50 protein-coding genes and 1 tRNA gene (1 of these 51 only partly in view) are annotated in these 51,311 nt (G+C 68.7%); 29 read left to right on the top strand and 22 right to left on the bottom strand.

The window, feature by feature from the left end; all coding sequences use genetic code 11:
• The first annotated feature begins 604 nt into the window (after positions 1-604).
• From AX690_RS06360 to arfB, 3 genes are all read left to right on the top strand, one after another.
• Positions 605-679 (top strand) — tRNA-Thr (locus tag AX690_RS06360).
• Positions 680-701: 22 nt separating this feature from the next.
• Positions 702-1,163 carry a YaiI/YqxD family protein gene (locus AX690_RS06355; RefSeq protein WP_066685103.1) on the top strand — a complete coding sequence of 154 codons (462 nt, stop codon included), beginning with the start codon at positions 702-704 and terminating at the stop codon, positions 1,161-1,163.
• Positions 1,160-1,582 carry an alternative ribosome rescue aminoacyl-tRNA hydrolase ArfB gene (arfB, locus tag AX690_RS06350; RefSeq protein WP_066685105.1) on the top strand — a complete coding sequence of 141 codons (423 nt, stop codon included), beginning with the start codon at positions 1,160-1,162 and terminating at the stop codon, positions 1,580-1,582. The genes AX690_RS06355 and arfB overlap by 4 nt, the downstream gene beginning before the upstream one ends.
• Here the strand turns inward: arfB and AX690_RS06345 are convergent.
• The 3 genes from AX690_RS06345 to AX690_RS06335 all read right to left on the bottom strand — a co-directional run bounded on the left by AX690_RS06345 (position 1,579) and on the right by AX690_RS06335 (position 3,046).
• Positions 1,579-2,106 (bottom strand): MarR family winged helix-turn-helix transcriptional regulator, encoded by a 528-nt coding sequence (locus tag AX690_RS06345; RefSeq protein WP_066685107.1) that lies wholly within the window; start codon positions 2,104-2,106, stop codon positions 1,579-1,581. The genes arfB and AX690_RS06345 overlap by 4 nt on opposite strands.
• Positions 2,107-2,268: 162 nt before the next feature.
• Complete coding sequence (locus AX690_RS06340; RefSeq protein ID WP_066685109.1) at positions 2,269-2,484, bottom strand: hypothetical protein; 216 nt, start codon at positions 2,482-2,484, stop codon at positions 2,269-2,271.
• Positions 2,485-2,539: 55 nt separating this feature from the next.
• Positions 2,540-3,046: a GcrA family cell cycle regulator gene (locus AX690_RS06335; RefSeq protein ID WP_066685112.1), complete on the bottom strand. Its 507-nt coding sequence runs from the start codon at positions 3,044-3,046 to the stop codon at positions 2,540-2,542.
• Positions 3,047-3,316: 270 nt separating this feature from the next.
• Between AX690_RS06335 and AX690_RS06330 the strand changes: the two genes are divergently transcribed.
• Positions 3,317-3,829 carry a cytochrome c family protein gene (locus tag AX690_RS06330; RefSeq protein WP_066685114.1) on the top strand — a complete coding sequence of 171 codons (513 nt, stop codon included), beginning with the start codon at positions 3,317-3,319 and terminating at the stop codon, positions 3,827-3,829.
• A gap of 1 nt (position 3,830) precedes the next feature.
• Positions 3,831-4,208 carry a nuclear transport factor 2 family protein gene (locus tag AX690_RS06325; protein WP_066685117.1) on the top strand — a complete coding sequence of 126 codons (378 nt, stop codon included), beginning with the start codon at positions 3,831-3,833 and terminating at the stop codon, positions 4,206-4,208.
• Between the two features lie 42 nt (positions 4,209-4,250).
• On the opposite strand, the gene AX690_RS06320 is transcribed toward AX690_RS06325, so the two are convergent.
• The 4 genes from AX690_RS06320 to AX690_RS06305 all read right to left on the bottom strand — a co-directional run bounded on the left by AX690_RS06320 (position 4,251) and on the right by AX690_RS06305 (position 10,186).
• Positions 4,251-7,382 carry an efflux RND transporter permease subunit gene (locus AX690_RS06320; RefSeq protein ID WP_066685120.1) on the bottom strand — a complete coding sequence of 1,044 codons (3,132 nt, stop codon included), beginning with the start codon at positions 7,380-7,382 and terminating at the stop codon, positions 4,251-4,253.
• Positions 7,382-8,497: an efflux RND transporter periplasmic adaptor subunit gene (locus tag AX690_RS06315; RefSeq protein WP_066685122.1), complete on the bottom strand. Its 1,116-nt coding sequence runs from the start codon at positions 8,495-8,497 to the stop codon at positions 7,382-7,384. Before AX690_RS06315 ends, AX690_RS06320 begins: the two co-directional genes overlap by 1 nt.
• 115 nt (positions 8,498-8,612) lie before the next feature.
• Positions 8,613-9,302, bottom strand: coding sequence for a hypothetical protein (locus AX690_RS06310; RefSeq protein ID WP_082769533.1), 690 nt, complete (start codon positions 9,300-9,302; stop codon positions 8,613-8,615).
• 110 nt (positions 9,303-9,412) lie between these two features.
• Complete coding sequence (locus AX690_RS06305) at positions 9,413-10,186, bottom strand: class II aldolase/adducin family protein (protein ID WP_066685124.1); 774 nt, start codon at positions 10,184-10,186, stop codon at positions 9,413-9,415.
• Positions 10,187-10,336: 150 nt separating this feature from the next.
• Between AX690_RS06305 and AX690_RS06300 the strand changes: the two genes are divergently transcribed.
• From AX690_RS06300 to AX690_RS06290, 3 genes are read left to right on the top strand one after another with little or no spacing between them, the layout of a single operon-like run.
• Positions 10,337-10,999 (top strand): DUF969 domain-containing protein, encoded by a 663-nt coding sequence (locus AX690_RS06300; RefSeq protein ID WP_066685127.1) that lies wholly within the window; start codon positions 10,337-10,339, stop codon positions 10,997-10,999.
• Positions 10,996-11,958 (top strand): DUF979 domain-containing protein, encoded by a 963-nt coding sequence (locus AX690_RS06295; protein WP_066685130.1) that lies wholly within the window; start codon positions 10,996-10,998, stop codon positions 11,956-11,958. Before AX690_RS06300 ends, AX690_RS06295 begins: the two co-directional genes overlap by 4 nt.
• Positions 11,955-12,950 (top strand): DUF2891 domain-containing protein, encoded by a 996-nt coding sequence (locus tag AX690_RS06290; RefSeq protein WP_066685133.1) that lies wholly within the window; start codon positions 11,955-11,957, stop codon positions 12,948-12,950. Before AX690_RS06295 ends, AX690_RS06290 begins: the two co-directional genes overlap by 4 nt.
• A 387-nt stretch (positions 12,951-13,337) precedes the next feature.
• On the opposite strand, the gene smpB is transcribed toward AX690_RS06290, so the two are convergent.
• Together smpB and dapA are read right to left on the bottom strand one after the other, a co-directional pair.
• Complete coding sequence (smpB, locus tag AX690_RS06285; RefSeq protein WP_066685135.1) at positions 13,338-13,796, bottom strand: SsrA-binding protein SmpB; 459 nt, start codon at positions 13,794-13,796, stop codon at positions 13,338-13,340.
• A 2-nt stretch (positions 13,797-13,798) separates the two neighbouring features.
• Positions 13,799-14,680 (bottom strand): 4-hydroxy-tetrahydrodipicolinate synthase, encoded by an 882-nt coding sequence (gene dapA, locus AX690_RS06280; RefSeq protein WP_066685138.1) that lies wholly within the window; start codon positions 14,678-14,680, stop codon positions 13,799-13,801.
• Positions 14,681-14,989: 309 nt separating this feature from the next.
• Between dapA and AX690_RS06275 the strand changes: the two genes are divergently transcribed.
• Positions 14,990-17,041, top strand: coding sequence for a lytic transglycosylase domain-containing protein (locus AX690_RS06275; protein WP_066685140.1), 2,052 nt, complete (start codon positions 14,990-14,992; stop codon positions 17,039-17,041).
• 137 nt (positions 17,042-17,178) lie between these two features.
• Here AX690_RS06275 and AX690_RS06270 read toward each other — a convergent pair whose 3' ends face one another.
• Genes AX690_RS06270 through AX690_RS06255 form a run of 4 tightly spaced genes read right to left on the bottom strand, consistent with a single transcriptional unit; the run spans position 17,179 to position 20,360 of the window.
• The gene (locus AX690_RS06270; protein WP_066685143.1) at positions 17,179-17,934 is read right to left on the bottom strand and encodes an ABC transporter ATP-binding protein; all 756 of its coding nucleotides are present in this window, start codon (positions 17,932-17,934) and stop codon (positions 17,179-17,181) included.
• Positions 17,931-18,917 (bottom strand): iron ABC transporter permease, encoded by a 987-nt coding sequence (locus AX690_RS06265; RefSeq protein ID WP_066685147.1) that lies wholly within the window; start codon positions 18,915-18,917, stop codon positions 17,931-17,933. The genes AX690_RS06270 and AX690_RS06265 overlap by 4 nt, the downstream gene beginning before the upstream one ends.
• Entirely contained in the window at positions 18,914-19,720 is an 807-nt protein-coding gene (locus AX690_RS06260; RefSeq protein ID WP_066685150.1) for an ABC transporter substrate-binding protein, read from the bottom strand. The genes AX690_RS06265 and AX690_RS06260 overlap by 4 nt, the downstream gene beginning before the upstream one ends.
• Positions 19,721-19,724: 4 nt before the next feature.
• Positions 19,725-20,360: a TetR/AcrR family transcriptional regulator gene (locus AX690_RS06255; protein ID WP_066685153.1), complete on the bottom strand. Its 636-nt coding sequence runs from the start codon at positions 20,358-20,360 to the stop codon at positions 19,725-19,727.
• Between the two features lie 207 nt (positions 20,361-20,567).
• Here AX690_RS06255 and AX690_RS06250 point away from each other — a divergent pair, with 207 nt between their 5' ends.
• From AX690_RS06250 to AX690_RS06240, 3 genes are read left to right on the top strand one after another with little or no spacing between them, the layout of a single operon-like run.
• The gene (locus AX690_RS06250) at positions 20,568-21,995 is read left to right on the top strand and encodes a glycosyltransferase (RefSeq protein WP_066685156.1); all 1,428 of its coding nucleotides are present in this window, start codon (positions 20,568-20,570) and stop codon (positions 21,993-21,995) included.
• A gap of 17 nt (positions 21,996-22,012) precedes the next feature.
• Positions 22,013-22,924 (top strand): class I SAM-dependent methyltransferase, encoded by a 912-nt coding sequence (locus AX690_RS06245; protein WP_066685164.1) that lies wholly within the window; start codon positions 22,013-22,015, stop codon positions 22,922-22,924.
• Positions 22,925-22,929: 5 nt separating this feature from the next.
• Positions 22,930-23,721: an RNA methyltransferase gene (locus AX690_RS06240; protein WP_066685165.1), complete on the top strand. Its 792-nt coding sequence runs from the start codon at positions 22,930-22,932 to the stop codon at positions 23,719-23,721.
• 137 nt (positions 23,722-23,858) lie between these two features.
• Here AX690_RS06240 and hrpB read toward each other — a convergent pair whose 3' ends face one another.
• A complete protein-coding gene (gene hrpB / locus AX690_RS06235; RefSeq protein WP_066685166.1) occupies positions 23,859-26,300 on the bottom strand; it encodes an ATP-dependent helicase HrpB in 2,442 nt (813 codons plus the stop codon).
• 290 nt (positions 26,301-26,590) lie between these two features.
• Between hrpB and AX690_RS06230 the strand changes: the two genes are divergently transcribed.
• The 5 genes from AX690_RS06230 to AX690_RS06210 all read left to right on the top strand — a co-directional run bounded on the left by AX690_RS06230 (position 26,591) and on the right by AX690_RS06210 (position 31,785).
• Positions 26,591-28,207 (top strand): amino acid permease, encoded by a 1,617-nt coding sequence (locus AX690_RS06230; RefSeq protein WP_066685172.1) that lies wholly within the window; start codon positions 26,591-26,593, stop codon positions 28,205-28,207.
• Between the two features lie 86 nt (positions 28,208-28,293).
• Complete coding sequence (locus AX690_RS06225) at positions 28,294-29,010, top strand: MBL fold metallo-hydrolase (protein ID WP_066685175.1); 717 nt, start codon at positions 28,294-28,296, stop codon at positions 29,008-29,010.
• A gap of 170 nt (positions 29,011-29,180) precedes the next feature.
• Positions 29,181-29,945, top strand: a complete 765-nt coding sequence (locus tag AX690_RS06220; protein ID WP_066685180.1) for a response regulator — start codon at positions 29,181-29,183, stop codon at positions 29,943-29,945.
• Entirely contained in the window at positions 29,942-31,360 is a 1,419-nt protein-coding gene (locus tag AX690_RS06215) for an ATP-binding protein (RefSeq protein WP_066685183.1), read from the top strand. The genes AX690_RS06220 and AX690_RS06215 overlap by 4 nt, the downstream gene beginning before the upstream one ends.
• Positions 31,361-31,524: 164 nt before the next feature.
• Complete coding sequence (locus AX690_RS06210) at positions 31,525-31,785, top strand: hypothetical protein (RefSeq protein WP_369798179.1); 261 nt, start codon at positions 31,525-31,527, stop codon at positions 31,783-31,785.
• Here AX690_RS06210 and AX690_RS06205 read toward each other — a convergent pair.
• Positions 31,782-32,450, bottom strand: coding sequence for a DUF1345 domain-containing protein (locus AX690_RS06205; RefSeq protein WP_066685185.1), 669 nt, complete (start codon positions 32,448-32,450; stop codon positions 31,782-31,784). The two genes, AX690_RS06210 and AX690_RS06205, sit on opposite strands and share 4 nt — an antisense overlap.
• Positions 32,451-32,568: 118 nt before the next feature.
• Here AX690_RS06205 and AX690_RS22750 point away from each other — a divergent pair, with 118 nt between their 5' ends.
• Entirely contained in the window at positions 32,569-32,736 is a 168-nt protein-coding gene (locus AX690_RS22750) for a hypothetical protein (RefSeq protein ID WP_156449584.1), read from the top strand.
• Between the two features lie 9 nt (positions 32,737-32,745).
• On the top strand, positions 32,746-32,952 hold the full coding sequence (locus AX690_RS06200; protein ID WP_066685189.1) for a general stress protein: 207 nt from the start codon (positions 32,746-32,748) through the stop codon (positions 32,950-32,952).
• A gap of 83 nt (positions 32,953-33,035) precedes the next feature.
• Here AX690_RS06200 and egtB read toward each other — a convergent pair whose 3' ends face one another.
• Positions 33,036-35,213, bottom strand: coding sequence for an ergothioneine biosynthesis protein EgtB (egtB, locus tag AX690_RS06195; RefSeq protein WP_066685192.1), 2,178 nt, complete (start codon positions 35,211-35,213; stop codon positions 33,036-33,038).
• A gap of 286 nt (positions 35,214-35,499) precedes the next feature.
• Positions 35,500-36,123, bottom strand: coding sequence for a TetR/AcrR family transcriptional regulator (locus tag AX690_RS06190; protein ID WP_066685195.1), 624 nt, complete (start codon positions 36,121-36,123; stop codon positions 35,500-35,502).
• A gap of 138 nt (positions 36,124-36,261) precedes the next feature.
• Between AX690_RS06190 and AX690_RS06185 the strand changes: the two genes are divergently transcribed.
• Both AX690_RS06185 and AX690_RS06180 read left to right on the top strand, forming a co-directional pair.
• Complete coding sequence (locus AX690_RS06185) at positions 36,262-37,182, top strand: haloalkane dehalogenase (RefSeq protein WP_066685198.1); 921 nt, start codon at positions 36,262-36,264, stop codon at positions 37,180-37,182.
• On the top strand, positions 37,179-37,595 hold the full coding sequence (locus AX690_RS06180; RefSeq protein WP_066685201.1) for a DUF1330 domain-containing protein: 417 nt from the start codon (positions 37,179-37,181) through the stop codon (positions 37,593-37,595). Before AX690_RS06185 ends, AX690_RS06180 begins: the two co-directional genes overlap by 4 nt.
• Here the strand turns inward: AX690_RS06180 and AX690_RS06175 are convergent.
• Together AX690_RS06175 and AX690_RS06170 are read right to left on the bottom strand one after the other, a co-directional pair.
• The gene (locus AX690_RS06175) at positions 37,592-38,608 is read right to left on the bottom strand and encodes a formylglycine-generating enzyme family protein (protein ID WP_066685203.1); all 1,017 of its coding nucleotides are present in this window, start codon (positions 38,606-38,608) and stop codon (positions 37,592-37,594) included. The two genes, AX690_RS06180 and AX690_RS06175, sit on opposite strands and share 4 nt — an antisense overlap.
• Positions 38,596-40,248, bottom strand: coding sequence for a sulfatase-like hydrolase/transferase (locus AX690_RS06170; RefSeq protein ID WP_066685207.1), 1,653 nt, complete (start codon positions 40,246-40,248; stop codon positions 38,596-38,598). Before AX690_RS06170 ends, AX690_RS06175 begins: the two co-directional genes overlap by 13 nt.
• Positions 40,249-40,402: 154 nt before the next feature.
• Here AX690_RS06170 and lptC point away from each other — a divergent pair, with 154 nt between their 5' ends.
• The 7 genes from lptC to spt all read left to right on the top strand — a co-directional run bounded on the left by lptC (position 40,403) and on the right by spt (position 47,705).
• A complete protein-coding gene (lptC, locus tag AX690_RS06165; RefSeq protein ID WP_066685351.1) occupies positions 40,403-41,035 on the top strand; it encodes an LPS export ABC transporter periplasmic protein LptC in 633 nt (210 codons plus the stop codon).
• 1 nt (position 41,036) lies between these two features.
• Positions 41,037-42,161 (top strand): glycerophosphotransferase, encoded by a 1,125-nt coding sequence (locus tag AX690_RS06160; protein ID WP_066685210.1) that lies wholly within the window; start codon positions 41,037-41,039, stop codon positions 42,159-42,161.
• Positions 42,158-43,537, top strand: a complete 1,380-nt coding sequence (locus AX690_RS06155) for a lipopolysaccharide biosynthesis protein (protein ID WP_066685212.1) — start codon at positions 42,158-42,160, stop codon at positions 43,535-43,537. The genes AX690_RS06160 and AX690_RS06155 overlap by 4 nt, the downstream gene beginning before the upstream one ends.
• Positions 43,500-45,218, top strand: coding sequence for a fatty acyl-AMP ligase (locus AX690_RS06150; protein WP_197426795.1), 1,719 nt, complete (start codon positions 43,500-43,502; stop codon positions 45,216-45,218). The genes AX690_RS06155 and AX690_RS06150 overlap by 38 nt, the downstream gene beginning before the upstream one ends.
• Complete coding sequence (gene cerR / locus AX690_RS06145) at positions 45,218-46,144, top strand: ceramide reductase (RefSeq protein ID WP_066685215.1); 927 nt, start codon at positions 45,218-45,220, stop codon at positions 46,142-46,144. The genes AX690_RS06150 and cerR overlap by 1 nt, the downstream gene beginning before the upstream one ends.
• 91 nt (positions 46,145-46,235) lie before the next feature.
• Positions 46,236-46,487, top strand: coding sequence for an acyl carrier protein (locus AX690_RS06140; protein WP_013079816.1), 252 nt, complete (start codon positions 46,236-46,238; stop codon positions 46,485-46,487).
• A 3-nt stretch (positions 46,488-46,490) separates the two neighbouring features.
• Positions 46,491-47,705, top strand: a complete 1,215-nt coding sequence (gene spt, locus AX690_RS06135; RefSeq protein ID WP_066685217.1) for a serine palmitoyltransferase — start codon at positions 46,491-46,493, stop codon at positions 47,703-47,705.
• A gap of 64 nt (positions 47,706-47,769) precedes the next feature.
• On the opposite strand, the gene AX690_RS06130 is transcribed toward spt, so the two are convergent.
• Genes AX690_RS06130 through AX690_RS06120 form a run of 3 tightly spaced genes read right to left on the bottom strand, consistent with a single transcriptional unit; the run spans position 47,770 to position 50,620 of the window.
• Positions 47,770-48,651, bottom strand: a complete 882-nt coding sequence (locus AX690_RS06130) for a hypothetical protein (protein WP_066685220.1) — start codon at positions 48,649-48,651, stop codon at positions 47,770-47,772.
• Positions 48,648-49,643 (bottom strand): diacylglycerol kinase family protein, encoded by a 996-nt coding sequence (locus AX690_RS06125; RefSeq protein ID WP_066685223.1) that lies wholly within the window; start codon positions 49,641-49,643, stop codon positions 48,648-48,650. The genes AX690_RS06130 and AX690_RS06125 overlap by 4 nt, the downstream gene beginning before the upstream one ends.
• The gene (locus tag AX690_RS06120) at positions 49,562-50,620 is read right to left on the bottom strand and encodes a CDP-alcohol phosphatidyltransferase family protein (protein ID WP_231732134.1); all 1,059 of its coding nucleotides are present in this window, start codon (positions 50,618-50,620) and stop codon (positions 49,562-49,564) included. Before AX690_RS06120 ends, AX690_RS06125 begins: the two co-directional genes overlap by 82 nt.
• A gap of 158 nt (positions 50,621-50,778) precedes the next feature.
• Here AX690_RS06120 and AX690_RS06115 point away from each other — a divergent pair, with 158 nt between their 5' ends.
• On the top strand, positions 50,779-51,311 hold the 5' portion of the coding sequence (locus AX690_RS06115) for a metallophosphoesterase (RefSeq protein ID WP_066685230.1). The gene runs 379 nt beyond the window's last position; the window shows 533 of its 912 coding nt (coding positions 1-533); its start codon is at positions 50,779-50,781; the stop codon falls past the right edge of the window.

The following is a 51,311-nucleotide window of genomic DNA, read 5'->3' as shown; positions in this document are numbered from 1 at the left end:
CCAACTGGATCGGCTCTACCGTCTCCAGCTCGGCGATCCACGATAGGCGGCTTTACCGATCACCGCCCTGTCGACCCGCCTTCGATGGGATCCCGACGGCCGCCCGATCGCCCGCCGATCCCCTTCCGAGGATGCGACGACCTTCGGACCGGCCGGGAACCGAAAGCGGCCCCGCTCAGCCTACCCCCGCCGCCGCATTGGGCCGGATCCAAGCGCCCTCCCCCGCGACGGGGACAGCTCTGAGTATGGCGGCGGTTTCAACGCGGATCACACAGCGGCGCGTAAAAGTGGGAAGTGGTTGGAATCATTGGATTCGATTCCGGATACGCGGATCATAGAGCGCCGTGAACGCTCGTAAAATCCTCCCCCCGGCGGGGGAGGTGTCGGCTCGAAGAGACGACGGAGGGGGAAGAGGCAGGGCTTCAAGCACTTCCCCCTCCGTCCGCTGCGCGGACACCTCCCCCGCTAGGGGGAGGATTGGGATCACGCCCCCTCCCGCGAAGTCAGGTGGGGGCCTGCGGCGCTGGCCGATCTTCGCCATCGCGCCATCTTGCCGTCCGCGCCGGCAAACGGCATAAGCCCTGACCTCGGGTCAAAGACCCATGCCGGCTTAGCACAGCGGTAGTGCAGCGGTTTTGTAAACCGAAGGTCGGGGGTTCGATCCCCTCAGCCGGCACCACTCTCTTTCCTCGGGTCGCGCGATGGCCGCCACGCTCTTCATCGACGCCGACGCCTGCCCCGTGAAGGACGAGGCCTACAAGGTCGCCGCCCGCCATGGCTTCAAGACCTTCGTGGTGTCCAACAGCTGGATCCGCGTGCCGGCCACGCCGATCATCGAGCAGATCGTGGTCGACGCCGGCCCCGACATCGCCGACGACTGGATCGCCGAGCGCGTCGGCCCCGGCGACGTGGTGGTGACCAACGACATTCCCCTGGCAGACCGCGTGCTGAAGGCCGGCGGCGCGGCCGTGGCCCCGAACGGGCGCGTCTTCAGCCACGACATGATCGGCTCGGCCCTGGCCTCGCGCTCGATCGGCGAGCACCTGCGCTCGATGGGCGAGGTCACCAAGGGCCCCGCCGCCTTCGCCAACGCCGACCGCTCGCGCTTCCTGCAGGCGCTGGATCAGCTGGTGGTCAAGGCCAAGCGGGCGGTTCCGAGATGATCGAGATCACGTCCTGGCTGCGGGTCGACGAGGACGAGCTGGTCTGGAAGGCCACGCGCGCCTCGGGCCCCGGCGGCCAGCACGTCAACAAGACCTCGACGGCGCTGGAGCTGCGCTTCGATGTCCGCAACTCCCCGTCCCTGCCCGAGGATGTGAAGACGCGGCTGGAAAAGCTGGCCGGCAGCCGCCTGACCCAGGACGGCGTGCTGATCCTGTTCGCCCAGGGTTCGCGCTCGCAGGAGATGAACCGCCAGGACGCCCAGGCGCGTCTCGTCGACCTGATCCGCCGCGCCACCGAAAAGCCCAAGCCGCGCAAGGCGACCAAGCCGACCTATTCCAGCAAGCTCAAGCGGCTGGAGACCAAGGCAAAGCGCGGGACGGTGAAATCCGGACGCGGCCGGGTCCGGTTCGACGACTAGGCCGTCTCCAACGGCGCCGGCGCGCTGAACGCCAGGACGTCGTCCTTCCAGTCCGGCTCGGCGATCAGGCCGCCCAGCATCTTCTGCAAGCCGCGCGTCATGGCGGCCTGCTCCTCGGGCGTGAGGTTGGCGCAGACATCCTGGTTCAGGGGGCGGATCTCGGCGCGGATCTTCGCGAGCAAGGCTCGACCGGCGTCGGTCAGCCCGATGACCACGATGCGGCGATCGGCCGGCGAGGCCTCGCGGCGGACCAGGCCATCGGCGATCAGGCTGTCGATCGATCGGGTCAGCGTCGTGCGGTCCGTGGCCGACAGCTTGGCCAGCCGCGTCATCGACAGGTCGCCGAACCGGCGCAGCGAGATCATCGCCACCCATTTCGGGAAACTCAGCCCATGGCGCGATAGCAGGTCCGCGGCCATCGCACGGCGATGCTGCTCGGTCTGGTAGAGTAGATAACTCAGATAGCTCGGCAGCGGCAGAGCGTGGTCTTCTACCACCCCCGCGCGCTCTTCCCCCTCACGCATAGTCGTTTTGCTCCCCCGCAAAGCGGCGCCCTGTCTGTCACAAGGTTAACGCCCACGCAATCAGCGCGGCCGAAACGGAAACGAAAAACCCCGCGAAAGGCTTCGCGGGGTCATTTCGTTCAATTTAAGCGGGAAATTGACCCCTAGACACGGGCTCCCGGCTCAGGCGTCGACCGCCGCGCGATTGCGGTTGCGGCCGCGGGTGAGCCAGTCGTCGGGATAGGTCTCGCGCACGGTGATCGACTTGAACTGGTTGACCGGGATCTCGGCGTGGTCACCAGGATTGAGGTCGCGCGACACCGAGTGACCGGCGAACTCCTCGATGATGGTGATCACTTGGCTGCTGCCGGCGACGTTCTCGATCAGGACCATGTTCATGGGGGTGTCTCGGCGATCGTGCGTGAAAGGAATGGGAAAAGGAAACAGGGTCGGTTCAGCCCAGGATGGGCTGGACACGCTTTTCGTTGACGCCCTTCAGGGCCCAGGCTTCGAGGGCCTCGTTCGAGCCGACCCGGCGGAAGGCGCCCTGGCTGTGCTGCTCGCAGTACGAGCCGCGGGCGCTGACCTTGGGACGACCGCAGAAGCCGAAGTCCTCGCTGTCGGGGTGGCCGATCGGCCAGCGGCAGGAATGAGCGCCCAGGCCCAGGATGCCGGACGTCGGCGGCAGACCTTCCTCGACCCGTTCGAACGCAGCGGCCGGACGGGCGACAGAAGTCGCTTCGCGGACGGGGCGTTGGCGGGAGGCCATGCGCGACGGAACGCGGATGGACGAAGCGCGCTGGCGAACCGGCGTCTCGCGGACCGTGATGCCCAGGCGGTGCACCTTGCCGATCACCGCGCTGCGGCTGACGCCGCCCAGTTGCCGCGCGACCTGGCTCGCGCTGAGACCCTCCAGCCACAGCTTCTTGAGGGTCGCTGTGCGTTCTTCGCTCCAGTCCATGATCTTGTTTTCCAGCCCTGCCCGGAGCCAGCCCGCTCCGTGGGAAAAGGGGTAAGATTTATGGTTAACGAGCGTCAAATGGTTATGTGCGAACCCACGGTTTGCGATTTCACTTTTCGCTTAGAGAATCACATAGATATCGCCAATTGTCGCAGGCTTGACTGTTAGGGACCCTTGTTAGGTGACAAGGCCGGGGCCCAGATTTTATAAGGTTTTGGAATGCGTCGCGGCGTCGCAGAGCCCGCGGCGAAACGTCAGTCGGGAACCCTCATGCGCACGCTGAAACTGACCGCCTTCGCCCTCCTCGCCGCCTCGCTGGTCGCCTGCTCGAGGGACGGCGGCAGCTCCTCGGAGGCGCCGGCGGACGCGCCGGCCTCGGCCCCCGCCTCGGCTCCGGCCGCGCCGACCGACGTCGAGAAGGCCGCGGCCCTGGCCGCCCTGCCCGCCCCCTACAACACCGGCGACCTCGCCAACGGCCAGAGCAAGTTCGCGCTCTGCCGCTCGTGCCACACGATCACGCAGGGCGGTCCGGACATGACCGGCCCGAACCTCTACGGGGTTTTCGGCCGCAAGGCGGGCTCCAAGCCCGGCTACAGCTATTCCGACGCCGTGAAGGCCGCCGGTTTCACCTGGGACGCCGAGCATCTGGACAAGTGGCTGGCCGACCCGCGCGGCTTCATGCCGGGCACCAAGATGACCTTCGCGGGCCTCAAGAACCCGCAGGACCGGGTGGACCTGATCGCCTATCTGAAGGTCGAGACGGGCTACAAACCGGCGCCGTGACGTGAAACCGGCTCCGCCCGACATCCAGGCGCGGGTCGAGCGCCTCTACGACACCAACCAGCGGCGCGATTTCACGGCGTTTCGCGCCCTGGCGCACCCGCATCTGGAATGGCCGGACCTCACGCGCGGCGGAACGCTGGACAGCCCCGAGGCTGTCCGCGACTACTGGATCTATAATGATCGCGCGCTGCGGATCGAGATGACGCCGGTCAAGGTGGAGCTGGACGACGAGGGCCGCATCGTCGTGCTGGCTAATCAGGTCGTCTGGAACCTGGCGGGCAAGCTGTGGTCGGACCTGATGGTCCGCCATCGCTACACCCTGCGCGACGGCCTCTTCTGGCGACTGGAAGTTCTCGAAATCGACCGGCCAAGACCCTGACGCCGCTCGAGCGCGCCGGTCACCCCGACGCGCTCGATAGCCTTACGCCGGCGTGACGTCGCTCTCGCCCCGCTCCCGGGCCTCGTAGTCCTCGATCTGACGGGCGGTCCATTCCGGCGACTTCGTGAAGCGCGCCAGCAGGTTGTAGAACACCGGCACGACGAACAGCGTCAGCAACGTGGCCACGATCGCGCCCATGAAGATCACCGAGCCGATGGTCTGACGGCTGCCCGCGCCGGCCCCCGTCCACAGCATCAGGGGCAGCGCGCCCATGGCCGTGGCGATCGAGGTCATGACGATCGGGCGTAGGCGCAGGGCCGCGGCCTCGATGACCGCCTCGCGCACCTTCAGGCCCTCGTCGCGCAGCTGGTTGGCGAACTCGACGATCAGGATGCCGTTCTTGGCGGCGATGCCCACCAGGATGATCAGGCCGATCTGGCTGTAGGTGTTGATGGTCGAGCCCATCACCAGCAGGCCGAACAGCCCGCCCAGCACGGCCAGGGGGACGGTCAGCATGATCACGGCCGGGTGGATCCAGCTTTCGAACTGCGCGGCCAGCACCAGGAAGACCAGCAGCAGCGCGAAGCCGAAGGCGACGCCGACCGCGCCGGACGCCTCCAGATAGTCCTTGGCCTGGCCGCCCCATTTGATGCTGACGCCAGGCGTCGGACGGGCGTCGGCCTGGGCCTCCAGGAAGCGCACGGCCTCCTCGACCGTGAAGCCTGGCGCCAGCTGGGCGGTCAAGGTCACCGAGCGCAGACGGTCCACGCGCGGACGGTCGGGCGTATCGCCCCGCAGCTCGGTGGTGACCACCGTCGACAGCGGCACCAGCGTTCCGGCCTTGGTGCGAACCTGCAGCTGGTTGAGGTTGTCGACGCTGCGACGCTGCTCCAGCTCCGACTGCAGGATCACGTCGTATTCCTGGCCGTTCTTGATGTAGGTCGTGGCCCGACGCGAGCCGAACATGGTCTCGAGCGCCCGGCCGATCGACTGGGTCGACACGCCCAGGCTGGCGGCCTTGTCGCGATCGATCTGCACCGACAGGCGCGGCGAGGTCGGCTCGTAGTCGATGCGCGGCCGCGAGAAGCCGGGGTTGTCCTGGGCGGCCGCCAGGATCGGCTTCAGCCAGTTGGCCAGTTGCACATAGTCGTTGCCCACCGCGATCAGGTCGACATTGGTGCCGCCGCCGCCCGCGCCGCGCTGGAAGGCGCCGCGCACGGTGGCCACGGCGCGCGCGCCGGTGATCTTGCTCAAGGTCCTGTTCAGTTCGGCCGCGACCTCGTCGGCGGTCTTGTCGCGTTCGCCCCAGTCCTTGAGCACCAGCACGCCGCTGCCGGTGCTGAACTGGCTCTGGCCAAAGCGCGGCACGGCGATGATCGTGCGATCGGCGACGCCCTGCTCGCGATACTTGGCCAGTTCCTTCTCGACCTGGTTGGCGATCTGCATGGTGTAGTCGAAGCCCGCGCCTTCGGGGCCGCTGATCGAGACGTCGACGCGGCCGCGGTCCTCGGCCGGCACCATCTCCTTGGGCAGGGCGATGAACAGGCCCGTCGCCGCGCCGGCCAGGATCAGGACCACCAGACCCGTGGCCCAGCCCGCCGCCCGCGCGCCCAGCAAGACGTCCAGCGAATGGCGATAACTGTCGCGCAGCTTGTCCATGGCGAAGTCGACCCGACGCGCCAGCCAACCCTCGCCATGGGCGGGCTTCAGCAGCTTGGACGCCAGCATCGGCGACAGGGTGAAGGCCAGCAGGGCCGAGAAGCCGACGGCCGCGGCGATCGCCACCGCCAGCTCGACGAACAGGCGCCCCGTATAGCCGGGCAGGAACATCAGCGGGGCGAACACCGAGATCAGCACGACCGTGGTGGCCACGACGGCGAAGAACACCTGCCGCGTGCCGCGAAGGGCCGCGACCGGCGCGGGTTCGCCCTCGTCCACCCGCCGCTGGATGTTCTCGACCACGACGATGGCGTCGTCGACCACCAGGCCGACCGCCAGCACCAGGGCCAGCAGCGTCAGTAGGTTCAGCGAGAAGCCCAGCGGGGCCAGGACGATAAAGGTCGAGAGGATGCAGATCGGAGCCACGATCGACGGGATCAGGGCCGACCGCCAGCTGCCCAGGAACACCAGGTTCACCAGGGCGACCAGGGCCACCGAGATGCCCATAGTGATCCAGACCTCGTGGATGGCCTCGGCGGTGAAGACCGAGTTATCCACGGCCTTGACCAGCTGGGTGCCCGGCGGCAGCGTCTGGTTGATGGCCTTGACTTCCTCGTCGACGACCTTGGAGATCGCCACGTCGTTGGCCTGCGACTGACGGGTCAGGAAGATGCCGACCTGGTTCTGGCCGTTGCCGCGGAAGATCTTGCGACGCTCGTTGGACCCCTCCTCAACGCGAGCCACTTCGCCCAGGCGGACGACGAAGCCATTGGCGTCGGCGGCGCGCACGGGCAGCTGGGCGAAGTCCTCGGGCTTCGAATAGGCGCGGCTGACGCGGATCGTGAAGTCCTTGGCCGCGCTCTCCAGCGAACCGGCGGGCAGCTCGACGTTCTCGCTGTTCAGCGCCGTCTCGACGTCGTCCACCGTCACGCCGCGCGCGGCCATGGCGTCCGGGTTGAGCCAGATCCGCATGGCGTAGAGCTGACCGTTCAGACCGGCCTGGGCCACGCCCGGAACCGTCGACATGCGCTCGACCAGATAGCGGTCTGCGTAGTCGGCCAGCTCCAGCGGCGACAGGGTCGACGAGGTCAGGTTCAGGATGATGATCGGCGAGCTGTCGGCGTTGGCCTTGGCGATCTGCGGCGGATCGGCCTGATCGGGCAGGTTCGACGCCACCCGGCTGACGGCGTCGCGCACGTCGTTGGCCGCGTCGTCGAGGTCGCGGTCCAGGGTGAAGGTGATGTTGATCTGCGAGCGGCCGTCGCGCGAGGACGAGTTCACCCGGTCGATGCCCTGGATGCCCGCCACCTGGCGCTCGATCACCTGGGTGATGCGCTCCTCGATGACTTCGGCCGAGGCGCCGCGATAGCTGGTGGAGACCGAGACGACCGGCGGGTCGACGTTGGGCAGTTCGCGGATCGGCAGGCCGGTGAAGGCGGCCAGACCGATGACGCACAGGATGATCGCCGCGACGGCGGCGAAAACCGGGCGACGGACGGAAAGATCGGAGATCATCAGCGGGCCTTGCGCTCGCCGCCGCCGTTACCCGGCTTGCCCTGGCCCGAGCCGACCGAAGCGCCGTCCTGGATGCGATTGAGGCCGTCGGCGACGATCTTGTCGCCGGGCTTCAGACCCGAGCGGATTTCGACATAACCGCCCTGATCAAGGCCGGTCTCGACATTGGTTTGGCGGGCGATCTGGCCCTTGGGTCCCTTGGTGATCAGGAAGACGGACGCCTGGGTTCCTTCGAACTGGACCGCGGTCTCGGGCACGGCGACGGAGGTCCTCACGCCCTGGTCGATGCCCACCTTGACCAGCATGCCGGGCCGCAAGCGGCCGTCGGCGTTGGGGAATTCGGCGCGAGCCTTGATGGCGCGGGTCGCCGGGTCGATGCGGGTGTCGATCTGAGCGATCCGGCCCTGGAACGACTCGCCCGGCAGCGCGTCCGGCCGCGCCATGATCGGCAAGCCGATGCGCAGGGTCGTCAGATATCGGTCGGGGATCGAAAAATCGACACGGATCACCGAGATGTCGTCCAGGCTGACGATCGCCGTCCCTGGGCTGATCAAGGCGCCGGGGGCGATATCCGAGATGCCGACGCGGCCCGAGAACGGCGCGCGGATCACCCGGTCCAGCTTCTGGGCCTGGGCCGAGTTGACGGCGGCGCGCGCGGTCTCAAGCGCGGCCAGATACTGCTCGGCCGTGGCGCGTGGGGCGATGCCCTTGTCCGCCAGGGTCTTCCAGCGCTGATAGTTGCGCTCGGCCTGGGCCAGGTTGGCGCGCGCCTCGGCGATGCCCGCGTTCTCCTGGTCGGCCTTCAACTCGACCAGCACCTGGCCGCGCGACACGGTCTGGCCGTCCGAGAAATGGACGGCCGTGATCAGCTCGGCGGTGTTCGAGGTGATGGTCACCGACTGTCGCCCCTTGGCGACGCCCAGGACCTCGATGCGATCCGTGAACGGACGCTGCCCGACCACGAGCTGGGAAACGGTCGTCGCGCGTCCGCCGCCGGCGCCGCCGCCAGCGCCAGGCTTGTCCTTGCCGGCGAAAGCGAGCTTCAGCCCGCCGACCACCAGCATCAGAACGACGGCGACCAGGGCCACGACGAGGAAGAAGTGCCTGCGGATCAACGAACGGCTCCGGGCGCCAAGAACGGCGGAGTTATGAGTGCGGCGAGATATGACCGCAGCCTAAACCGGCGTCCAGTGACAGGCGGATGACTGAGTGTTGCAGTCCTGAAACAAGCTATAAGCGACGCCACAGGGCGAAGACGACGCCGCGATCACGAGCGACCTCGCGTCCGGAGACCGTGTCGCGCCAGCCGGCCTGCAAGCTCCAGTCGCCGAACGTCCGCACGACAGAGACTTCGCTCTTGGTCCAGCGGGCGTCGATATCGGCGCGATCCGCTTGGCCCGCATAGACCTGGGCCAGCAGCAGCCAGGATCTGGCGGGCCTGAGACCAAGCGTGGCATCGAGCCGTGTCTCGTCGGCCAGGCCCCGCCGCCTCAGGCGCGCGGCTTCCAGATCGACGAAGACCTCGCGCCCTCGCCAGGTCGCCGAACGGCCGTAGAGCACCCGCGCTTCGAGATCCAAGCCGCCTTTTCCCGGCGCGGCGTAGCCGGCGTTGCGTCCGGCCCCCGCCTCGCCGGCGCCTAGATAAACGGCAAGCGCCGACCGGTCATCGCGCCGCGCCGTCCAGCGAAGGCCGGCTTCGACCGGCCCTCGTCCCGAATAGGCCGCCCATCGGTCATGGCCGCGAGTCGCGCCAACCTTGCCTTGCAATGTGAGACGAGATGTCAGGCCGCGCTCGAAAAACACTGACAGCATTTCGTCGCGGCGAGGCGCGATCGGCGCGAGGTTGGCGTTCGGATCATAGCCTTGGTCAGCGGTCGTACGCTCGTACTTGGCGATCACTTGAGCGCGACCAGGCTCGATCGGCCACGCCCCGGCCAGCGCCGTCCCGCCCTCCAGACACGAAAAAGCCGCCGCGCCCCACAGGATCGCGACGGCTCTCGAAGCCTTGGAAGAAGCCCTTGAAGATGGGCCTACTCCGCGTAGCCCGGCAGCTCGCGGTCCAGCTTTCGCAGGCAGCCCGGCCAAGCCAGGCCGCCGATCATGCCCATGCCCATGCCGGTCTGGCGACGCACTTCCTCCTGGGCCGCGTCGGGCGCCAGAAGGACGTTGTCGCGTCCGATCGACAGAGCCATCACCTGCTGCGCGCACGCTCGCTCCAGGAAGAACATCCCCAACCAGCACTCGGCCGCCGTGCCGCCCACGGACAGGGTGCCGTGGTTTCGCAGCATCATCAGCTTCTTGTCGCCCAGGTCGGCCACCAGCCGCTCCCGCTCGTCCAAGTTGAGAGCAATGCCTTCATAGTCGTGATAGGCGAGTTGAGGCAAGACGATCAACGCATGTTGCGTCAAAGGAAGCAGGCCTTCGCGATGCGCCGACACCGCCACGCCCTGATCCGAGTGCAAATGCATCACATAATGGGCGTCTTCCCGCGCGGCGTGCACGGCCGAGTGGATCGTGAAGCCCGCCGGATTGATGTAGTACGGCGTCTTGTCGATGACGTTTCCATCGAGATCGACCTTCACTAGGCTCGAGGCGGTGATCTCGCCGAAGAACATGCCGTAAGGATTGATCAGGAAATGATGCTCGGGGCCCGGAATGCGGGCCGAGATGTGGGTGAAGATCATGTCGTCCCACCCGTGCAGGGCGACCAGGCGGTAAAGCGCCGCCAAGTCCACGCGCGCCTGCCACTCGGCGTCGCTGACCTTGCCCTTCAGGGATGTAATCGGCAGTGAGCCGTCGGCCATGGGAGCCTCCCGTAAGTTATCATTGTTGAGTTGAGCGTCGCGCCAGGGCGCCGAGGCGTCAAGCACTACCTGGCCCGTTCCGCTTTGCGGGCTTGCCAAGCAGGCCACGGCGTCGGACCGTCGCCGCGGATTTGGGGGAGTCGCTGGGGGATGCTGACCCTTCTGGGCGTGGCGGTGATCGTGCTGGGTTTCGCCCTGCGCTTCAATCCGCTGCTGGTCGTGGTCGCCGCCGCCATGACGTCGGGTCTGGCCGCGGGCCTGACGCCGATCGAGGTGCTGGCCGCGTTCGGCAAGGCCTTCAACACCAACCGCTATGTCAGCGTCGCCTGGCTGGTCCTGCCCGCGATCGGGGTGCTGGAGCGCGCCGGGCTGCGAGAACAGGCGCGGCGGACGATCCAGGGCCTGCGCGCGGCGACCGCGGGGCGGATCTTGCTGGCCTATCTGGCCCTGCGCCAAGTCGCGGCGGCGCTGGGTCTGACCCAGGTCGCCGGCCACGCCCAGACCGTCCGCCCGCTGCTGGCCCCGATGGCCGAGGCCGCGGCCGAGCCGTTGTCCGAGGACGATCGCCAACGGGTCCGGGCCATGAGCGCGGCGACCGACAATGTCGGCCTGTTCTTCGGCGAGGACATCTTCCTGGCGATCGGCTCGATCCTGCTGATCGTCGGCTTCCTCGATCAGAGCGGGATCACGGTCGAGCCGCTGGCGCTGTCGGTCTGGGCGATCCCGACGGCCCTCGCCGCCTTCCTGGTCCACGGGGCGCGTCTGCTGCTGTTCGATCGAACCCTGAAGGCCGGGCCGGAGGACGCCGGATGATCGGCCTGCCGCTCGTCTATCTGCTGGCCGGACTGATGTTCGCCGCCTTCGCGGGCTTGAGCCTCGCGGATCGCGAAAATCCCAAACGCCTGGGCAACGCCGCCTTCTGGGGGCTGTTCGCCCTGAGCTTCCTGGCCGGCGACCATTTGGGCGACCTGGGCAACGGGGTCTTGGTGCTGGCCCTGGCCCTGATCGCGGGGACCAGTCAGCTGGGCGTCGGGGCCCCGGCGACCACGTCGCCGGACCAGCGCGAGGATCTGGCCGCCCAGCATGGCGCGCGCCTGTTCATCCCGGCCCTGGTCATTCCCGTGCTCGTGCTGGCGGGCTCCCTGGCCTTCAAGCGCCTCACCCTGCACGGCGCGCCCCTGGTCGATCCCAAGCAGGCGACGCTGATCTCCCTGGCCCTGGCCGCGCTGGTCGCCGCCGTCCTCGCCCAGATCCTGTTCCGCCAGCCCGCCGCCTCGGCCGTCCAGGAAGGCCGGCGGCTGATGGATCTGGTCGGCTGGGCCGCTCTGCTGCCGCAGATGCTGGCGGCGCTGGGCGCGGTCTTCGCCCTGGCGGGAGTCGGCAAGACCATCGGCGAGATCGCGGTGATGATCACCCCCGGCGACAGCCGGTTCGCGGCGGTGGCCGCCTACTGCCTGGGCATGGCCGCCTTCACCATCATGATGGGCAACGCCTTCGCCGCCTTTCCGGTGATGACGGCCGGCATCGCCCTGCCCCTGGTGATCGGCCGGTTTGGCGGCGACCCGGCCGTGGTCTGCGCCATCGGCATGCTGTCGGGCTTCTGCGGCACGTTGCTGACGCCGCTGGCGGCCAATTTCAATCTTGTGCCGGCCGCCCTGCTGCAGTTGAAGGACCGCTACGCCGTGATCCGCGCCCAGGCGCCGACGGCGATCCTGATGCTGATCGTCAATGTGATCCTGATGAACGCCCTCGCCTTCCACGCCCGCCCATGAGTCTGGCCCGCTCCACGGCCTCGCGCTTCGCCAAGATCGCGCTCGGGCACCTGACCCGCGAATATCCGAACAAGCTGGACCACGTCATGGGCGGACCGGAAGACGTCCGCTCGCCCCGCGACCTGCATCCGATCTTCTTCGGCAGCTTCGACTGGCATTCGTGCGTGCACGGATACTGGCTGCTGGCGACGCTGCTGCGCCTGCGTCCCGAGATGGCCGAGGCCGAAACGATCGTCGCGCTGTTCGACGACGCCTTCACCGCCGAGAAGATCGCCGGCGAGTTGGCCTATCTGGACCGCCCGGAAAGCCGAGGCTTCGAGCGCCCGTATGGCTGGGCCTGGAGCCTGATGCTGCAGGCCGAGCTGCTGCGCCACGACCGGCCGTGGGCCGGAATCCACGCGCCGCTGGCCAGCGCCTTCGCCCGTCGCCTGGAGGACTTCCTGCCGCGCGCGGACTATCCGATCCGGTCGGGCGCCCACCACAACACCGCCTTCGCGCTGGTCCTGGCCAGCGAGTACGCCGACATGGCCGGCGAACCGGCCTTGCGCCAGCTGCTCCAGACCCGCGCCCTGGTCTGGTACGGCCAGGACGCCGCCTGCCAGGCCTGGGAGCCGTCCGGCGACGATTTTCTCTCTCCGGCCTTGATCGAAGCCGAGGCCATGCGCCGGCTACTGCCGCGCGAGAGCTTCAATCTGTGGTTTCCCCGCTTCCTGCCGGACCTCGCCGACAAGCGGCCGGCCACGCTGTTCACTCCCGCGCGGGTCAGCGACCGCACCGACGGCAAGATCGCCCACCTCGACGGCCTGAACCTGTCGCGCGCCTGGTGTTGGCGCACCCTGGCCAGCGCCATGTCGGAATCCAACCCCGCGAAGACTCACGCGATCAGCGCCGCCTTGAATCATCTGGCGGCGGCGATACCGCATGTCTCCGGCGATTACATGGGCGAGCACTGGCTCGCTACTTTCGCGCTTCTGGCGCTGGAGAACGGCTAGTCGATCGGCGAAGTAAAGCCCATCAAATGACCGCCGGGCGGAATCTTTCCGCCCGCAATTCTTCCAAGCATAGAGGGCGCGAAACAACTTTTAATAACGATGTTATTCAAAGTTGCGCTGCGAACAATTGTCGCGCCCGCGTATTCGGCGTCATTGCTCGAGCGCAAGACACGTTAACACTGAATCATGGACTGATTCGTTACGCCAAAGAGGCGTGTGGGGGAGCGGGATTTCAGATGTCCCAACCGCGTACTGACGTCCGAGCGGACGTCCGCCGATATCTCGTCGCCAGCGCCGCCGGCTTTTTCCTGGGCGTGACGCTGGGCTTTCTGATGATGTTCAGCCTGGGCTGAGCAAGCCCAACCCAGGCAGAGCGCGCCTGATTTCTCAGTCGCCGCGATCGCCCTTCATCAGGCGCGCCTTGTCGCGCTGCCAATCGCGATTGGCTTCGGTCTCGCGCTTGTCGTGCAGCTTCTTGCCCTTGGCCAGGCCGACCTCGAGCTTGGCCAGTCCCTTGTCGTTCCAATAGAGCTTGATCGGGATCAGCGTGCGCCCTTCCCGCTGCACCGCGCCGATCAGCTTGTCGATCTGGCGGCGATGCAGCAGCAGCTTACGGTGCCGGCGCGGCTCGTGGTTGAAGCGGTTGGCGTGGCCGTAGGGCGGGATGTCGGCGTTGATCAGCACGATCTCGCGCCCTTCGACCGAGGCGTAGGACTCGGCGATATTCGCCCGCCCGGTCCGCAGGCTCTTCACCTCGGTGCCGGTCAGCATGATGCCCGCCTCGAACGTCTCCTCGATGAAGTAATCGAAGCGCGCGCGCCGATTTTCCGCGATCGGCTTGACCATTTTTAGAGACCAGCCTCGCGCATGGCGTCCAGGATCGTGGGACGCACGGCCTCGGCGCAGGCGGTGATCGGCAGGCGGACGTCTTCCGCGCACAGACCCAGGTGCGACAGGGCGAACTTGGTCGGGGCCGGCGACGAATCCAGGAACAGGGCCTTGTGCAGGCGCACCAGGCGATCCTGCCAGTAGAGGCCCGTCTCCCACTGGCCCTGCAGGCAGGCGTTCATGAAGGCCGAGCAGGCGTCCGGCGCGACGTTGGAGGTCACCGAGATCACGCCGTGACCGCCATGGGCCATGTAGCCCAGCGCCGTCGGATCATCGCCCGACAGCATGACCCAGTCCTCGCCGCACATCAGGCGCTGGAAGCTGATGCGGGTCAGGTCGCCGGTGGCGTCCTTGATGCCGACAATGTTCGGCAGCTTGGACAGGCGCGCCAGGGTCTCGTTGGAGATGTCGACGCCCGTGCGGCCCGGCACGTTGTAGACGAACACCGGCAGTTGGACGGCGTCGTTGATCGCCTCGTAGTGGCGATAGAGGCCTTCCTGGCTCGGACGATTGTAGTAGGGCGTCACCACCAGGGCGGCGTCGGCGCCGACGGTCTTGGCGTGACGGACCAGCATGATGGCCTCGTCGGTCGAGTTGCTGCCGGCGCCGGCGATCACCGGCACGCGGCCGGCGGCGGTCTTCACGCACAGTTCGACGACCCGCATGTGCTCCTCGTGCGACAGGGTCGAGGTCTCGCCAGTGGTGCCGACCGGCACCAGGCCGTGCACGCCGCCCGCGATCTGACGCTCGACCAGCGCCACGAAGGCTTTCTCGTCGACCTCCCCGTCCTTGAACGGCGTGACGAGGGCAGGAATGACGCCCTTGAACGGGGAATGGACCATGACTTGCAAATTGCCGTGAGGATGGCGCCGCGTCGGTTGCGGCAGGACGAAGGAGGCGGGACAATATGTCCCTGCCCCGCCGTCCCGCAACCGGGCGCGTCGAGGCTGGAGCGGTTTGATCGGACGAGGCCTTCGGGTCAAGTCCCGCCAACCCTCCTTTAAACATAATCCGGCCTGATCTTGTTGCGGGCGCGGACTTGTGATTCGAGGACGACCCTTCCGTCGGCGCGTATCCGCCGATGATGGATCGAAGGCCCTGGTCCGGGCCGGGTTGAGGAGTGCGTTTTGGCTTCAGTTCTGCGCCGCATCATGCTCGGGGGAGCCTGCATCGTCGCCGTATGCGGCGTCGCCGACGCCCAGACGGCCGCGCCCGACCTGGTCAGCTCGTCGATCAGCGCTGGCGCCTCGTCGGTTTCGGACGCTGACGCCGCCACGCTGCGCACGGCGCTTTCCGCCGCCAAGCGGGGCGACGTTTCCGGCGCCCGGGCCGCCATGGCTAGTCTCAGCGATCCGATCGCCCGCAAGATCGCGCTGTGGGCCCTGGTCGACAGCAACGCCGAGGCGCTGGGCTTCTACGATCTCGACTCGGCTCGCCGGGAACTGGCCGACTGGCCGCGTGGCGCGCGACGCGACGCCGCGACCGAACGCGCGCTGGCGACCTCGGGCCTGGATCCGGCCCGCATCGTCGCCTGGTTCGGCGGCGCCCAACCCGCGACGGCGGAAGGCGTCATGACCCTGGCCAGCAGCCTGCAGGCGATCGGTCGCCAGCAGGAGGCGACGGACCTGATCCGCCGCACCTTCCGCGACAGGGTGTTCGAGGCCGACGCCCAGCGCGCCATGATCGCCCGCTTCGGCGCCATGCTGACGCCGGACGACTATGTCCGTCGCGCCGACATCCTGCTGTATGGCCAGCAAGGCCCGGCCGCTCGCGACATCGTCGCCATGCTGTCGGAGACCCAGCAGGCCGCCGCCCGCACGCGCATGGCCTATCGCCAGAGCGCGGCCAACGCCAACGACCTCTACAACAACCTGACGCCCGACTTGCAAGACTCGCCCGGCGTGGTGTTCGAACGCGCCGCCTATCTGCGCCGCAAGGGCATGGAGACCCTGGCCCTGCCGATGGTCGCGAACTTCCCGGCCCCGCCGACCGAAGAGGCCTCGGCCGCGATCTGGAGAGAGCGCAAGCAGCTGGTCGTCGCGGCCCTGCAGGCGGGCGACAACGCCGGCGCCTACGCCGCCGCCAGCAACACCCGCGCCCTGACGCCGACCGAGATCGCGGAGTCGGAGTTCTTCGCCGGCTGGATCGCGCTGAGCCGCCTCAAGAACCCCGACGCCGCCGCCGCCCACTTCGCCCAGATCGCCGCCGTCGGCGCCTCGCCGATCACCAAGGGCCGCGCGCTCTATTGGCAAGGCCGCGCCGCCGAGGCGCAGGGCGACCCGATCGCCGCCCAGGCCTTCTATTTCGAGGGCGCGCGCTACATCACCACCTTCTACGGCCAGCTGGCGGCCGAGAAGGCCGGGCTCCGCGAGCTTCGCCTCGAACGCGATCCGGTGATCACAGCCGCCGATCGCGCGCGGTTCTACAGCCGCGAACAGGTCCGCGCCGCGCGGATCCTGGCCGACATCGGCGCCCGCGACCAATTCCGCAGCCTGATGCTCTATATCGACGACATCCTGCCCGATGCTCAGGAGACGGCCCTGCTGGTCGACATGGCGCGGGGCTATGGCGACCAGGACCTGGCGATGCGCGCCGTCCGCGCCGCCGCCCAGCGCGGCATCATCCTGCCCGAGCGCGGCTATCCGCTGCTGGACCACCACTTCACGCCCGCGCCCGGCGCGGCCGAGACGGCGTTCGTCTATTCGATCTCGCGCCAGGAAAGTAACTTCGACCCCGAGGCCCGCTCGGGCGTCGGCGCCCGCGGCATGATGCAGCTGATGCCGGCCACCGCCTCGCTGGTGGCGCGCAAGCTGGGCGAGGATCACTCGGTCGATCGCCTGTCCGACGCGTCCTACAACATGCGTCTCGGCTCGGTGTACCTGGGCCAGATGGTCAACAAGTTCAGCGGCTCCTACATCATGGCCGCCGCCGCCTATAACGCCGGGCCGGGCCGTCCGGCTCGCTGGGTCAACCAGTGCGGCGACCCCCGCGGCGCGACCACCGACCCGCTCGACTTCATCGAGTGCATTCCATTCTCCGAGACCCGCAACTACGTGATGCGGACCCTGGAGACGGCCATGGTCTATCGCGCGCGGCTGAACGGCGGCGTCGCGCCGCTGACCCTGTCCAGCGACCTCAAGCGCGGCGGCTACAGCTACTCCGCCGCCGTGGCCTCGGCCGAGACCGTGGCGGCGCAGCCCTAAACTCTCTTCCGATCTCCCCGGCGAATGCCGGGGCCCAGATGGAAAGCTCGGAATAGCCTCTATGGGCGCCGCGTTCGTCCAACCAACGCTTACGCCCTGAGGCTGGGCCCCGGCATTCGCCGAGGAAATCGGTGGAATTAGAGACGCCTCGCCGCCAGCACCAGACCGGCGGGCGTATCGACGAGTTCGCCGTCGAGGCCGAACACGTCGGCCAGCACCGTCTTGGACAACGCCTCGCGCGGCGCGCCCTCGGCGACGACGCGGCCGCGCGAGATCACGACCACCCGGTGGCAGGTCCGGGCCGCCAGCCCCAGATCGTGCAGCGTGACCACCACGGCCGCTCCGCCCGCGGCCTCGGCGCGCAGCAGGTCCAGGGTCAGCAGCTGGGCGTCGGGATCCAGGCCCGCCACCGGCTCGTCCGCCACCAGCAGCGGCGCTCGCGTCGCCAGCAGGCGGGCCAGCAGCACCCTCGCCCGCTCGCCCCCCGACATGTCGAGCACGCCTCGCTCCGCGAGATCGCCAGCGCCGACGCGGGCCAGGCAGGCGCGCGCCAAGGCGTCGGCCTTGGCTTCGGGAAGGTCGCCGGCGCCCAGCGCGGCGATCATTCGAGCCGGCAGGTTCCACGCGGCTCGGCGCTCCTGCGGCAGATAGCCGACTAGGCGAGCGCGTTGCTCGGGCTTCAGGGCGCCAACGGCTTGCCCCGACAGAAGCGCCCGGCCGGCCGTCACGGGCAGCAGGCCAAGCCCCGCGCGCAACAAGCTGGTCTTGCCCGCGCCATTGGGCCCAACGATCCCGACGACCTCGCCGGCCGCGACGGCCAGACTCGCCGCCTCCAGCACCGTCTTGCTGCCCTGGCGGACCGAGAGCGTCTCCAGCGTCCACAGCGCGCTCATAACCGCCAGCTCCGGGCGGCGCGCCAGGCCAGGAGCGCGAAGGCGGGCGCGCCGAATAGGGCCGTGACGACGCCCAGCTTCAGCTCCTGCTCGGTGGGGATCAACCGGGCGGCGAGGTCGGCCAACACCAGCAGCAGCGCTCCGGCCAGGGCCGACGGCCACAGGATCCGCTTGGGGTCATCGCGGACCAGCGCCCGCACCAGGTGCGGCGCGGCCAGGCCGACGAAGCCGATCACGCCCGCCGCCGCCACCGCCGCGCCGGTCAGCAAGGCCGCGCCGGCGACCGCGTAGACCCGCAAGCGCGCCATCGGCAGGGCCGACATCCGCGCCGCCTCCTCGCCCAGGGTCAGCATGCGCAGGCCCTCGCCGGCGCGCACGCAGAGCGCCGCGCCGATCGCCATCGGGACCAGCGCGCGCAGGGCGTCCAGAGCGTCCCGGTTCTGCACCGAGCCCATCAGCCAGGCCAGGATCTCGGCCATCGCCACCGGCGACGGCGACAGATTGAACACCAGAGCCGTCAGCGCGCCGCCGAAGGCCGACAGCGCCACCCCGAACAGGATCAGCGCTTCGGGCTCGCGGAACCGCGCGGCCAGCGCCACAACCAAGGCGCCGGCGACCAGGGCCCCCGCGAGCGCCGAAAGCTCGATCGCGCCCGGGATGGCGGCCAGCCCCGCCGAAATGGCGACCGCCGCGCCCAGGCCCGAGACCGCCGAGACGCCCAGGACGCCGGGATCGGCCAGCGGATTGCGAAGCAGCCCTTGCATGGTCGCGCCCGCCAGCCCGAGAGCGGCCCCGACGAGGGCGGCGACCGCGACGCGCGGCGCGCGGATCGTCCACAGCACCTCGCCCGGCGGCGAACCGGGGTGGGTCAAGGCCTGGACATACTGGCCCCAGGCCAGCGGCGTCTCGCCCAGCGCAACCGCCGCGATTACGGCCGCCGCCAGGACCAGCAGCATCAGCAGGCAAAGCCGGATCAGGCTCATCGCGCCGCCTCGGCCAGCATCCGGGCGCCGTCGGCGGCGAACCAGCCGGGACAGCCGACGACCGACGCGGGCAGCGAGGCCGCGGTGCGGGTTGAAACCACGCGCTGGAGCGCCGCGTGCCGTCCCGGCCCCCAACGGTCGGCGCCCGCCCGGGCCATGTCGAACAGCCCCAGAACCACGGCCGTCGGCGGCCGCATGACGAGGCCCTCCAGCGAGACGGGCGCAAAGTACGGCGCCTTGGAGGCGTTGGCGTAGCCGGCCGCCTTCAGCATGGCGTCGATCAACGTGCCCGCCCCTGCCGTGAAGCCGCCGGGGGTCAGATAGAGGGCGGACCTGCCCTTCCCCGCTCCGGTGGCGCGGCCCAGCTGGGCGTCCATGCGGGAGATGATCGCCTCACCCTCGGCGCGACGGTCCAGCGCGGCGGCGACCTTGCGGACATTGGCGCGCACGCCCTGGAAGTCGGCGGCGTCGTCCAGCGTCACGGTGGTCACGCCCTTCTTCTCCAGCGCCTGGACAAGGCGCGCGTCGCCGCCCCACAGCCGCACCACGACCTGGGGCCGCGCGGCGACGAGGCTCTCGAACGTCGCCCGGCGCAGGGGAAGACCAACCGCCGCGCTCCGCATATAGCTGTCGCGGGACACGGCGCGGTGCGAGAGGCCGACGATGCTGTCGCGCGGCGCCAAGGCCAGCACGTACTGGTCGGCGCAGGAATCCAGCGACATCACGCCCGGAGCCGCCAGGGCGAAGCCCGGCGCGAGCGCCAGCGCCGCCACAAGGGCGCACAAAGCCTTGGCGGCGCTCATGAAATCAGTCCGTGACCAAGCCGTGCAGCAGACCGTCCAGCATCACCTTCATCAGGCCCTCGGACGAGGACCAGCCGCGCGAGGGCTTGGTGATCAGCAGCGACACCAGGCCGTGGCAGCCGGCCCACAGCACCTCGGCCGCCTCGACCGCCGAGCCCGAGCGCAGACGGCCTTGCGCGGCGATGTGGTGCACCGGCTCGCTGAACTTCTCGAAGCAGCGGTCGCCCAGCGTCAGCAGGTCCGAGATCTTGTCCTGCGAGATGTGCTCGCCGGTGCTGCAGAACACCAGCTGGTACGTATTGGGATTGTCGAGCGCGAACGTCATGTACGCCTCGAGCATCAGCCGCACCCGCGCCACCGGATCCACCGGCTGGGCCGCGATCTGCGTGTTCAGAGCCAGCAGACGCTCGATGGCGTCGTTGCTGATCTCCATCAGGATCTGATCCTTGTCGCGGAAGTGCATGTAGAGGGCCGTCGACGACACCCCGACCGCGTCGGCGATCTTGCGGATCGTGGCGCCGGAATAACCTTCGGCGATGAAGATCTTTTCGGCGGCCTCCAGGATCTCGCCGCGTCGCAGGTGCCCATCCCCCTTGGGCTTACGCGCGGACTTTTGAGGCTTTTTCAGAACGACCGTCACGGAACTGGCTTCCCCTGCATTTCCCCACCCCACACTAAACGGGAATCACTCAGCCGTCGCAAGAACGTGCATTGTAGCCGATTTGGCGATCCCCAGATCTCGCGCGCGCGAGCAAATGTCGCGAAACGCGTGTTTTTCCATTTGACACCTTTTGGTTGAGGCATCGTTATCCACGTCGTTGGGGCGATCTGGCGTCTTGGGGCGACGATGGCGCGTGAAGATAGACGGTTGGACCCGGCGTTCGCGCCGGCGGGCGGACTTGCGCCTATATCCCAGCCAGGCGTGGAAGCGTTCGCGGTTCGAGAGGACCGCGACGGCGCTCACCTCTCGCTCTCGCCGGCGCAAGCCGCGACGATCGGACTGGCCGGCCTGGCGCTCGCCGTCGCCATGGCGCTGGCGCCGACCGCCGGATTGGTGGGCGTGCATCACCTGTTCTTCACGGTCTTCCTGCTGGGCGGGCTGACGCGACTGGCCGCCGCCTGCACGCCGTTGGCGACCAGACCGCCGCCGCCCTTGGCCGACGAGGACCTGCCGGCCTACACGATCATAGCCCCGCTTTATCGCGAGGCCGAGGTGGTCGGCGAGCTGATCGAGAACCTGGCGGCGATCGATTATCCGCGCGATCGGCTGCAGGCGCTGATCGTGCTGGAAGCCGATGACGTCCAGACCCTGGCGGCCGTCCGCGTCCTCGACCTGCCGGCCTTCGCGCAGGTGCTGATCGTCCCGCCCGGAACGCCCAAGACCAAGCCCCGCGCCTGCAACCACGCGCTCGAACGCGCCCGTGGCGACCTAGTGGTGATCTACGACGCCGAGGACATGCCCGACGCCGGCCAGCTGCGCGAAGCCGCCGCCCGTTTCGCCGCCTCCGACGCGCGCTTGGCCTGCTTGCAAGCGCCCCTGCGCATCGAAGACCCGGGCTTCTCGCTGTTCCTGCCCTCGCAATTCCGCCTGGAATACGCCGCCCACTTCGAGGTGCTGCTGCCGGCCCTGGCGAGGTGGGGCCTGACCTTCCCGCTCGGCGGCACCAGCAACCACTTCAAGGTCGCCCCCTTGCGCGAGATCGGGGCCTGGGACGCCTACAACGTCACCGAGGACGCCGATGTCGGCTTCCGCCTCGCCGCCGCCGGCTACAGGCTGGGCGTGATCTCGAGGCCGACCTGGGAAACCGCGCCGACCACCTGGGGCCAGTGGCTCCCGCAACGGGCGCGGTGGATCAAGGGTCATATGCAGACCCTGGCCGTCCACTCGCGTGGCCGCATCGTCCGCCAAGCCCGCAACGCGGCGGCGCTGGTCCTCACCCTGGCCCAGTCGGTGGCGTCCTCGCACCTGCACGGTCCGGTGATGACGGTCGCGATCGCGGCGGCGGCGATCGACTATTGGCCGGATGCCCGGTTCGACATCCCGGCCGCCGACCTCGTGCTCTATGCGTTGGGCTGGAGCTCGGCGGCCATCGCGGGGGCGCGCGGCGTGATGCGCGCCGGCGGCCAGCCCAAGGCCCTGCACCTGCTGGGCATGCCGCTCTACTGGCTGGCGCAGAGCGTGGCGGCGGCCAAGGCTCTGGCCCAGTTCGTCACCGATCCGCACCGCTGGGACAAGACGCTGCATGCCCCGCGCTCTGGACGGGTCCGGCTGTAAAAAGGTATGGGCGGGCGATGGCTCCGAAGATCGCTCCCGCCCCCATCGTCATGCGCACCACCGGCTGGGCCGACTACGCCCTGCTGGACAGTGGAAACGGCAAGAAGCTGGAGCGCTATGGCCGCTACACGGTCGTGCGTCCCGAGCCGCAGTGCTTCTGGGCGCCGCGCCTCGACCCGAAGGTCTGGGACAACGCCGACGCGGTCTTCGACCCGACCGACGAGGACGAGGCCGGCCGCTGGCGCTTCAAGGGCAAGCCGATCGAGAAGTTCCCGCTGGCCTGGGGCGGCGCAAAGTTCCACGGCCAGTTCACGCCTTTCCGCCACCTGGCCTTCTTCCCCGAGCAGGCGGCCAACTGGGCCTGGCAGGACGAGCGCGTGCGCGCCTTCGCCAAGACCTCAGGCCGCCAGCCCAAGATCCTGAATCTGTTTGGCTATACCGGCGTGGCCTCGGTGGTCTGCGCGGCCGCCGGCGCGGCCGTCACCCATGTCGACGCCTCCAAGAAGTCGGTCGGCTTCGCCCGCGAAAACGCCGCCTTCGCCGGCCTCGCGGAAAAGCCCATCCGCTGGATCGTCGAGGACGCCCGCAAGTTCGTGGCCCGCGAGGTGCGGCGCGGCAATGTCTATGACGGGATCATCCTGGACCCGCCCAAGTTCGGCCGCGGCGCCGACGGCGAGGTCTGGCGCCTGTTCGAAGACCTGGCGGCCCTGACCCGGGACGTCGCCGCCCTGCTCAGCGAGGACGCCTCGTTCCTGCTGATGAACGCCTACGCCGCCCGCGTCTCGGGCGCGGCGCTGTCGGGCCTGTTGGCCCAGGAGTTGGACGGCCGCGCCGGCGTCATCGACTGGGGCGAGCTCTCGCTGGTCGAGGACAAGGGCGACCGGCAGATCGGCCTGTCGTTCTTCGCCCGCTGGTCTTCGGAAGGGTAAGGGCGATGAACACCAAGACCGTCACCTCCCTGACCAACGCCACCGTCAAGGCCGTCCGCGCCCTGCACATGCGCAAGGAGCGCGAGGAAAGCGGCCTCTTCCTTGCCGAGGGCCTGAAGATCGTCATCGAGGCGATCGACTGCGGCCACGCGCCGAAGATCGTCATGTACGGCCCCGACGCCGCCGACCATCCGATGCTGAAGAAGGCCGCCCAGGCCTGCCTGAAGGCCGGCGGCGAAGTCATTGAGGTCAATCGCGAAATCCTCGAGAAGGTGTCGCGCCGCGACAACCCCCAGGCCGTGGTCGCGGTGTTCAAGCAGGTGTTCACGCCGCTGTCGGCTATCGTCCCGGAAAGCGCCCCGTGCTGGGTGGCGATGCAGGCCGTCCGCGACCCCGGCAATCTCGGCACCGTGATCCGCACCGCCGACGCCGCCGGCTGCGGCGGGGTGATCCTGGTCGGCGACTGCGTCGATCCCTATTCAGTCGAGGGCGTGCGCGCCACCATGGGCTCGATCTTCGCGGTCAAGATCGCCAAGGCCACCATTCCCGAGTTCCTGGCCTGGCGGGCGACCTGGCCGGGCAGCGTCGTGGGCACCCTCCTGACCGCGACGGTCGACCACAAGTCCGCCGACTATGTGAGGCCGTCGCTGATCCTGATGGGCAACGAGCAACAGGGCCTGCCGCCGGAACTGGCGGCGGCGTCCGATGTGAACGTCAAGATCCCCATGCGTGGGCGGGCCGACAGCCTGAACCTGTCGGTGGCCACGGGGATCATGATCTATACGGTGACGGGGTAGGCCATCAAAGTTGCTCCCCCGCGATGCGGGGGAGCTGTCGCGGAGTGGCTGAGGGGGCAAGCGCCTTGAAAGTCGAGCTCACCCCCTCCGGCCCTCTGGGCCACCTCCCCCGCATCGCGGGGGAGGATCTAGGCCCCTCACGTCCCTCGCGGCTTTGCCCGCGTCACTGGCGCGGCGCTCGCCGGATCGTCCGGCCAGACGTGCCGGGGATAGCGGCCTTTCATCTCGACCTTCACCTCACGCCAGGAGCCTTTCCAGAAGCCGGGCAGGTCCTTGGTGATCTGGATCGGGCGGTGGGCGGGCGACAGCAAGGCCAGCGTCAACGGGACCTTGCCGCCGGCGACGCTGGGATGTTCGGCCAGGCCATAGAGCTCCCCGACCCGCACCTCAACGCGCGGTCCTCCCTCAGCGGAATAGTCGATGGCGAAGGTGTTGCCGGTCGGCGCCTCGAAGCGCGCCGGCAACAGGGCGTCCATCTTGCGCTGCAGGTCCCAGGGCACGAGCGTTTTCAGGGCGTCGTGCAGCGTCCCCTCGTCCAGGCTGGACAGCGAAGAGCGCCCCGCCAGCAGCGGCTCCAGCCATTCGCCGAGGCGTTCGATCAAGGCGGGCTCGGAGAGATCGGGCCATTCCTCGCCATCGACCTCACGCAGGAAGGCCACTCGGTCCAGCAGCGCCCTGCCCCGTTCGCCTACGCGCAAAGCCGAGAGCCCTTCGGCGCGCACCTGGTCCATCAAGGCGCCGGCGATCATCGCCGGATCCGGATTCTCGACCAGCCGCTCCTCCAGGACCAGCTTGCCCAAGCGCAGCAGCCGCTTGGCGCGGACCTTGCCGCCGGCGGTCTCCAGGCGGTCCTCGGCGACCAGGCGATCGGCGAAGGCCTCGCGCAACTCCGCCTCCTCGACGGCGGCGGCCAGCAGGATGCGGTCGCGGCTGTCGCCGCCGCCCAGTTCGCCGACCGCCAGCCAGGGCTCGCGGGCCAGCGGATCGGTCGGCTCCAGATAGACCCCGCGCCCGCCGGCCAGCTGGAACTCACCCGGCTTGCCGCGCGCCTTGGCGACCCGCTCGGGATAGGCTTCGGCCAGCATCAGCCCGACTTCGAGTTCCTTGGCGCCGGATGGCTTGCCCGCCGCGCGCGCCCAGCGCTCGACCAGGGCCATGGCGTCCCGGGCGCGAGGCGAGCGGTCGCGGTGCAGGTTTTCCAGCCGTCGGCGCAGATCAACGTCCTTGCCCCCCAGCCCCTGCTCGGTCAGCACAGCCGCGACCTCGGCGGCCTCGCGCGCCTGACCGGAGGCCGCGCCCCGCACGACCATGTGCGCCAGGCGCGGCGGCAGCGGCATGTCGGCCAGAGCCTTGCCGTGAGGCGTCAGGTCGCCCTGGGCGTCCAGCGCCTGGATGCGGGTCAGCAGGCCGCGCGCCTCGGCGAAGGCGGCGGCTGGCGGCGGGTCGAGGAAGGTCAGGCCGGCCGCATCCTTGGCGCCCCAGCGGGCCAGATCCAGCGCCAGGCGGGAGAGGTCGGCCTCCAGGATCTCCGGCCGGGCGAAGGCCGGCAGCGCGCGGGTCTCGGGCTCGTCCCACAGGCGGTAGCAGACGCCCGGCTCGGTCCGGCCGGCCCGGCCCCGGCGCTGGTCGGCGGCGGCGCGGCTGACCCGCACGGTCTCCAGGCGCGTGATGCCCGAGGCCGGGTCGTAACGCGGCACACGGGCCAGGCCCGCGTCGATCACCACGCGCACACCCTCGATGGTCAGGCTGGTCTCGGCGATCGAGGTCGCCAGCACCACCTTGCGGCGGCCGGCCGGCGCGGGCGAGATGGCGCGGTCCTGGGCGGCCGGCTCCAGCGCGCCGTAGAGCGGTGCGATATCGACATCCGGACGGCGCAGGCGCTCGTTCAGCCAGCTCTCCGTCCGGCGGATCTCGCCCTGCCCCGGCAGGAAGACCAAGACAGAGCCGCTCTCCTCGACCAAGGCGCGTTCGACCGCGCGGCCGACCCTTTCCTCCAGGCGCTGACGCTCGTCGCGGCTCAGATAGCGGGTGTCGACCGGGAACATCCGCCCCTGGCTCTCGACGACCGGCGCATCGTTGAGCAGCGCCGAGATTCGCGCGCCGTCCAGGGTGGCCGACATCACCAGCAGGCGCAGGTCGTCGCGCAGCACGTTCTGGACGTCGCGGGCGAAGGCGAGGCCCAGGTCCGCGTCGAGGCTGCGCTCGTGGAACTCGTCGAACAGGACCGCGGCGACGCCATCCAGGCCCGGGTCGTCGAGAATCATCCGCGTAAAGACGCCCTCGGTGACGACCTCGATCCGCGTTCTGGCCGACACCTTGGACTGCAGGCGCACGCGGAAGCCGACCGTTTCGCCGACGGATTCGCCGAGATTGGCGGCCATGCGCGCCGCGGCGGCGCGCGCGGCCAGGCGCCGGGGTTCCAGCACGATCAGCTTGCGCCCCTGAACCCAAGGCTCTTCCAAGAGCGCCAAGGGAACGGCCGTGGTCTTACCCGCACCCGGCGGGGCGACGAGAACGGCGGTCTCCCGCGCGCCAAGGGCGCCTTTCAGCGCCGGAAGGGCCTCGAAAATGGGCAACATCGCGCCGGCTTTACCGGCCCGGCCGCTTAACGCCAAGCATCTCTGGACAGAGCGTGATAGCCGAAAGTGTGAGCGGTTTCGGCGGCGATCACGCTCTGCACACTTTGGAAGCGGGCCTGCTTTTTCGAGTTTGGATGGCGATCCAAGCTCGACAGGCCCTAGTCAGAAGCGCGGAGAACATTTACGCGCTTTAACCGCCCGACCTTGACCCCATGCTCATAAAAGGGTCACGGTCCGCAAAATTTTCCAAAGGCGACCCCAGGGGGAGTCTTGCCTATTCAGGAGGAACTATGTGGCGCGTAAAATCGCTTGATGCGATCCTAGCGACGGCCGAGAAGAAATCGTTGCACCGCTCGCTGGGTCCCGTGCAGCTGACGCTGCTGGGTGTGGGCGCGATCATCGGCACCGGCATCTTCGTTCTGACCGCCGCGGCGGCGCAGAAGGCCGGCCCCGGCATGATGTGGAGCTTTGTGATCGCCGGCGCCGTCTGCGCCTTCGCCGCGCTCTGCTACTCTGAACTGGCTTCCATGGTGCCCGTCTCGGGCTCGGCCTACACCTACTCCTACGCCGTCATGGGCGAACTGCTGGCCTGGATGGTCGGCTGGGCGCTGATCCTGGAATACGCGGTCGCCGCCAGCGCCGTGTCCGCCGGCTGGTCGGGCTATTTCCTCGGCCTGATTGAAAACGCGCTCGGATTCCAATGGCCCGAGCTGCTGCGGCAAGGCCCCGCCTGGTCCATGAACGGCTGGATGCCGGTCGCCGACTTCAGCCATGGCATCGTCAATGTGCCCGCCATCGTCGTTGCGCTGGCCGTGACGTCCCTCCTGGTCGTCGGCACCACCGAAAGCGCCACCGTGAACGCCGCCCTGGTGGCCATCAAGGTGACCGCCCTGACGGTGTTCGTCGCCCTCGCCCTGCCTGTCCTCAAGACCGGCAACTTCTCGCCCTTCGCCCCCAACGGTTGGTTCGGTCCGGCCGGCACCACCGGCATGGGCATCGTGGGCGCCGCCGCCTCGATCTTCTTCGCCTACGTCGGCTTCGACGCCGTCTCGACCGCCGCCGAGGAGACCAAGAACCCGCAACGCAACGTTCCGATCGGCCTGATCGGCTCGCTGGGCATCTGCACCGTCTTCTATCTGCTGGTCGCGGCCGGCGCGATCGGCGCCATGGGCGCTCAGCCGGTGCTTGGCGCCGACGGCTCGGCCGTGCAGCCGGGCTCGGCCGCCTTCGTGGCCGCCTGCGCCCTGCCCGCCAACAAGGAGGTGCTGGTCTGCTCGAACGAGGCCCTGGCCCACGTGCTGCGCCAGATCAACTTCCCGGTCATCGGCAACCTGCTGGGCCTGGCGGCGAACCTGGCCCTGCCCTCGGTCATCCTGATGATGATCTACGGTCAGACCCGCATCTTCTTCGTGATGGCCCGCGATGGCCTGCTGCCGGAAAAGCTGGCCAGCATCCACCCGAAGTTCAAGACGCCTCACATCGTGACCATGGTCACCGGCGTGTTCGTGGCGATCGCGGCGGCGTTCTTCCCGGTCGGTCAGTTGGCCGACATCTCGAACTCGGGCACGCTGTTCGCCTTCTTCATGGTGTCGATCGCCGTGATGGTGCTGCGCGTGAAGGATCCGCACCGTCCGCGTCCGTTCAAGACGCCGCTTCTCTGGGTAGTGGCCCCCGTCGCTCTCATCGGCTGCGCGGTGCTGTACTTCAATCTCCCCGTCGAGGCGATGGCCGTGCTGCCCATCTGGGGCGCCATCGGCTTGGTGATCTACTTCGCCTACGGCCACCGCAAGAGCCACGTCGGCCGCGGCCTCACCGAGGTGCCAGAACTGGCCGCTGACGCGCCGGCCGGTCCCGTCCCGCCGATGCCGGGCGCCCCGGCGCCGGGCTCGAAGGAAGAGCGCGACTAACAAGGTTGGCTTGATCTCTGGCCGATAGGCTTTAGGTCAGAAGGGCGGGCGCTTCGGCTCCCGCCCTTTTCTTTTGGAGTCGCCCGATGAGTGACGCGATGCCCATCGCCGCCGTGATCGCCCCGGTCACGCCGCTGCAGCAGAACTGCACGATCGTCTGGTGCGCGAAGACGATGAAGGCCGCGATCATCGATCCGGGCGGCGAGGTCGATCGTCTACTCAGGGCCTTGGCCGACAAGGGGCTGACTCTGGAGAAGATCTGGATCACCCACGGTCACATGGACCACGCCGGCGGCGCGGCCGAGCTGAAGGCCCGCACCGGCGCCCCCATCGAGGGCCCGCACGAAGCCGACCAGTTCTGGATCGACCGCATCCAGCAGAGCGGCGAGATGTACGGCATGCCCGAGGCTCGGATCTTCGTTCCTGACCGCTGGCTGCACGATGGCGACAAGGTCACGCTGGGCGAGACCGAGTTCGAGGTCCTCCACTGCCCCGGCCACACCCCCGGCCACGTGGTGTTCTTCCACCGGCAGACCAAGTTCGCCCAGGTCGGCGACGTGCTGTTCCAGGGCTCGATCGGCCGCACGGACTTCCCGATGGGCAATCACCAGGACCTGATCGACGCCATCACCCACAAGCTCTGGCCGCTGGGCGACGACGTGCGCTTCGTGCCGGGCCATGGGCCGATGTCCAGCTTCGGGGCCGAGCGCCGCAGCAATCCGTTCGTCAGCGATCGCGCGGTGGCCGCGATGAAAGCGCAGGGCGCGGGCTATCACGCGCCCGAAAACCACTCGCCAGGCTGAGGTCAACCGGACCCGATCCGCTAAGGGGGAAAGCAGACCGGGCCCGAGCGCCGGAGGACCGCATGATGGGGGGGACGACCCACCGACCGGATTTCGATGCCACGGGAGGGTTGCGCCGCTGTTTCAGAGATGAAATCTGAGCGTGACGGGGTCGTGACAGGAAAGCGCATATGGAAAACGCCCAGAATACCGTCCAAGGCGACCCAGACGCTTCGCGGGGCGCGGCGTCGCGCATCCTGATCGTTGATGACGACCCCGGCATCCGCGACGTGGTGTCGGACTTCCTCAGCCGCCACGGCTACGCGGTGGAGACGGCCCAGGACGCCCGCACCATGGAGCAGGTCCTGGCGCGCGGGCCGATCGACCTGATCGTCCTGGACGTCATGCTGCCCGGCGAGGACGGTCTGGCGATCTGCCGACGCCTGTCCTCCGGCGCCGATGGCCCCGCCATCATCATGCTCTCGGCCATGGGCGAGGAGACCGACCGGATCGTCGGCCTGGAGCTCGGCGCCGACGACTACCTGCCCAAGCCGTGCAATCCGCGCGAGCTGCTGGCCCGCGTCCGGGCTGTGCTGCGCCGGCGCCAGGAGCCGCGCGCGGCCGACGACGCCATGGGCGCGGCGTGCGAGTTCGCCGGCTGGCGACTGGATCTGGTCCGCCGCGAACTGCGCTCGCCGCAATCCGTGGTCGTGAACCTCTCCAGCGGCGAGTTCTCGCTGCTGCGCGCCTTCGTCGAACGCCCGCAGCGGGTGCTGACCCGCGACCAGCTGCTGGACCTGGCCCGCGGCCGCGACAGCGACGCCTATGACCGCGCCATCGACGTGCAGATCAGCCGCCTGCGGCGCAAGCTGGACGATGGCGGCGGCGGCGAGCTGATCCGCACGATCCGCAGCGAAGGCTACATGTTCACCGCCAAGGTCGTGCGCACCCCATGACGATGTTTCGGCGCGGCGCGCCGCTGTTCGTGCAGGCCCTGGGGCTGGTGATTGTCACTCTGGTGGCGGCCCAGCTGATCGCGATCGCGGTCATCTTCAACCTGCCGCCGCCGCCGCCCGAATTCTATCGTTCGGCCGAGATCGTCCGCGCGCTCAAGACAGGCCAGCCCGTCCAGCCTCGCGACGGCCGCCTGTTGGTGGTCAAGCAGCACGGCTCGATGCGCTCCAATGGCCCCGACAGCATCCGCCGCGCCGACTTCAAGGCTGGGATCGCGCGCGCGATCGGCGTCCCGGCCAATCGCGTCGAACTGCAGACCGATAACGGACCGCGCTTCTTCGTCCGTCGCACGCCGGTCAATCCGCCGAGCACCGCGGACGCTCGCCCCCCGCCCAACGGACGCCAGGCTCGCGAGCCGTTCGCCCGTGAACCCGGCTCCGGCGGCCCGCCCGGCTCCCGCGACCAGCCGCGGGACGAGCCGCTGATCTTCGGCGACTTCAAGTTCGGCGTGCGCCAAAGCGATGGCCGCTGGCTGGTGGTCGAACCCAAGCCCACCTTCCGCATGGACAGCTGGCAGCAACGCATCCTGCTGATCCTGCTGCTGTCGGTGATCGCCGTGACGCCGCTGGCCTGGCTGTTCGCCCGTCGCCTGTCGCAGCCGATCACCGCCTTCGCCGACGCCGCCGAGCGGCTAGGCAAGGACCCGCGCACGCCGCCCTTGAACCTGTCCGGCTCGACCGAGGTGGTCGCCGCCGCCTCGGCCTTCAACATGATGCAGGAGCGCCTGCGCCGCTACGTCGAGGACCGCACGGCCATGGTGGGCGCGATCGCCCACGACCTGCGCACCCCCCTCACCCGCCTGAAGTTCCGCATCGAGGCCGCGCCCGACGATATCCGTCCGAAGCTGGCCGCCGACATCGATCAGATGGAGGCGATGATCGCCGCGACGCTGGGTTTCGTGCGCGACACCAACCGACCGGCCGAACGCACCAAGCTGGAGCTTTCCTCCCTGCTGGAAAGCGTGATGGACGAGGCGGCCGAGACCGGGGGCGACGCCACGGTCGAGCAGGCCGAGAAGACCGTGATCGAGGGCGACCCCGTGGCGCTGAAGCGTCTGGTCCAGAACCTGGTCGAGAACGCCCTGAAGTACGGCGGCGCGGCGCGTGGCCGCGTCTATGCCGAGGACGGCATGGCGATCATCGAGATCGACGACGACGGTCCCGGCGTGCCGCCGACCGAACTGGAGCGGGTGTTCGAGCCCTTCTATCGCGGCGAGCCGTCGCGCAATCGCCAAACCGGCGGCATTGGCCTGGGCCTCGCGGTCGTCCGCTCCCTGGCCCGCGCCCACGGCGGCGACGTGACCCTGGCCAATCGCCAGGACGGCGGCCTGCGCGCCAGCGTGCGCCTGCCCGCCTAAGGCCGCAAACGCCCTCGGTTTGTTGCGCCCGCATAAGCTGCGCGCCCACGACTGACATTGCCCGGCAATCGGAGCGGTTTTCAAAGCTTGGCTATGAAAACCGCCTCGACGCCGCTTCGCATGCTCGCCGTGACCACGATCCTGGCGGCCGACGCGGCGGCGGCGTGGGCGCCAACGTCCTGCAGGGCGCCGCGCTCTATAGCCTGATCGCCGAGCCGGAGCCTGTGATGGGCGCGGACGCGGACTTTGATCGCCGCATCAGCAAGGACGAGGCCGCCAAGGCCGCCAAGACCCGCTTCGCCCTGCTCGATCGCGACAAGGACGGCGCGCTGAAGCTGGAAGAGCTGCCCAAGACCCCGGCCCAGCTCAGAGCCGAGGGCGGCAAGGACCGCGACAAGCCACGCGGCCGTCCGCGCCGCCGCTAGCTCCCGACAAGGCTGGCGATGATGTTGATGCCCAGCGCCAGGACCGCGGTGTTGTAGAAGTATGCGGCGGCCGCGTGGGCGGTGATCAAGCGGCGCAGCTTCGAGGTCAGGATGCTGTTGTCCGACACCTGGAAGGTCGCGCCGACGCTGAAGGCCAGATAGGCGAAGTCGAGATAGCTGGTCGGCTGCTCGCCCGGGAACGCGATGCCGCCCTTGTCCTTGCCCGCGCCGAAATAGCGGTGCGCGTAGTGCAGAACGAACACCGTCTGCAGCACCAGCCACGACAGCACCAGCGTCGCCCCCGCGCAGCCGATGATCAACGCCCGCGCGCCGCTCATCGCATCCTTGGCCACGATCATCGCGTCGACCACCGCCCCCAGGCTGACGGCGATGGCGGTGAGCACGATCAACATCAAGACCGGCACGCGTTCATCGTAGCGCGACGCGCGCGAGCGCATCTCGGCCTCGCTGGACCGGACGAACAGCGTCCACATCGTCAATAGATACGCCAGGGCGGCGGCATCCCAGGCGAGCAACAGCCGCGCGCCGCGCGGCGCGCCGAAATAGTTCGCCGTCATCCAGACGACTAGTCCGACCGCGAAAGCGACCGCCAGACGCCAATGCGACAGGGCGCGGGACGGCGTTTGCTTGGTGTTGCGCGGCATTCTCAGGCGACTCCTTGAAACCGGGACAATCCCGGTCCGGCGTAATTAGTGCGGCTTCGTGGTGAACCGAAAGCGTCCTCGCTGGTTACTTCACCGGAACGCGCAGGAAACGACACCAATGACCGACCCCGACGCCCCGCCTCCGACCGAGCCCAAGCCGCCCGAGTACGAACCTGGCGTCGTCCCCGTCGAGGAGCCCCCCACCTCGCCGCCGGTCGATCCTGGGGACGACCGTCCCTATGGCGTCGCGCCCTCGCTCGTACCGCCTGTGACCAGTCCCGACTAGGAGCCCCAGATGGACACCGATAGCGAACGTCCCCGCGGTCGTCGCGGTTTCGCCGCCATGGACCCGGAACGCCGGCGCGAGATCGCCAGGAAGGGCGGAGCGAGCGTGCCCAGCGAGAAGCGTAGCTTCGCCAAGGATCGAGACCTGGCGGCCAACGCTGGTCGTAAGGGCGGATCCTCCTCGCGCAGCGGTCGCCCCGGCGAACGCGGCATCTAAGCGATCGAACCGCGGTTCGAATGCGCCGGTTCCGACAGCCTCGGAACCGGCGCATTTTCGCGTCTGTCGTCAGCCCCGTCCTCTTAGGCCGTCAGGACGTAGACACCGAAGGCCGGGTCCGCGCTGATCCAGCGCTGGGCCACGGTCCAGCCCGCGCGCCGCGCGATCGCGTCGAACGCCTCAGGCGGGTGCTTGTAGGAATTCTCGGTGTGGATGGTCTCGCCGGCGGCGAAGGCGAAGCCGTGATCGCCGACCATCACGATCTGGTCGCGGACGCTCTCCAGATGCATCTCGATCCGACTCTCCTCGGCGTTCCATACCGCGCGGTGGCTGAAGGCGGCGGGATCGAACGTGCCCCCCAGTTCGCGGTTGATGTGGACCAGCACATTGCGGTTGAACACCGCGGTGACGCCCTGGGCGTCGTCATAGGCCAGGATCAGCACCGCCGGGTCCTTGGCGACGTCCGCCCCGACCACGAACAGCGCCCCCTCGCCAAGCAGCTCGCGCGCCCCGCGCAGCAGCGCCTCGGCCTCCTCCGGCGTGAAGTTGCCGATCGTCGAGCCCGGGAAGAAGCCCACCAGAGGTCGACCGCGCGCACCCTCGGGCGGCGTGAGCGCCCGGGTGAAGTCCTCGACCAGGGGCGCGACGACCAGGTCGGGATAGTCGGCGCGGAGACTGGCGGCGGCCTCTTCAAGCGCGGATGGGCTGATGTCGATCGGCGCATAGACCGCTACTTGCGGCGCCGCGTCCAACAGGATGCGGGTCTTGGTGCTGGCGCCGCTGCCGAACTCGACCAGGGCCGCGCCGTCGGGAATGCGCGCGGCGATCTCGGGCGCGATCTCGCGCAGCAAGGCGGTCTCGGTCCGGGTCAGGTAGTATTCCGGCAAGCCGCAGATCTGCTCGAACAGGCGCGAGCCCTCGGCGTCATAAAAGTACTTGGCCGGAAGGGTCTTCGGCGTGGCCGAGAGACCCGCGATCACCTCCTCAAGGAACGGGTTTCCCGGCGTCACCTCGGCCAGGCGATCATCGTCGGCCAGTCTCACGCCCGCGAACATCCAGCGTCGGTCGGGGTGGAAGAAGTTGCGATAGGTCGCGCGAGAATGGCCTGGCGGCGTCGCCTCGCAGCCGCCGCGGAGCACCATTTGATTGATCATGAACTTGCCGTTGTACTCGCCAAGCGCGCCCGCTCCCGGCTTGAAGCCCGGATAGGCGGCGTAGGCGCTGGAGGTCCACTGCCAGGCTGATCCGAAGAGCTGACGCAGCGCGCTCTTGCCCGAAGCGGTGGCCGCGGCTTCCCATTCAGCCTCGGTCGGCAGCCGGCGTCCCGCCCAGGCGGCGTAGGCGGCGGCCTCATAATAGCTGACATGCACCACCGGCGCGCTCGGATCCACCGGATGGCGCCCCCGCAGGGTCATGGTGGTCCAGACGCCGTTGGCTTCCAGCCGCCAATAGCCGGGCGCGGTCCATCCCTCCTGCTGCGCGGTCGCCCAGCCTTCGGAAAGCCACAGGTCGACGCGCTGGTAGCCGCCGGCGTCGATGAAGGCGATCCACTCCGCGTTGGTCACCAGGCGATCGGACAGGCGAAACGGCGCGACATAGACACGATGCCGGGGGTGCTCGTTGTCGAAGGCGAAGCCGCCTTGGTCGGCGCCGATATCGACCAGACCGCCCGCGAACCGGTGGAAGCGTTGCGGACCGGGATCCGAACGGCTGGACGGCGCGCTGGCCTGGTAGGCCGGACTGAGCGGGGACTGGGCGAAGAGGTGCAGAATATCCATCAGGATCAACTCCTGATGCTGCTCCTCGTGGGCGAGGCCAAGGTCGAGGCGCTCGCGGATTTCGGACGTCAGCGGACCGTCCAGCAGACGCTCCATGGCCGCATCCACATGGGCGCGATAGGCGCTGACGGCCTGGACCGAGGGCCGGGTCAGCAGGCCGCGCTGGGGCCTGGGCTGCCGGGGCCCGACCGCCTCGTAATAGGAATTGAACAAGTAGCCGAAAGCGGGGTCGTAGACCTTGTAGCCCGGCAGGAACGGCGAGAGCAGAAAGGTCTCGAAGAACCAGGTCGTATGCCCCCGGTGCCACTTGGTGGGACTGGCGTCCGGCATGGACTGCGCGGCCTGGTCCTCGGGCGACAGCGGCGCGGCCAGGGCCTCGGTGCGCCGACGGACCCGCCGGTAGCGCTCAACCGTATCGCCGGCCTCGACCTCCGCCAGATCCAGAGGCGCCGGATCGAGGACGGGCAGATCGTCGGGGGTCATGAGGGCTCCTCGGGACGTGGTGGCGCTTGCCGGTCCAGGCGACGACAACGTCCGCGAAACTTCGGCGTTCCAACCTCCGCTGGCAAGCGACGCAGGTTCGCCTGCTGACACAGCGTGTCAGGACACTCGCGGCAAGGCTTGGACGAACAGAAGATATTCCCGGCTCCATGGAGGACGTGTCGCCATGGCGACGTCCTTTCTTGGCAAGGACCGCGACCGCCCCTTACGGTCGTGTTCCGCCGGTCGGAGAATTGAGCAGCTCCGGCCGGCCCTCTTCCCGAACGCGTCAGGCGCCCGCCACGCGATCCAGCAGCGCCGAAATCATCGCCTGAAGGACCTCTGTCGTCGCCGCGGGCTCAAGCGCCTGGTCCTGGCGCAGGCGCCGCCAGGCGTCGAAACTCAGCAGCAGGTCGATCGCCTCGAAGAGATCGCGATCGGCGGCCAGAGCGGCCGGGAGTTCGCGCCGCAGAATCTCCCGCGACGCCGCGACCAGCTTGGCGTTGTGGAGGTCCAGCGCGGTCGACTGATGGCGGTGGACGTCGGAAGCGCGCTTGAAGGGCGCGACCCGCTCGTAGGCCCAGCCCCGGCGTTCGACCAGCTCGAGCACCCTGCCGCGCCAATCAGCGGCCTTGAAGGGCGTGTCCGCCAAGGACATCAGCTCCGCCTCGATCACCGCCGACATCTCGCGGTACAGGCTCTCCAAGTCCTTGAAATGCCGGAAGACGGTGCGCAGACCGACTTCCGCACGCCCCGCCACCTGTTCGGCCGAGGGGGAAACGTAGCCTTCTCGGACCAGGTCGAGCATCGCCTGCACGATGCGGGCGCGACTGTCCTGCCCTCGGCGACGCCGGCCATCGGCGGACGGCGCATCGTCGTTCGGCTGAGACAGAAGATAGCGCGCGCGGTCCAAGTCCGAGGTCCTCCTTCGTCCTGCTTAACGTCCGTGCGCCACGGCCGCTACCCGCCAAACGTCGAGGTCGTTCTTGACAGCCGCCGATATAGTGACACTCATTATGTCAATACAACGGAAAGCGTGGAGAGATCGACCATGGACGTGTTGCGGACGCCAGACGAGCGGTTCGAGAATTTGGCCGACTGGCCCTACGCCCCTCGCTACACCGAGATCGCCGACGCCGATGGAACACGCCTGCGCGTCCATCATGTCGACGAGGGCCCGCGAGGCCAGCGCCCCATCCTGCTAATGCACGGCGAGCCGTCCTGGGCCTATCTCTACCGCAAGGTCATCGCCGACCTGGTCGCCAGGGGCCGCCGCGCCGTGGCGCCCGACCTGATCGGCTTCGGCCGCTCGGACAAGCCGGCCAAGCGCGGCGACTACACCTACGAGCGGCACGTGGCCTGGATGAGCGACTGGCTCGTCCGCAACGATCTCAAGGACATCGTCCTGTTCTGCCAGGACTGGGGCGGCCTTATCGGCCTGCGGCTCGTCGCGGCCTTCCCCGAGCGGTTCGCGGCCGTGGTCGTCTCCAACACCGGCCTGCCGATCGGCCAGGGCAAGACCGAGGGGTTCGAGGCCTGGCTGAACTTCAGCCAGAACGTTCCCGAACTGCCGATCGGCTTCATCCTGAATGGCGGAACGGCCCGCGATCTCTCCGACGCCGAGCGCGCCGCCTATGACGCGCCCTTCCCGGACGAGACCTACAAGGAAGGCGCGCGGCAGTTCCCGGCTCTGGTTCCGATCACGCCGGAGCACGCCTCGATCGCCGAGAACGAGGCCGCCTGGAAGGTGCTGGAGCGCTTCGACAAGCCGTTCCTGACCGCCTTCTCGGACGCAGACCCGATCACGCGCGGCGGCGACGCCCTCTTCAAGGCGCGCGTGCCGGCGACCCAGAAATCCAAACACGTGACGCTGAAGGGCGGACACTTCATCCAGGAGGACGCCCCGGCCGAGATCGCCGCCCTGCTCGACGAACTGGTCGCGTCCTTGCCCCAGCCGGAGGCGGTCGCGTGAAGGTCCTCAACGCCGTCTTCCCCGAACAGTCCCAAATGGTGGAGTTCTTCGGCGCGCCCGAGGACGGACCGTTCGTCATGGTCAACCTGTTGAAGTTCCGCGAAAAGGCTCAGTATCCGGACGGATCGGACAGCCATCTTTCAGGCAAGGAGGCCTATGCCCGCTATGGCGAGGCGGTCGGCAAGCTGGTCGAGGGCCTGGGCGGCCGCATCCGCTACAACGGCGTGGTCACCGGCCTGCTGCTGGGCGAGGTCGAGGAGCTGTGGGACGCGGTCGCCCTGGCCGAGTACCCATCCCTCGCCGCCTTCAAGGCCATGGCCTTGTCGCCCGAGATGCACGCCATCGAGCACCATCGCAAGGCGGGCCTGGCCGGGCAGCTGAACATCCGCACGCGGCCGGGTCCGGGCTTCTAACGCGCTCTGAGAACGGTGCGGAAGCCGATGTGCGAAGCGCCGCTATCGGGCGGTCCCGGCGTGCGCGCGGCCGGCCGATAGCGGAAGCAGTAGTCGTCCGCGCACAGGAACGAGCCGCCCTTGATCACGTGCTTGGCGACATTCGGCTCTTCGGGGTCGAGGGCGCGGATCTCGGGCGGGCCGCCCGTCTCGATCACGCTGGCCGGCGCTAGGCCCGGCCGGAACCAGTCCTTGGTCCATTCCCAGACATTGCCGGCCATGTCGACCAGGCCGTAGCCGTTGGGCGGAAAGCAGCCGACCGGCGCGGCGCGCGCCTTGAAGCCGTCATCGCCCAGGTCCTGGGCGGGAAAGACGCCCTGCCAGGTATTGGCCCGCGGATGCCTCGGATCCTGCGGCTGGTCGCCCCAGGCGTATTTCTTGGCGACGAGGCCGCCCCGCGCGGCGTACTCCCACTCGGCCTCGGTCGGCAGGTCGCGCCCCAGCCAGCGGGCGTAGGCCATGGCGTCCTCCCAGGCGATGTGGACGACCGGCCAGGCGTCCCTGCCCCGGATGCTGGACCCCGGCCCCTCGGGATGGCGCCAATCGGCGCCGGGGATCACCCGCCACCATTGCGAAGGATCGTCCGATCTCGCTCCCTTTTCCCCGACGAAGACGAGCGAGGCCGGCCGCCGCTGCGCCGCCGACAGGTGGGCGTAGCGCGCGGGGTCCAGCGGCCGTTCGGCCACGGTGCGATAGCCCGTAGCCGCGACGAACCGCGCGAAGGCTGCGTTGGTGACCTCGGTGCGGTCAATCCAGAAAGGCGCGACGCGGACGTTTTCCGGAGGCCCCTCCTCGGGCCGGACCGGCGCGCCGCCCATCAGGAAATCGCCGCCGGAGAGCCTGACCATGCCCGCCGTGCGGTGCGCCGGATCCGGAACCGGCAAGTCGGCCAGACAGGCCTTGGGCGTCTTTTGTCCGCAGGCCGCGAGGCAAAGCGCCGCCGCCGACAGGAACAGAAACCTCAGTTGTCCCAATAGATGTACTCGTCACTGGCTTTGGACGGCTGGCCGCCGGGATGGTCGATATAGATCGCACCCGACAGCAGAGAAGGCCAGGCGGGCTTGACCATCTGGCTGTCCAGCTGAGCCAGGATCGCCGTTAGCTCGCGGACCTTGTCGGGGCGGGCCTTGGCGAGGTCGCGCCGTTCGGTCGGATCGTTGGCCAGGTCGAACAGCCAGATCTTGTTCGGCTCCTGGGCGACCTGCAGCTTCCAGCCGCCGGCCATCACCACCTTGTAGCGGCCCGAGCGCCAGTAGATCGCCTTGTGCGGATCGCCCGAAGCCTTTCCCTTCACGAACGGGACGAGATCGACGCCATCCATGATCCGGTCCTTCGGCGGGCTCGCCCCGGCCGCGCCCGCGGCGGTGGCGAAGATGTCCACGTGAGCGACCGGGCTGCGATAGACCGCGCCGGCCGGCAGCTGGGCGGGCCAGCGCAGCAGGAACGGCGCCTTGATCCCGCCCTCGAAGAAGGTCGCCTTCCAGCCGCGATAGGGCCGGTTGATGTCGGGCAGGCCAATATAGTTCGCCCCGCCGTTGTCGGAGGTGAAGATCACCAGGGTGTTGTCGTCCAGCCCGCGATCCTTCAGGGCCTGCAGGACCCGGCCGACATTGCGATCGAGGTTGCGGACCATGGCGGCGTAGACCCGCAGACGGTGATCCTTGATCGTCGACAGGGCGTCGTAGTCGGCCTTGGGCGCCTGCAGCGGCGTGTGGACGGCGTTGTAGGCCAGATAGAGGAAGAACGGCCGATTGCGGTTGGCGTCGATCGCCGCCACCGCCTGGTCCGTCAGATAGTCGGTCATGTAGCGGTTGGGATGGAACAACGGCCCGCCGTTGTACTGCACCGCATAGGGCAGCGCGCCCCACAGGAACTTGTCGATCGGGTCGAAGTCCTGGCGCGACTCCTCGACCGAGGGATCGCCGACCGGCGCGAACAGAGACGCGCCCGCCATGAAGCCCAGGCTCTCGTCGAAGCCCTGATCCTCCGGCCGCGAACCCTTGATCCCGCCCAGATGCCACTTTCCCAGGTGGACCGTGTGATAGCCGCGGGTCTTCAGCGCCTCGGCGATGGTGATCTCGGTCGAGGGCACCGCTTCGGTGCTGTCGTCCTTGGGGACGTTCTTCACCTCGGCGGCGTTGAAGCGCGATGGATGCAACCGGTCGCCGGCGTGGCCGCCCACCACGCGCGAGAAGGCGACGGGCGTCGGCGTGAACTCGAAGCCGAACCGGGTGGCGTAGCGGCCGGTCATGATCGCCGCCCGCGACGGGGCGCAGGTGGCGTTGCCGGCATAGCCATTGGCGAACGTCACACCCTGGCGCGCGATGGAATCGATCGCGGGCGTCGGAACCGCGCCCCCAGCGACCCCGCCGCCGTTCAGGGTGATATCGTTGTAGCCAAGGTCATCGGCCAGGATGAACACCACGTTGGGCGGACGCTCGCCAGACGCCGCCGCCGCGGGCCCCGGGCTCCACGACACCGGCCGATAGGCTTCGATCTTCGGCTGCTTGGCGCGGGCCAGGAGGATGATCAGGTCGAACCGGAACAACCACAGGAGCGCGCCAGCGAGCCCCAGAACCACTACCGCCGCGCCAAGCGCCTTCAAGAGCCGCATACTCGTATTCCCTCGCTCGCCAAGGCGAGCAGCATATATAGTGACACAACAAGTGTCGATAGATTGCCATCCGGCGCTTTTCGCCCCAAACAACAGGCTTGGCGAGAAACAAAGGTCTTGGGCGAACGGCGGCGTAGGACTATCCATGGCCGAAATGCTCACCCAGACCGACGGCGCAGCCGCCGCCACACCCACGCTCAGCGCCGCCGAACGGGCCCGCAACCGACGCCGGGCGCCGGTTCGTCGCTTGCGCCTGGGCCTGGCGGTGTTCGCCATCCTCGTCGGCGCGGCGGTCGTGGGCCAAGCCTCGTGGCGCAGCCTGGCTTCGAGCAAGCTGCAGACCCAGGCCTCGTCGACGCCGTTGCTGCTCGACAAACCGCGTTTCACGGGCGTGCTGAAGGATGGCCGACCGTTCCTGATCACCGCCGACCGGGCCGCGCGCGACTCGGAAGACGAAGATCTGGTCCGTCTGACCTCCCCGACCCTGGTCCGCGGCTACGGCCAGCCGAACGCCAGCCAGGCGACGGCCAAGAGCGGCGTCTATCGCGAGGCGGCGCACACCCTGCTGCTGACCCAGGACGTGAAGATCACCAACGGCGAAGGCTATGAGTTCGACGCCCCCCAGGCCCTGATCGACATGCGGACTGGCGAGGTCAGCGGCAACGCGGGCATCGCCGGCTCTGGTCCAGAGGGCAGCACGCAGGCGAACGCCTACGACGTCAAGGACAAGGGCGACCGGGTCATTCTGAACGGCCGGGTCCGCACGCGCCTGGAGCCGCGTCGCTGAGGTGGCCAAAAAGCGGGTCTGCTTCCTCTATATCGCGCAGCACCATCAGGTCTGGCACAGCCTGTCGGTGGCCGTCGCCATGGCGCGCGGCTGGCCGGACCTGAAGGTCGAGATCGCGGCCACGACCCAGGAGCTGCTGGACTATGTCGCGGGCCTGATGAAGGAACTCGGCGGCGCGCCGATCGCGCTCGTCTTGCTGCCCCCAGCCTGGATGCGCCGGCTCAGCGGCGGCGGCGCGCCGCCCAAGGCGCCGATGTTGATCGCCAACGCCCTGCGGCTGGGACGCTACGACGCCGTCATCACGCCCGAGCGAACCACCGCCCTTCTGCGAAAGCTGGGCGTGCGCCATCCGATCCTCGTCTACACCCAGCACGGCGCCGGCGACCGCGAGGGCCCCTTCGAGCCGCGGCTGCGGGTCTTCGATCTGGTCATGGCCGCCGGTCCCAAGCAGCGCGACCGAATGGTCGGCGAAGGCTGGGTCAAGCCCGAGAACTGCGCCATGGTCGGCTATCCCAAGTTCGATCTGGTCGACGCCCTGCCCCAGCGCCCGGCGCCGCGCTTCGAAAAATCAGGCCCGGTGGTGCTGTACAATCCGCACTTCCATCCCGAGCTGAGCTCCTGGCCGAAATGGGGTTGGCGGATCCTGGAGGCCTTCGCGGCCGATGATCGTCACAACCTGATCTTCGCCCCGCATATTCGCCTGTTCGAGACATCCTCCAGCGAAGAGCGCGCCGCCTTCAAGCGCTTCGCCGAACACCCTCGGATCCATGTCGACCTTGGTGGCCCGGCGGCTGCGGACATGACCTATACGCGCGCGGCCGACCTCTATCTGGGCGACGTTTCCAGCCAGATCTACGAGTTCCTGCGCACGCCCAAGCCGTGCCTGTTCCTCAACGCCAGCGGCGCAGACTGGCGCGGCGACCGCAGCTTTCACCACTGGCTGTTCGGGCCGGTGCTGGACGGCGTGGACACGCTCGGCGACGACGTCGATCGGGCCTTCGCAAGCCATGACAGCTTCCACGCGGTCCAGGCCCGGGGCATCGCCGAGACCTTCGACATCACCAACGAGCCGTCCTCGACGCGGGCCGCGCGGGCGATCGCGCAGCGGCTGGGGGCCTGCGCGTGACCGCGACCGCCGAACACCCGACGCCGCCGATCAAGCGCGTGCTGGCCAATGCCGGGCACCTGCTCAGCGGCCGGGTCGTCAACGCCGTCGTGGGCCTCGCCTACATCGCCCTCACCGCCCGCAGTCTCGGCAAGGAGACCATGGGCGTCCTGGTGATCATCAACGCCTTCGCCCAGTTCCTAGGCGAGGTGGCGCACTTCGAGTCCTGGCAGACGGTTCTGACCTACGGCACCGACCCGCTGCTCAAGAAGGAGCGGACCAAGTTTCAGCAGGTGCTGCGCCTGTCGCTGATGCTGGACCTGATCAGCAGCATCATCGGCGTCAGTCTGGGCGTTCTTGGCGCCTGGCTGTTCTGGAAGGAGCTGCGCTGGCCCGACGGCATGAGCGGCTACGGCGCGCTCTACGCTCTCTCGATCGGCGTGATGACCTCGGCGACGGGCGTGGGATTGCTACGCCTGTTCGACCGCTTCCGCTTCCTGGCGGCGGAACAGGCGATCAGCTCGTTCGTGCGGATGATCGGCTGCGCGATCTGCGCCGTCACCCATGCGCCAATCCAGTACTTCCTGCTGGCCTGGGCGGCGGGCACCTTCGCCTCGTTCTTTTACATCGCCGGCATCGCGATCTGGGACCTCAAGAAGCGCGGCCTGCTGGAAGGCTTCTCCATTCTGGGACCGACCAGCAAGGACCTGCCCGGCGTCTGGCGCTTCGCCCTGTCGACCAACTTCTCCGGCACGCTGGAGGTCGGCTTCACCCATGTCCTGACCATGGCCGTCGGCGCCCTGCTGGGGCCCGCCCAGGCGGCGTTCTGGCGGATCGGCAAGCAGGTGGCGGACGGCATGGCCAAACCCGCTCGACTGATGGTGCCGGCCCTCTATCCCGAACTGGCCAAGATGCGCGCCTCGGGCGGCCAGCAGGCCATGACCAAGCTGGCGATCCAGATCGCCCTGATCGGCGGCGCTGCGGCCGGCGTCCTGCTGGCGGTGAGCTTGCTCGCCGGCCGCTGGATCCTGGAGACGGTGATGGGCCAAGCCTATGGCGCGGCCGCGGGCGTCATGAACTGGCAGGTCGCCGCCGCGGCGATCGGGGTCATGACCCTGCCGCTGGAGCCGATGCTGGTCTCGATGCGCGCCGCCGGCGCGGCCTTGATGGTTCGGCTGATCGTTGTGATCTGCTATTTCGCGGCGCTTGTTCCGCTTATTGAGCGTTTCGGCCTGACCGGCGCGGGCGCGGCTTTGGTCGCATCCGCCTTGGCGATGGCGATCGGGATGTATTTGATGGCGCGCCGCAGGCTCGCCCGACTCGCGGCGGAGGATAGCTCCGCGCGCACGACGAAAGACGATGAAGGCCCCAAGTATGATCACGCCCACGGCGTCTGACCGCACCGTCCGGTTCGCCGACTTCCCGACCCTGACCCAGGCCCTCGATTTCGCCGCCACCGGCGAGACTGGGATCAACCTCTATTCGCTGCGCGGCGAGCTGGTCGAAGCCCTGCCCTACGCCAAGCTGCGCGAGGACGCCCAGGTCCTGGCTCGCCGCCTGCTGGCGACCGGCGCCAAGGTCGGCGACAGCGTCGCCCTGCTGGCCGAGACGGACGGCGACTTCGTGCGGGCCTTCTTCGCCTGCCAGTACGCCGGCCTGCTGCCCGCGCCGATGGCCCTGCCGACCCCGCTGGGCGGCCGCGAGGCCTATATCGAGCAGATCACCAACCTGGCCCGCTCGGCCAAGGCCAAGATCCTGCTGGGCCCGGTCGGCCTGAAGGACTGGGTCGCGGAGATCGGCCAGCGCGCGGGCCTCGACTTCGCGGGCGTCCTGGCCGACCTGCCCGAAGACGGCGGCGCGGCCCTGCCGACCCTAACGCCGGAAGATCCCTGCTACCTGCAATTCTCGTCGGGCAGCACCCGTACGCCCACCGGCGTCCTCGTCCTGCACAAGGCCCTGATGGCCAATTGCGTGGCGATCACGCGCGACGGCCTGCAGGTCGTGCCCAGCGACCGCGCCATCTCGTGGCTGCCGCTCTATCACGACATGGGCCTGATCGGCTTCCTGCTGGCGCCGCTGTCCTGCCAGATGTCGGTCGACCTGCTGCCCACCGGGGCCTTCGTCCGCCGCCCGCTGCTGTGGATCGACCTGATCTCGCGCAACAAGGCCACCACCGCCTACAGCCCGACCTTCGGCTACGAGCTTTGCGCGCGCCGCGTCCAGGGCCAGTCGCTGGAAAGCTATGACCTCAGCCACTGGCGCCAGGCCGGCCTGGGCGGCGACATGATCCGCATGCCGCCGCTGAAGGCGTTCGTCGAGGCGTTCGGGCCCGCGGGCTTCTCGGACAAGGCGTTCGTGGCCAGTTACGGCATGGCTGAGGCCACCCTGGCCCTGTCGATGGCGCCGCTGGACAAGGGCCTGCGCGCCGAAACCCTCGACGTCGAGCGCCTGGAGCGCGACGCTCTGGCCGTGGACGCGCCGGAAGGCTCCGAACGCGCCCGCGACTTCGCCCGCTGCGGCCCCGCCCTGCCCCACCACTTCCTGGAAGTGCGCGGCGAAGACGGCCAGGTCCTGCCCGAGCGCGGCGTCGGCCGCATCTTCGCCAAGGGCCCCTCGGTAATGAGCGGCTATTTCGCCAACCCCGAAGAGACCGCCCGCGTGCTGTCGGCCGACGGCTGGCTGGATACCGGCGATCTTGGCTTCAAGATCGAGGGCGAGATCGTCATCACCGGCCGCGCCAAGGATCTGATCATCCTGAACGGCCGCAACATCTGGCCGCAGGACCTGGAGTGGACCGCCGACCACGAGATCGACGGCCTGCGCAGCGGCGACGTCTGCGCCTTCGCCATCCCCGCCGAGCCAGAAGACCAGATCGTGGTGCTGGTGCAGGCGCGCGGCGGCGACGCCGACAGCCGCGCCGGCTTGGTCGAGCAGGTCACGACCCTGCTGCGCACGCGCCACGGCGTCGACGCCAAGGTCAAGCTGGTCGGCGCCCACGCCCTGCCGCAGACCTCTTCGGGCAAGCTCAGCCGCTCCAAGGCCAAGGCCGCCTATCTGGCCGGGACCTACGGCGACTGATGCCAGGCGTCGTCGCCGTCACCGGAGCCACGGGCTTCCTGGGCCGCCATCTGGTCCGCGCCCTGACCCAGGACGGCTGGACGCCGCGCGTCCTGGTCCGGCGCGACCCGATCCACCCCGTTTGGCGGGACTTCAACGTCGAGGTCGTCGCGGGAGACCTGCGCGCGCCCGGCGCGCTGGCCCGGCTCAGCGAAGGGGCCGAGGTGGTGGTCCACGTGGCCGGCCTGATCAAGGCCCGCTCCCTGGACGCCTTCAACGCGGTCAATCGCGACGGCGCGCTCGCCGCCGCCCAGGCCGCGCGTGAGGCCAGGGCGCGCTTCCTGCTGGTGTCGAGTCTCGCGGCGCGCGAACCGACGCTGTCGAACTACGCCGCCAGCAAGCGCGCGGGCGAGGACGCCGTCCTGGCGGACTCGCCGGACGCGCTGATCGTCCGACCGCCGGCGATCTATGGTCCGGGCGACACCGAAACTCTGGAAGTCTTCAAGCTGGCCGCCTCCAGCCCCGTGCTGCCGGTGCTCTCTCCGACGTCGAGAGTGGCGATGATCCATGTCCACGACGCCGCGTCACAGCTTGCGGCCTATTGCAAAAACCCCGTTTCAGGCCTGGTAGAGCTATCGGATGTGCGGCGCGACGGTTACACCTGGGCGGAAATCATGAGTACGGCGGCCAGCGTGATGGGCCGAAAACCAAGCCTGGTAAGGCTTCCAAAGGCGGGCGTCATGGCCGCCGGAGCCCTTGCGGATGCTTGGTCTTTCGCCAGTCAGACCCCCATGGTGTTCGGTTTAGGTAAGGCCAGGGAGTTGCTTCACGCCGATTGGACACCATCTAGCGCTCCGATGGCTGAGGGAGTACCCAGCGTATTCGGTCTTTTCGACGGGTTCGCTCACACAGTCGATTGGTACCGAAAACAGGGCTGGCTGCCCTAAATTAAGTCGCCCCGCGCAAAAGGGGCGGGAATCTGACAGACTCGCCGTTACAGTAGTGTCACGGGTGGGGCTCCCGGAGGTTTGATATAGTATGGAAACGGTGACGGATCTCAGCTTACGCGAGATCGGGGTAGCGGCGAGCAAGGTTCTGGGGCGGCCGGTCGAGGTGCGCGCAGAGTCGCATATTGGCCGTGACCTCGCCGTGGACTCCCTGGCCCTCATGAACATCATCATGGAGCTCGAAGACACCTTCGACATCTCCATTCCGCTTGACCGTCTGGCCTCTGTCGAGACCGCCGGCGACCTTTCCAAACTGATCAACGATCTCCGGACTAGGGCTTAACTAATGGGGCTATTCGATAAGCACCTGGCCTATCGCGATGCGTACAAGGCCATCCAGGACGCCGGGGCCGACCCGTTCAAGGTCCGTTTCGACGCGGTGCATTCGCCGACCGAAGGCGTGGTGGAGGGTCGCCCGACCATCCTTCTCGGCACCAACAACTATCTGGGCCTGACCTTCGACCAAGAAGCGATCGCCGCTTCGGTGAAAGCTGTACAGGAACGCGGGACGGGCACCACGGGTTCCCGCATCGCCAACGGCAGCTTCGAAGCCCACGTCGAGCTCGAGCAGGAACTGGCCAAGTTCTACGGCCGCAAGCACGCCATGGTCTTCACGACCGGCTACCAGGCCAATCTGGGCGTGCTGTCGACGCTGGTCGGCCGCGGCGACCATCTGATCCTCGACGCCGACAGCCACGCCTCGATCTATGACGCCTCGCGTCTGGGCCAGGCCGAGGTCATCCGCTTCCGCCACAACGACCCTGAAGATCTGGCCAAGCGCCTGCGCCGTCTCGGCGACGCGCCGGGCGAGCGCCTGATCGTGGTCGAAGGCGTCTATTCGATGATCGGCGACGTCGCGCCGCTCAAGGAAATCGCCGCCGTGAAGCGCGAGATGGGCGGCTACCTGCTGGTCGATGAAGCCCACTCGATGGGCGTGCTCGGCGCGACGGGCCGGGGCCTCGCCGAAGCCGCGGGCGTGGAAGACGACGTCGACTTCATCGTCGGCACCTTCTCCAAGAGCCTGGGCGCCATCGGCGGCTTCTGCGTCTCGAACATGGACGACTTCGACGTCATGCGCGTCGTCTGCCGCCCCTACATGTTCACCGCCTCGCTGCCGCCGGCCGTGGTCGCCTCGACCATCACCGCCCTGCGCCGCATGATCGAGCAGCCGGAGCTGCGCGACCGCCTGAACCACAACGCCAAGCGCCTGTACGACGGCCTGACCGCCCTGGGCTTCCACACCGGCCCGACGGCCAGCCCGGTGGTCGCCACGACCATGCCGGACCAGGAACGCGCCATCGCCATGTGGAACGGCCTGCTGCAGGCCGGCGTCTACCTGAACCTGGCTCTGCCGCCGGCCACGCCTGACAGCCGTCCGCTGCTGCGCGCCAGCGTCAGCGCCGCCCACACCGACGAGCAGATCGACGCGGTTCTCAAGACCTTCGCCGAGATCGGCGCGGCTTTGGGCGTGATCGAGCCGCTCAAGCGCGCTCGCGCTTGAGACCGCTCACATCGTTGAAGCAAGAACGCCCGGGTCCAGGCCCGGGCGTTTTTGTTTTTGCGCTCTAGGCGGCTCTCCGCCGGCCCTTCCAGACCTTCAGCAGCACGCCCGGCGCCGCCAGGATCGGATGCCGCTCGCGCCAGGGGGTGATCTCGATCTCGACCCCCGTGTGCCGCTGGATCTTCCAGGCGGCGTAGCGCGCCGCGCCCTGGAAGGTGAAGGCCGCCTTCATCAGGCGGGCGACGTTCAAAGGCTTGCCCAACAGCTTGCGGGGCCCCCAAGCCCTGCGCAGGCGCGCTCGCTCGGCTGGCTCCAACGGCCCGCCCTGATCGTCCTGGACGGCCGTCATGACATGGTCGTAGCGCTCGGGATCGTAGGCTAGGATCGAGGCCTCGCGCCCCGCCTTCTCGACCCGAAGTTCGGCCTTGTAGGTCTCCTGGAACAAGGCGGTCCACAAGGCGCGCGGCGCGGCGCCTTCGGGGCCCAGCGCCTGGGCGAAGCGGGCCGCGGTTCGACAGGCCTCGCTCACCGCGTCCATGACCGCCTCACGACTGCCGTCGGCGGCCCAGACCAGGGCGCAGGGCTGGACGAAGCGCGCCCAGATCGTTGTGTCGGGGCCCGCCCCGCTCACCGCCCGCTGGAACTGGGCCAGCGTCATCGACGCCACCTTGGCCCGCAGCGCCTCGCCGCCCAGCTTGAGCTCGTGATAGCTGACGTCCGGCCAGAGAATGCGCGTGAAGACGCCCCGCCAGCCAGCCGGCGGCCGCTCGGTCAGGACGTAGTAGTCGAGCACGCCGGACAGGTCGCCGGAGCGCAGGATCGAACCGTAGAACAAGACCGCCCGCGCGTCCGGAAAGACCCGCGCCAGATGCTCGGCGAAGGCGGTGATCTGCGCCGGAAGCGGCGTGGCGAGCTCGGCCGCGACAAGGTCGCGAAGGCGGCTCATCCGACCAGGAACCTCAGGGCGGGCCCCAGGGCGATCACCAACTCGCCGCCTTCGAACACCTCGCCATCCAGCACGAACGGCGCGCAGCCAGCCAGGCCCACCATCTGAGGATCGCGGCGTCGATAGCCCATGCTCTCGAGCTTCGGCTCGGCCTTGCCGCTCAGCACCAGGGGCAGAGCCTTCAGCAGCTTTCGGGGCGGCGCGTCGACATCGAGGATCTTGAGGCCCTCGCGCGGTTCGCCGAAGGGCTTCAGCCCGAACGGCAGGCGCTTCAGCGCCGTGGCGACGATCGCAAAGCGCTCCTCGCCCGGCTGGGTCTCGCCGTCCAAGGTCAGCTTCGCCGGCACGCCCTCGCGCCATTCGTCCCGCGCGCCTCCGAACAGGGCGCCCAGCGTGGCCGTGGCGATCGTCACGCCGACCGCCAGATTATGGAAGAAGCCGACCTTGTGGACCTTCTGAGACAGGTTGGTGGCTTTGACGAGCGCGCCCACGCCGAAGAAGAAGCCCTGCAGGCAAGGCCGGTGGCTGTCCACCCAGCTGATGCGCAGCGGCGGTCGCGACTTGATCCGCGGCTCGGCCTTGCGCGCGGCGTTCAGCGCCTCCTCCAGACGCCAGTCGCGCTGGGTGCCCAGATCGATCGCCAGCACATTGGTCTTGCCCGACGGCAGCACCGCCAGCAGCGGCAGGTCCTCGCCGAAGGTGTGCGGCAGCAGGCTGATGACGTCGCGCACCGTGCCGTCGCCGCCATCGATGACCAGAAGGTCCAGACCCTCGCGCGCGAAGTCCTCGAGCACCGATCGCAGAGCGTCGCGCCCGAAGGGCTCGGCCAGCCGCACGCCTTCGGGCGTCGGCCCGGGCGGGTTCATCCGATTGCCGTGGCTCTCTGGATTACGGATGACCGCGACGCGTGTCATTTCGCCAACCACGATTGGATCGAGCCCTTGGGGGCGGCCAGACCTTGCAGGATCTGAACGGCGTGCACGAGGAAGCACACGGCGGTCCAGATCGCCACCAGGGTGAAACCAACATCCGGGCGACCGATCAACGCGCAGCCCGTCATCAGGATCAGGTTCGGGTTCCGGCGCGCGGTGATCAGGCGGAAGAAGCTGTCGAACGGCCGCCAGGCGTGCATCTCCAGCTTGAACAGCGCCAGGAAGATCCCCTCCTCCACGCGCTGGGCGACATAGCCGCCGATCACGATCGCCAAGCTGAGCGCCGGGTAAGGAATGGTCTGGCCGACCGCGTAGACGCCGACGAACCAGGCCCACCACCAGAAAGGCGGATGCAGCAGGTCGATGCCGTGGTCGAAGACGTTGCCCCACTTCGACGAGGTCAGGGTCACCCGCGCCAGCTTGCCGTCGACCGTATCGAGGAAGGTCATGATCCAGGCGCAGACCAGGCCCCAGCCGAACTGACCATGCCAAAACAGCCAGGTGGCGGCCAGGGTCAGCAGGAAGCCGATGAAGGTCACCTGGTTCGGCGTCATCTTGGCCAGGGCGCACCAGCGGGTCACGACGCGCGCCGGCGCGGGCCAGACGTACTTGGTGACGAGATCCGTGACGCCCTTGTAGGAGCCTTGGAACAGGCGCTTTTCGACGGCGCGCACGGTCTCGGGCGTCAGGCGTTCCAGCACCGGCGGCTCGCGCTTGCGCAGGGCGCTGTTGTAGGCCGAGCCCAACTCCAACGCCGTCAATCGCGTCAGGCGCGCGTCGACGCCCGACGGGTCCTGCCCGGCGGCCAGCGCCTCGGAAACGGCGTAGGCCAGCTCGGCCGGCGCATGGGCCGCGACAGCCCTGCCCGTGTCGTCGACCAGCACCGCGCCTTCGCGCCCAGCCAGGGCCTTGATCAGCGACTCGTCGAACACCCAGCCGGCGTCGACCACGACCGCCGCATGCGACAGATCGACGGCCGGCGTCTCGATTAGGCCGAGACGCCGATAAACGCGCGACAAGCGCTCGCGCGAGGTCATGCCCCAGATGCGGCCGCCAGCTTCGCCGACGGTCACGGCCCGCGGACCCGCCGTGGCCGTGTTTTGAATTTCAACGCTCAAGAACCGATATACCCCTTGAATCTCGCGCCGATTGATAAGCAGCTTCGGCTGCTTCGACCAGAACGACCCGAAAGATCTTGTCCATTTACCGCATCGCCCACCTGTCCGACCCCCACCTGCCGCCGCCGCCCGGCGCGTTCGGGTGGAAGGACGTCTTCACCAAGCGGCTCCTCAGCCGGATCGCCTGGCGCAAGAAGCGCAAGGTTCACCGCCCCGAGGTGCTTGAAGCCCTGGTGGCCGATCTGAAAGCCTCCACGCCCGATCATGTGGTGATTAGCGGCGATCTCACCAACTTCGCTTCGCCCACGGAGATTTCGGCCGCACGCAAATGGCTGGAATCCTTGGGCGACCCGGCGGACTTCACCGTCAGCCCCGGCAATCACGACGCCCTGGCCGGCGCCGGCGGGCACGAGCGGTTCGCGATCTGGGCGCCATGGCTGGGCGACACCGGCGAAAGCCGCTTTCCGCAGGTCCGCGTGCGCGGCCCCGTGGCGATCTTCAATCTTTGCTCGGCCGTGCCGACCGCCCCGCACCTCGCTACCGGCCGCCTCGGCGAGGAGCAACTCCAAGCGCTGGACGCCGCCCTCGCCGACCCTGCCTATGCGGGCCT

It is taken from the genome of Caulobacter sp. CCH9-E1, assembly GCF_001556515.1.
Classification (GTDB): Bacteria; Pseudomonadota; Alphaproteobacteria; order Caulobacterales; family Caulobacteraceae; genus Caulobacter.
Note: the sequence above shows the minus strand (reverse complement) of the source record. Positions and strands in the feature narration are given on the sequence as shown.

Bases quoted from the DNA above. Each gene is read 5' to 3' on its own strand.
- AX690_RS06270 (WP_066685143.1), bottom strand. From the start codon at position 17,934: ATGAGCGCGCTGTGGACGCTGGAGACGCTCTCGGTCCGCCAGGGCAGC.
- dapA (WP_066685138.1), bottom strand. From the start codon at position 14,680: ATGGTCCATTCCCCGTTCAAGGGCGTCATTCCTGCCCTCGTCACGCCG.
- AX690_RS06250 (WP_066685156.1), top strand. From the start codon at position 20,568: ATGGCGCGTGAAGATAGACGGTTGGACCCGGCGTTCGCGCCGGCGGGC.
- AX690_RS06305 (WP_066685124.1), bottom strand. From the start codon at position 10,186: ATGGCCGACGGCTCACTGCCGATTACATCCCTGAAGGGCAAGGTCAGC.
- AX690_RS06205 (WP_066685185.1), bottom strand. From the start codon at position 32,450: ATGCCGCGCAACACCAAGCAAACGCCGTCCCGCGCCCTGTCGCATTGG.
- smpB (WP_066685135.1), bottom strand. From the start codon at position 13,796: ATGGTCAAGCCGATCGCGGAAAATCGGCGCGCGCGCTTCGATTACTTC.
- AX690_RS06345 (WP_066685107.1), bottom strand. From the start codon at position 2,106: ATGCGTGAGGGGGAAGAGCGCGCGGGGGTGGTAGAAGACCACGCTCTG.
- AX690_RS06335 (WP_066685112.1), bottom strand. From the start codon at position 3,046: ATGGACTGGAGCGAAGAACGCACAGCGACCCTCAAGAAGCTGTGGCTG.
- AX690_RS06290 (WP_066685133.1), top strand. From the start codon at position 11,955: ATGAGTCTGGCCCGCTCCACGGCCTCGCGCTTCGCCAAGATCGCGCTC.
- AX690_RS06245 (WP_066685164.1), top strand. From the start codon at position 22,013: ATGGCTCCGAAGATCGCTCCCGCCCCCATCGTCATGCGCACCACCGGC.
- AX690_RS06265 (WP_066685147.1), bottom strand. From the start codon at position 18,917: ATGAGCCTGATCCGGCTTTGCCTGCTGATGCTGCTGGTCCTGGCGGCG.
- AX690_RS06150 (WP_197426795.1), top strand. From the start codon at position 43,500: ATGAAGGCCCCAAGTATGATCACGCCCACGGCGTCTGACCGCACCGTC.
- AX690_RS06260 (WP_066685150.1), bottom strand. From the start codon at position 19,720: ATGAGCGCCGCCAAGGCTTTGTGCGCCCTTGTGGCGGCGCTGGCGCTC.
- AX690_RS06220 (WP_066685180.1), top strand. From the start codon at position 29,181: ATGGAAAACGCCCAGAATACCGTCCAAGGCGACCCAGACGCTTCGCGG.
- AX690_RS06185 (WP_066685198.1), top strand. From the start codon at position 36,262: ATGGACGTGTTGCGGACGCCAGACGAGCGGTTCGAGAATTTGGCCGAC.
- hrpB (WP_066685166.1), bottom strand. From the start codon at position 26,300: ATGTTGCCCATTTTCGAGGCCCTTCCGGCGCTGAAAGGCGCCCTTGGC.
- AX690_RS06300 (WP_066685127.1), top strand. From the start codon at position 10,337: ATGCTGACCCTTCTGGGCGTGGCGGTGATCGTGCTGGGTTTCGCCCTG.
- AX690_RS06240 (WP_066685165.1), top strand. From the start codon at position 22,930: ATGAACACCAAGACCGTCACCTCCCTGACCAACGCCACCGTCAAGGCC.
- AX690_RS22750 (WP_156449584.1), top strand. From the start codon at position 32,569: ATGACCGACCCCGACGCCCCGCCTCCGACCGAGCCCAAGCCGCCCGAG.
- AX690_RS06230 (WP_066685172.1), top strand. From the start codon at position 26,591: ATGTGGCGCGTAAAATCGCTTGATGCGATCCTAGCGACGGCCGAGAAG.
- AX690_RS06225 (WP_066685175.1), top strand. From the start codon at position 28,294: ATGAGTGACGCGATGCCCATCGCCGCCGTGATCGCCCCGGTCACGCCG.
- spt (WP_066685217.1), top strand. From the start codon at position 46,491: ATGGGGCTATTCGATAAGCACCTGGCCTATCGCGATGCGTACAAGGCC.
- AX690_RS06170 (WP_066685207.1), bottom strand. From the start codon at position 40,248: ATGCGGCTCTTGAAGGCGCTTGGCGCGGCGGTAGTGGTTCTGGGGCTC.
- AX690_RS06215 (WP_066685183.1), top strand. From the start codon at position 29,942: ATGACGATGTTTCGGCGCGGCGCGCCGCTGTTCGTGCAGGCCCTGGGG.
- AX690_RS06320 (WP_066685120.1), bottom strand. From the start codon at position 7,382: ATGATCTCCGATCTTTCCGTCCGTCGCCCGGTTTTCGCCGCCGTCGCG.
- AX690_RS06130 (WP_066685220.1), bottom strand. From the start codon at position 48,651: ATGAGCCGCCTTCGCGACCTTGTCGCGGCCGAGCTCGCCACGCCGCTT.
- AX690_RS06120 (WP_231732134.1), bottom strand. From the start codon at position 50,620: ATGACCTCGCGCGAGCGCTTGTCGCGCGTTTATCGGCGTCTCGGCCTA.
- AX690_RS06140 (WP_013079816.1), top strand. From the start codon at position 46,236: ATGGAAACGGTGACGGATCTCAGCTTACGCGAGATCGGGGTAGCGGCG.
- AX690_RS06355 (WP_066685103.1), top strand. From the start codon at position 702: ATGGCCGCCACGCTCTTCATCGACGCCGACGCCTGCCCCGTGAAGGAC.
- lptC (WP_066685351.1), top strand. From the start codon at position 40,403: ATGCTCACCCAGACCGACGGCGCAGCCGCCGCCACACCCACGCTCAGC.
- AX690_RS06340 (WP_066685109.1), bottom strand. From the start codon at position 2,484: ATGAACATGGTCCTGATCGAGAACGTCGCCGGCAGCAGCCAAGTGATC.
- cerR (WP_066685215.1), top strand. From the start codon at position 45,218: ATGCCAGGCGTCGTCGCCGTCACCGGAGCCACGGGCTTCCTGGGCCGC.
- AX690_RS06275 (WP_066685140.1), top strand. From the start codon at position 14,990: ATGCTCGGGGGAGCCTGCATCGTCGCCGTATGCGGCGTCGCCGACGCC.
- AX690_RS06330 (WP_066685114.1), top strand. From the start codon at position 3,317: ATGCGCACGCTGAAACTGACCGCCTTCGCCCTCCTCGCCGCCTCGCTG.
- egtB (WP_066685192.1), bottom strand. From the start codon at position 35,213: ATGACCCCCGACGATCTGCCCGTCCTCGATCCGGCGCCTCTGGATCTG.
- arfB (WP_066685105.1), top strand. From the start codon at position 1,160: ATGATCGAGATCACGTCCTGGCTGCGGGTCGACGAGGACGAGCTGGTC.
- AX690_RS06200 (WP_066685189.1), top strand. From the start codon at position 32,746: ATGGACACCGATAGCGAACGTCCCCGCGGTCGTCGCGGTTTCGCCGCC.
- AX690_RS06295 (WP_066685130.1), top strand. From the start codon at position 10,996: ATGATCGGCCTGCCGCTCGTCTATCTGCTGGCCGGACTGATGTTCGCC.